A 55,184-nucleotide genomic window follows, 5' to 3' on the forward strand; every position below is an offset into this window, starting at 1 on the left:
ACGCCCGGTACTTCCGCTCGATCTCCTCATTGCCCGGGAACACCGGCTCCTGGTCCGCAGGAATCGTGTTCACATAATCCGTCGTCGTGACCATCGGCACGCCAACACTCTGCGCCCCGGCACGCTGGAGCAAACTACGCATAATGAACTGCGCCCGCTCCGTGCCACGCTCACCAATCAACGCATCCAACGACTCCAACCACTCAGCCGTCTCCTCCGGATCACGATCAGGCAACGCACCAGTCAACCCGCTCAAAATATGGGAGTTATTGTCTCCTGCAGCCACGTCCAACCTCTCTTAAAAGCAGTGTGGGGATGCCCATTGCGGTGGCATTGGGCGTTTACAAACACTCTAGACCGCCGCCCGCGCTTGTGCGTAGCTGGGAAGGCTTGATGAAGGGGGCGGGGAGGGGGCCGCCGTCGGGCACTGCCTCGGCGGCGTGCCGCCAACGGTGCGGGCCACGCACACCGCGCGGCACGCCGGGGTAAGCTAAATCACAGCCCGGGCGGCGGCTGCTGGCGGCGGAAATGGCGTATTCGCCAGGTTCCCTGTCCGGGAGTAGAGGCAAAATGGCCGCAACCCCTAGACTGGAAGCTGTACAACTTTTAACCCAACGCGGAAGCGTTGAACGCAGGAGGATTCAATTGAGCGAGGCCGACGCCGGCACTGTGGCCATGGTGGCAGGCAAATTGGGGTTCAAGGATGGCGATCTCATCCAGGAACTCGGATATGACGAGGACGTCGATTTTGACCTTCGGGACAGCATTGAGGAACTTACCGGTTCGGAAATGCTCGATGAGGACGACCACGAAGTTGCCGATGCCGTCATCATGTGGTGGCGGCAGGAGGACGGGGACCTCGTCGACGCCCTGGTCGATTCCCTGACCACCCTGGATGAAGGCGGCGTCGTCTGGATCCTCACGCCCAAGTCCGGCCGTGACGGCTACGTGCCGCCGGCGGAAATCCAGGAGGCCGCGCCCACGGCCGGCCTGCACGTTACCACCACCGCCGGCGTGTCCAAGGACTGGGCCGCCACCCGCCTGGTTTCGCGCAAGCGCCAGTAGTGGACGACGCCGGCACGCATCCGGGCATTGGCGTCGGGGACACGGCGCCGGACTTTTCGCTGCCCAACCAGTTCGGTGAGCCGGTGTCGCTTTCCGGCTTGCGCGGCACGCCGGTGGCAGTGGTCTTTTACCCCTTTGCGTTCTCCGGCATCTGCACCGGGGAGCTGTGCGAGCTGCGCGACAACCTGGCCGGGTTTGCCTCCGCCGGGGTGCGGCTGCTGGCCGTCTCTGTGGACAGCAAGTACACGCTTCGCGCCTACGCTGCCGCCGAGGGCTACAGCTTTGACCTGTTGGCGGACTTTTGGCCGCACGGCCAGGTGGCCCGTTCCTACGGTGCCTTTGACGCTGTGCGGGGCACTGCCGGTCGCAGCACCTTCGTGATCGACCCTTCCGGCGTGGTGCGTGACGCCTTCAACACACCCCCGGGCACGGCCCGCCCGTTGGAGCGGTACCGCCGGGCGTTGGCGGCGTTGTAGTTGGCTGGGCAGTCTTGAACCGGGCCCTGGCCAGTGCTGCCGGACGCGAAGATCCCGTGCGGCCCGGCATCGGGTTGACAGGCCTGGTGCAAAACCCGCGGGGAGCTTCCGTGCCAGCCGGCCCCGGGACCGGCGGCGTGCCCGCCGGGCTGGAGCGCATGGTGCCACTGCTGGCTGCCGGCAGCTTTGCATTGTTGACCGGAGCCGGCCTGAGCACGGATTCAGGCATCCCCGACTACCGCGGGCCGAATGCTGCGCCACGCCAGCCGCTGACGTACCAGGAATTTGTGGGCTCCGAAGCGCTGCGCCGCCGCTATTGGGCGCGCAACCACATTGGCTGGGCCACCATGCGCCATGCTTCCCCGAATGCCGGCCACCGCGCCGTGGCTGCGCTGGAATCCGGCGGCTGCCTGACCGGCGTCGTGACGCAAAACGTCGACCGGCTGCACGAGGACGCCGGCGCCCGCAACGTGGTGGACCTGCACGGCCGTTTCGACAAGGTGGCCTGCCAGCAGTGCGGGGAGGTGTACTCGCGGGAGTTCATCGCCGTCGTGCTGGCAGAACTGAATCCGGGGTTCCTGGAGGCCGTTGCGGCCGCCGGCGGGGCAGCGGCCGGGCCCGACGCCGACGCCGACCTGGACCAGGAACAGTTGATCGACGGCTTCCGGGTGGCCCGCTGCCCACTGTGCGGTGGGATGCTGAAGCCGGACTTTGTGTTTTTTGGCGAGAACGTGCCCCGGGACCGGGTGGTGCGGGCCTTTGCCATGGTTGATTCCGCTGCGTCCCTCCTGGTGGCAGGGTCCTCGCTGGCCGTCATGAGCGGGCTGCGGTTTGTGCGCAAGGCCGCCAAGGACGGCAAGCCCGTGATGATCATCAACCGGGGAACCACGCGCGGTGATGCGCTGGCGGATGTCAAGGTGGAGGCAGGTGTCAGCGAGTCCCTGGGATACCTGCTGTCCAGGCTGGTTTCCTGATTGGCGCCGGGGGCGGCCCATCGGGTACAGTAATCTCTCGTTGGTCAGGCGGACGGAAGCAATTCCCGTTGGCGGCCGGACGTTGAAATGGGTCTTTAGCTCAGCTGGTAGAGCGCCACGTTTACACCGTGGATGTCATCGGTTCGATCCCGGTAGGACCCACCACGGCAAAACCCCGCCACCCGGCCCCGCAAGGGGCGGATGTGGCGGGGTTTTGTGTTTCAATCCTGGGGCCCGGCGTGTGGCGGCAGGGGCCCCGGGGGAACCAGAAAGGTCCCGGCAAGGCGTTGCCGCCCTGCCGGGACCCTAAAGCTGTTGGCCCTTATTCTCCGAGACGTCCCGCACGGGATTCGCTCTGGTCTTGCCCCAGCCCAAGAAACCAACAGCTTCGACCCTACCGTCTCCACATCGGGCTGGCAATGACCTGTCCGTGCCCGCAGCCCCGGCCCGCGAATCATGCTGCACCGGATGTCAGAGCCTGTCCGTAACGTACCGGGCATGACGTCAAAGGTTGAACATGTCCTGGTCCGCACCGCACCGTCCGGCGAGCCGCTGGTGGTGGAGCGGGGCGGGCACCAATGGCTGGTGGCCGAGGAGCCGCTGCGTTGGTTCGAGCGCACCAACTGGTGGGAGCGGGAGCGGCGGATGCCGAGGGGGCAGGGACGCATCGACGTGGAAGTGTGGCGCGTCCAGGCCCGGCTGGGGCGCAACCCGCGCAGCGACCTGGCCACGATGGAACTGGAACGCGACCTCGCGGGAGGGGGGTGGCGGCTCAGGCCTGCCGCTTAAACGCCCTGTCCGATGCACAGGGAGGATCCTGGCGGGGAATCAACGTCCGTGGGCTTAAAGTGAAAGGCTCCTCGCCACAGCTATTGGGGGACGCTGTGGAGAGGAGCCAGTGATAAAAATATAACGGTTGCCGGCGGCCGAAGCAAATCCGCGCGCCGGGGCCGCAATTTCACCAAAGGGGCTGGAGCGGCACGTTAAATGGAGGGGCCTTCCACTGTGGCTATTGGGGGACGCCACAGTGGAAGGCCTGCCCCTTAATATACAGGCAACGGGGCCCCGACACAACAGCGGACGTTCTACCTCCAGCCTTGGTCAGTATGATGGGAAGCGTTCATTGCAGTGAACGGATGGTTTTGCTGCAGGCACCGGGGCCGCGGGAAAATCCGGGGTCCCGTCCTTCCACTGTTTAGGAATCGCATGACGGAATCCCAGGCTTCAAAGCGCGGCGGTGACGGCCGCGGCCACTCCTCGCCCGCCCCGGCAGTCACGCGGGCGGCAGCCGTCCTTGATGCCCTGGCGGAGTCCCATTCCGGCCGGCTGACGCTCAGCGACCTGGCACGGGAGCTGGGGATCCCCAAGTCCTCCACCTCCAACCTTTTGCAGGCGCTGGAGGATGCAGAGCTCATTACGCGGCTCGGTGCCGACTACGCCCTCGGCGTGAAGCTCGTTGAACTCGGCGCCGCCTACCTGAGCCGCCGCGACGAGGTCCGGGAGTTCTACCGTTTTTGCGAACAGGCGCCGACGCTCAAGGGTGAGACGGTCCGCATCGCCATGCTCGACGGTGGGAACGTCATCTATCTGGCCCGTTATGAAGGGCATCCGGCCGTGCGGCTCACCTCCAACATCGGGGACAAGATGCCTGTGTCGGTATGTGCCGTGGGCAAGGCACTCATTTCCCGGCTGCATGACCATGACCTGCAGCAGTTGTACCCGGATGAATTGAAGCTGCCGGTCATGACGCCGAAGTCCCTGAAGACCGGGCGGGAATTGAAGGACGAGATCGTACAGATCCGTGCGCAGGGGTACGCCTTTGAGGACGAGGAATCCACGCCGGGGGTGGTGTGCCTCGGTGTGGCAGTGCCCACGCACGGGGCGCACGGGCCAAGCCTGGGGGTGTCCGTGACGGCGTTGAAGGCGACGTTCTCGGATGCGCAGCGCGACGCCATGGTCGGCGAACTGCGTGAACTGGTCCGCGCCCTCGGCAATCCCATGGGGTAGGGGCGAGACAAGCAGGTTTTCCTTGGCGACTTGTTCACTATGATGTACGCTGTTCAACATAGTGATCGGCTTCACGGTCGGCGTCGCGTTTTTCGGACCAACGGCGGTCCGCGAAGATTCAAGGGAGAACCAGTGACCACACACCCAATACATCCGCCGAACCCGGCCGTTGCGGCGGCCCCGGACACCGTGCCGGTGGACCCGCAGCAGCTGCGCCGGGCCACGCTCGCCAGCTCCGTCGGCTCGGCACTTGAGTACTACGACTTCTACATTTACGGCCTGGCCACGGCCCTGATCTTTGGTCCCCTGTTCTTCTCCCCGCTGGGCGACGCCGGTGCGCTGATCGCCTCCTTCGCCACCTACGGCGTCGGCTTCGCCGCCCGGCCCTTCGGCGGACTGATCTTCGGCTACGTGGGCGACCGCTTTGGCCGCAAGCAGGTCCTGCTGTTGACCATCGGGCTGATGGGAACGGCGTCGTTCTGCATCGGCCTGCTGCCCACCCATGCGCAGGCGGGCATGCTCGGTGCGGTCCTGCTGGTGCTCCTGCGCATCATCCAGGGCCTGGGCGCCGGTGCCGAGCAGGCGGGAGCCACGACCCTCATCTCCGAGGTGGCCCCGCGCAGACGCCGCGGCTTCTTTGCCGCGCTGCCATTCGTCGGCATCCAGGTCGGCACGTTGCTGGGCGCCGGCACCTTTGCCCTTATGGGCCTGGCCCACCCGGAAGTGCTGACCGGCTGGCTGTGGCGGGTGCCGTTCCTGGCCAGTTCCATCCTCATCGCGATCGCCATCTACATCCGCCTGAAGTTGAAGGAAACGCCCGTATTCCAGGAGCTGGAAAAGCACAAGAACGTCACCCGGAACCCGCTGGGCGTGCTGTGGCGGACGTCGAAGAAGAACGTGCTCATCGGCATGGGCCTGCGCATGGGTGAAAACGGCAACTCCACCATCTACTCCACACTCCTGGTCGGTTTCATGGGTGCCAAGGGCGGCATCTTCGAGGGCGACAAGTTCATCGGCCCCGTCGGCCTCCTCATCGCCGCCGGGTTCTCCGCCATCATGGTGGTTGCCTTCGGCGCCCTGTCCGACCGGGTCGGCCGTGTCAAGGTGTACCGCTACGGGGCGCTGTTCCAGCTGCTGTTTGCCTTCCCTGCGTTCTACCTGATCTCCCTGGGCAACGTCACGCTGGTCTGGATTGTCATGAGCGTGGGGATCGCCCTGGGCGTGCAGTCCATGCTTGGCCCGCAGTGCGCATTGCTGCCCGAACTGTTCGGCTCCACGCACCGCTTTACCGGCGTCGCCATGAGCCGCGAGATCTCTGCCGTGTTTGCCGGCGGCATTGCCCCGTTTGTCGGCGCCGTGCTGCTGGGCGTGACCCACCAGTCCTGGACGGTGCTGGCGGGATATTCGCTGGTGCTGGCCGGCATTTCCTTTGCCGCCACCTTTGCCACGCCGGAAACGGTGGGGCGCGACCTGCTCCTGACAGAGGACGCCTAGCCTTCGCGCCGGCTGCCTGCCATGGCGGGCGCGCCGGCGCTGGTGGGCGGCAGGCAGGAAGGGGAGCCTCCGTGTGGAGGCTCCCTCTCCTGCGCGCTGCGGCGGGTCGCGCTTAGTAGAAGTGGACCGGGTCCACCACGTGCAGCAGCGGTTCTCCGGCCTGGAAGCGGGAGAGGTTCTCGATGAACCGCCCGGCAATCAGGCGGTTCTCGGCCCCGCTCAGGGCCGAGGTGTGCGGGGAGACCATGACGCGGGGATGGCCCCAGAGGCGGCTGTCCCGGGGCAGGGGCTCCACGGCGAAAACGTCCAGGCAGGCGTAGGAAACCTGGCCGTTGTCCAGTGCGTCCAGCAGGGCATCCTCGTCGATGACGGTCCCGCGGCCCACATTGACCACCACGGTGCCGGGCTTCATGGCCGCGAAAATCCCGGCATTGATCATCTTCTCGGTATAGGGCGTGCCGGGCAGGGTGTTGACCAGGGCGTCGGCGTTGGCCAGCAGTGCGGGCAGGCCGTCAGCGTCGGTGACGGTGCCAACCCCGCTGACCGGTTTGACGGTGCGCTTGGTGCCGCTGACGTTCATGCCCATGGCGCGGGCCAGCCGGGCGGTCGCCACCCCAATTTCACCCAGCCCCGTGATGACCAGGTTGGAGCCGCTGACAAGGCGGGTGGGGGTGCGCAGTTCGGGCCAATGCCGTGCAGCCTGGTCCGCGGCCATCTCGGCGGTGCGCTTGAAGCCGTTGAGCACGCCCATCATCGCGAACTCCGCCAGGGGCAGGCCGTGGACCCCGGCGGAGCTGGTCACGGCAATGCGCTGCAGTCCGGCCTCCGACAGATTGGCGGCCTTGACGGCCCCGCCCGCACCCGCGGCCATGGCCTGGATCCACCGGACCTTGCCGCTGGCGGCGATTTTGGCCAGGCCGGCCGCGTTCTCGTTGGGGAAGCCGTACAGCACATCCGCGCTGCGCAGCATGTCCCAGTAGCGTGCCTCCTGCTCCGGCGTCCGTGCGAAGGCGGGGTCCCCGGCGTGGTCTGCGGGAAAGCGCTCCGGCGGCAGCAGTTCCGGATCGTAGAGCACGCACACTGCGGGGTGGGCGGCCTTGATGGCCTCCACGTGTTCGGCCTCGAGGGGGACGGCAATCGCAACGGTGAGATTCTCAGGGGTCATGGTGTTCATCATACTGAATTGTGGATAGGATACTGAACAAATACGAAGCAACGACGAACACGCCACCAGGCAGTGAGGACCGGCCATCACATGACGCAGGGTTCGGAGACACGGGGTTCGGTGACGCAGGGTTCGGTGACGCAGGGTTCGGCGCCCTCCCGGGACGCCCCGGCCGTGGGATTCGTGGGCCTGGGCCACATGGGCGCCCCCATGGCAGCGAATGTCCTGGCCGCCGGCTGGCCCCTGGCGGTGTGGAACCGCTCACCGCGGGCCGTGGACCGGCTGGTGGCCCGGGGAGCCTCGGCCGCGGACTCCGTTGCAGCCCTCCGCGACCGGGACGTCATCATCTTCATGCTTCCGGACCTGTCCTTCATCGACGCCGCCGCCCAACCGCTGCTCAGCTCGTGGCGGGCCGCCCCACCCCGGCCGGGGACCGCCGTCGTCGTCATGAGCAGCGTGTCACCGGCGCGGGTCCGGACCTTTGGCGCCGTGGTCGGCGAAGCAAGCGCCGGCCACGCCTCGGTGGTGGACGCCCCCGTCAGCGGCGGGACCGTCGGCGCCGAAAACGGCACTCTGGCCATCATGGCCGGCGGCAGCGCGCAAGCCTTCCACGACATCCTGCCAGTGCTGAAGTCCATGGGAACCACGGTCCGCCGGCTCGGGGACCTGGGCGCCGGCTCGCTCGCCAAGGCCTGCAACCAGCTGCTCGTGGGAACGACGGCGGCGGCCCTCGCCGAGGCGGCCGAACTCGCCGAACGCTCGGGCCTGGACGTCGCCGCCCTGTTTGAGGTGCTCGCCGGCGGCCTGGCCGGGAGCCGGGTGCTGGACATTGTGGGGCCGCGGATCGCCGTGAAGGATTACGCGCCGACAGGTCCGGCGAAGTTCATGCACAAGGACCTCGGCTTTGTCATCGACAGTGCCGTTGCGGCCGGATCTGCCGTGCCGATGGCAACAGCCGGGCACCGGCTGTACGGCACGCTGACGGCGCAGGGCCTCGGCGAACTGGACCTGGCGGTGGTCCGCGAGAGCATCGCCCGGCTCCAGCCGCGCCTTTAGCAAACACCAGGGCCGTCCCATCGGGCAGCCGTGAACCGGGAAAAGGATTGTTGCATGAGTGGAATGTTTGACCTCACCGGCAGGGTGGCCCTGGTGACCGGCTCCAGCCGCGGTATCGGCAACTCGCTGGCCCGCGGCCTCGCCGGGGCCGGGGTCACGGTGGTGCTGAACGGGCTCGACGCCGGGCGGCTGGCCGCGGCGCAGGCCGCCATGGCCGCCGACTTTGCGCCCGGGCGGATCCGCTCCCTCGCCTTTGACGTCACGTCCGACGCCGCCGCGGCGGACGGCATTGCCTGGATCGAGGCCAACGTGGGGCCGCTGGACATCCTGGTCAACAACGCCGGGATCCAGCACCGCGTCCCGCTGCTGGACCTGGACGTCAGGGACTGGGACCGGGTCCTGGCCACCGACCTGACCGGCGCCTTCCTCGTCGGCCGCGAGGCAGCCCGCGGCATGCTGGCCCGCGGCCGGGGCAAGATCATCAACGTCTGCTCCGTCCAGACGGACCTGGCCCGGCCCACCATCGCCGCGTACACGGCGGCCAAGGGCGGGCTGCGCAACCTGACCCGGGCAATGACGGCCGAATGGGCGTCCGGCGGGCTGCAGATCAACGGCATCGCCCCCGGCTACATCCACACCGGGATGACCCAGAACCTCGTGGACGACGACGCATTCAACTCCTGGATCCTGGGCCGCACGCCGGCAAAGCGGTGGGGGACCGTGCAGGATTTGGTGGGGCCGGCCGTCTGGCTGGCCTCGGACGGGTCCAATTTTGTCAATGGCCAGACCATCTTCATCGATGGCGGCATGACGGTGGTGGTGTAAATGATGGACACCTTTGAACTTCCCGCCAGCGCGCCCGCCGTGGTGGCCCACGGCAAGGACGACCTGCGCATTGAGGACGTCCGCCTCAAGCAGCCGGCCGCCGACGAGGCCGTGGTCGAAATCGCCTACGGCGGCATCTGCGGTTCCGACCTCCACTACTGGCTGCACGGCGCCGCGGGGGAATCCATCCTCAAGGACCCCATGGTGCTCGGCCACGAGGTGGTGGGCACAGTGGCCCGCGCCGCGGCCGACGGTTCGGGGCCCGCCGCGGGCACGCCGGTCGCCGTCCACCCGGCCACGCCAGGACCCGGGGCCGCCCGCTACCCGGCGGACCGGCCCAACCTGTCCCCGGGCTGCACGTACCTGGGCAGCGCCGCCCGCCGCCCCCACACCGACGGGGCGTTCCTGCGCTTTGCCAACCTGCCCGCCAGGATGCTGCGCGCACTTCCTCCGGGGCTGCCCCTGCGCCGGGCCGCCGTCGTCGAGCCGGCCAGCGTCGCGTGGCACGCCGTGTCCCGCGCCGGGGACGTCATGGGCAGGCGGGCGCTCGTGGTCGGGGCCGGACCCATCGGCGCCCTGGCCGTCGCCGTCCTCAAGCGGGCCGGCGCCGCGCACATTACCGCCGTCGACATGTTTGACAAGCCCCTGGAGATTGCCGCCGCCGTCGGTGCGGATGCCGTGGTCAAGGGGGATGACGCCGATGCGATCGCGGCCGTGGAGGCGGATGTTGTCATCGAGTCCACCGGCAACCGCTTTGGCCTGGCCTCGGCCATCAACGGTGCCGTGCGCGGCGGCCGCGTGGTCATGGTGGGGCTGCTGCCCTCCGGCCCGCAGCCGGTCGCGGTCTCGCTGGCCATCACCCGGGAACTGGAACTGGTGGGTTCGTTCCGTTTCAACGATGAAATCGACCAGGTCATTGCCGCCCTGGCCGACGGCTCGCTGTTTACGGACCCGGTGGTCACGCACGAATACCCGCTGTCCCGCGGCCTGGAGGCGTTTGACATGGCCCGCGACCCGGCCCGCTCCGGCAAGGTCCTGCTGGACTTCGGCGCCTGAGGGGCGTTACGCCGTCGTCCGGCCAAGTTGGCCTGAATCTGCACAGATGTTCCAACCGTGCAACATTGCCGGGGAAATCACGGCCCCGGCTGGGGAAGCGCCACGGGGGCCGATAAGCTGGGGGAAACCCTGTGTTCCCACCAATGGAGGAAAGTATGTCCGCACAAATTGGCGTAACCGGCCTTGCCGTCATGGGCGCAAACCTGGCCCGCAACCTTGCCCGCAACGGATACACCGTGGCCCTGCACAACCGCTCCGTGGCCAAGACGGACGCGTTGCTTGAAGCGCACGGCGACGAAGGCGACTTTGTCCGCACCGAGACGATGGCCGAGCTGGTCGACGCCCTCGAAAAGCCGCGGCGCGTGCTCATCATGGTCAAGGCCGGCGCCCCCGTGGACTCCGTGATCGACCAGCTGGTGCCGCTCATGGAGCCGGGCGACATCATCATTGACGGCGGCAACTCCAACTTCCAGGACACCCGCCGCCGTGAGGCCGCCCTGGCCAAGAAGGACCTGCACTTTGTGGGCGTCGGCGTCTCCGGCGGTGAGGAGGGCGCGCTGCTTGGCCCGTCCATCATGCCCGGCGGCTCCAAGGAATCCTACAAGGCCCTGGGCCCGCTGCTGGAGAAGATTTCCGCCAAGGTCGACGGCCAGCCCTGCTGCGCCTGGATCGGCACCGACGGCGCCGGCCACTTTGTGAAGATGGTCCACAACGGGATCGAATACGCGGACATGCAGGTCATCGGCGAGGCCTACGACCTGCTGCGCAGCGCCGCGGGCATTGAGCCGGCCGCCCAGTCGGAGATCTTCGCCAAGTGGAACGAGGGCCAGCTGGCCTCCTTCCTGATCGAGATCACCGCCGAGGTGCTGGGCCACGTGGACGCCAAGACGGGCAAGCCGCTCGTTGACGTGATCGTGGACTCCGCCGGCCAGAAGGGCACGGGCCGCTGGACGGTCCAGTCCGCCCTGGACCTTGGCTCGCCCACCTCCGCGATCGCCGAATCCGTCTTTGCCCGCGGGCTCTCCAGCCAGCGCGGCCAGCGCGCCATCGCCCAGGATGTCCTGGCCGGCCACGAAGGCACGGTGGAACTGGGTGCCGACTTCGTCGAGGACGTCCGCCAGGCGCTGTACGCCTCCAAGCTCATCAGCTACGCCCAGGGACTGGACATGCTCACCTCCGCCGCTGTGGAGTACAACTGGGACCTGAAGCTGGACGAGATCGCCTCGCTGTGGCGCGGCGGCTGCATCATCCGCGCCGAGCTGCTCAAGGACATCACCAAGGCCTACGCCGCCAAGGACAAGCCCGCGAACCTGCTATTCGCCCCGGCCTTCACCGCCGAAATTGCCGCGGTCCTGCCGGCCTGGCGCCGCGTGGTCGCCACGGCCGTGCAGCTGGGCATCCCGGTGCCGGTGTTCTCCTCCTCGCTGGCGTACTACGACGGCCTGCGCCGCAAGCGCCTGCCCGCCGCCCTGACCCAGGGCCTGCGCGACCTCTTCGGCGCCCACACGTACAACCGCGTCGACGAGGAAGGCACCTTCCACACGCAGTGGAGCGGCGACAAGAGCGAGGTCAGCGCGGTCGACACGCACTGACCCCTCCGCAAGCTGTGTTGCAGCAGTTGGACCGATGTGGGCGATTTTCGCCGATTTTCGTCCAACTGCTGCAACACAGTCTTTTAAGGGGCGGACGACGGCGGATGGGCTGCGTTCCAGCGCGCCGTGCCACGCCGGACGGGGCCGCGTCAGTCAGGGCAGGAGGTGAGGACTTCGGGCCCGTTTTCCGTGATGGCCACGGTGTGTTCGGTGTGGGCGGTCCGTGCGCCCGTTGCGCTGCGCAATGTCCAGCCGTCGGCGTCCATGACCAGCTTCGCCGTGTCTGCCATGACCCACGGCTCGATGGCGATCAGCAGGCCCGGCTGCAGGATGTAGCCCCGGCCGGCCCGGCCGTCGTTGGGGATGTGCGGTGCCTGGTGCATGGTGGAGCCGACCCCGTGCCCGCCGAATTCGGTGTTGACACTGTACCCGGCGGAGGCCAGGACGTCCCCGATGGCATGGGAAATGTCGCCGATCCGGGCACCGGGCTGTGCGGCGGCAATGCCGGCAGACAGGGCGGCGCGCGTGGAATCGATGAGGCGTTGGTCCTCCGGGCTGCGGGGCGTGCCCACGATGAAGCTCACCGCGGCGTCCGCAACCAGCCCGTTCAGCGAGACGGCAAGGTCCAGGGTCAGCAGGTCCCCGTCACGCAGGGAGTAGTCGCGCGGGAGCCCGTGCAGCACGGCGTCGTTGACCGAGGTGCAGATGACATGGCCGAATGCGCCCCGGCCAAACGCGGGCGAGTAGTCCATATAGCACGAGACGGCTCCGGCTTCGGCAATCATCTCCGCGGTCCAGTCATTGATCTGCAGGAGGTTGGTGCCGACTCTCACGCGCCCCTGAAGCGTCTTGAGCACGCGGGCAACAAACTTCCCGCTGGTCCTGGCGCGGACAATTTCCGCGGGGGTGAGGATTTCGATCAAGGCGGCACCTTCCAGGTTTCCAATAGTTATACCGGTAATACTATACCGCTATGATGGAGGCATGGTCCGTTTACCCTTGTCCCCGGAAGAAGTCATGCGCGGGAAGCTTTTGGGGGAGATGCTGCGGCGTGCGCGCGGCGGGCAGTCGATGCTTGACGTTGCGCTGGCGGCTGGAATTTCCCCTGAGACGTTGCGCAAAATCGAGAGCGGCAGGGTGCCGACGCCGTCTTTTTCGACAGTTGCGATGCTCGCCATGGCCCTGGGGCTGTCGCTGGACACGGTGTGGCGGACCGTCCAGGAAGGGGTGGGGGCCGGTGTGCCGGGCGACGCCGTGCCGGTGAAGCGCCGGGCGTCGTGAACCCCACCGGCAACCGCAGGTAATCCGCCCGTGCCGGGGCGGATTACCCCTGGCGGATTACCCCCGGGCGGGGCGCATGGCGGGTTGGACGCCGTCGGGCGCGTTGGCAGCAGCGTCGGCTTAGATCCACATGGCGGGGTCGATGTACTCCGCCGGGTCCACGGCGGGCGCCATTTCCTTCTTGGAGTCGCGGTGGCGCCACGTGGCAGGGATGCCGGTGATGATGGAGTTGGCCGGGGCGTCCTTGACCACCACGGCGTTCGCGCCCACCGCGGAATCGTCACCGATGGTAATGGGGCCCAGGACCTTGGCGCCCGCGCCGATGGTGACGCGGCTGCCGATGGTCGGGTGGCGCTTGACCTTGGCCAGCGAGCGGCCACCGAGGGTGACGCCGTGGTAGATCATCACGTCTTCGCCTATTTCCGCGGTCTCCCCGATGACCACGCCCATGCCGTGGTCGATGAAGAAGCGCCGGCCGATCGTGGCGCCGGGGTGGATTTCAATGCCCGTGGCAAAGCGGGCCAGCTGCGAGAGCGCGCGGGCGGGGAAGCGCAGGGACGGGTTGGCCCACATGCGGTGGGTCAGGCGGTGCACCCAGATGGCGTGCAGCCCCGAATAGACAAAAAAGTTTTCCGCCGAACCCCGGGCCGCCGGGTCATGAGACCGGGCGGACTCGAGGTCCTCGCTTAACCTGGTGAAAAATCCCACGGACTTCCTTCAGTGCGGTTTTAGCCGCGGATGTCGTCGTACAGAACGGTTGAAATGTAGCGTTCGCCGAAGTCGGGGACCACGGCCACAATCAGCTTACCGGCGTTCTCGGCACGCTTGGCCAGTTCCAGGGCGCCCCATACGGCGGCGCCGGCGGAAATGCCGCCAAGGATGCCCTCCTGGGTGCCCAGGGCACGCGCCACGGACACGGAATCCTCCAGCGTCGCGTCCAGGACTTCGTCGTAGACCGCCTGGTCCAGCACCTCGGGGATGAAGTTCGCGCCGAGGCCCTGGATCTTGTGCGGGCCCGGGGCGCCGCCGTTGAGGATGGCGGAGTCGGACGGCTCCACGGCAACCACCTGCACGCCCGGCTTGCGGGACTTGAGCAGCCGGCCGGCGCCGGTGATGGTGCCGCCGGTGCCGATGCCGGCGACGAGGATGTCCACGGCGCCATTGGTGTCTTCCCAGATTTCCTCGCCCGTGGTGGTGCGGTGGATTTCCGGGTTGGCCTTGTTGGCGAACTGCTGTGCCCAGATGGAGTTGTCCGTGTTGGCCACAATTTCCTTGGCCTTTTCGACGGCGCCGCGCATGCCTTCGGAACCGGGGGTGAGGACAATTTCAGCACCGAAGGCGCGCAGCATGACACGGCGCTCGGTGGACATGGTTTCCGGCATGGTCAGGATCACCTTGTAGCCGCGGGCCGCACCCACCATGGCCAGCGCGATGCCGGTGTTGCCCGAGGTGCCTTCAACAATGGTGCCGCCCGGGCGGAGCTCGCCGGAGGCCTCGGCGGCATCGACAATGGCCACGCCAATGCGGTCCTTGACGCTGTTGGCCGGGTTGTAGAACTCCAGCTTGACGGCGATGGTGGCATTGAGGCCCTCGGACAGGCGGTTCAGCCGCACCAGCGGGGTGCCGCCGACCAGCTGCGTAACATTGTCATAAATGCGTCCCATGGATGGTCCTGTTCTTAAGAGTGTGGATGCCGCTTGGCGCGGCACAGTTATGTTAAACGCCAGCGTAACGAGGTGCCTGCCGCGGATTCTACGCGGTCAGCCACTCGGCGTAATGTTTTCTGACTTTGGCGATCTTCGGGTTGATAATGACCTGGCAATACCCCACCTCGGGACGCTGCGCATAAAAGTCCTGGTGATAGTGCTCGGCCGGATACAGGTGGCCCAGCGGCACCACTTCGGTGACGATCGGGTTCGGCCAGTGCTGTTGGTTGCGTTCGATCGCGGCCCGGAACGCGGTCTCCTCCCCGGGGCTCTTGTAGAACATCGAGGACCTGTACTGCGTGCCCGTGTCATAGCCCTGGCGGTTGAGCGTGGTGGGGTCGTGCTGGGTAAAGAACATGTCCAGGATGGTGTCCTCAGGGATCACCGTCTCGTCAAAGGTCACCGAAACCACCTCGGCGTGCCCTGTCATGCCGGAGCAGATCTGTTCATAGCTCGGGTGGGGGACGGCGCCGCCGGTGTACCCGGACACCACCGACTCCACTCCCTTGGTCATCTGATACACGGCGTCGAGGCACCAAAAGCAGCCACCGCCCAATACAAAGGTCTTCACATTTATCTACAAGACGACGCAGGCGCATTTGATTCCCGGGCCGCCGGCCGGCCCCGCCCCGGCTAAGGTGGAAGGATGAGCAAGGATGCAAGTGATCCGACACATGATTCCGGGCACGACGCCGGCACCCGTCCGGGCGTGCACCCCGCCGACGCGGTGGGCAAAGGGGCCGGTGGGGTTGCCGCCCACGGTGTTGGGCCGGGCGCAGTGGTGCCGGGCGAGAACGATGCCCCGGCAGGGCCAGGTGTGGCCGGGGAGCAGGAACCTGCGGCTGAACCCGCGCCTTCCGGGGAGCCCGCGGGTGTGGCCGGGGAGCCGGAACCTGCGGCTGAACCCGCACCTTCCGGGGAGCCCGCGGGTGCGGCCGGGGAGCAGGAACCTGCGGCTGAACCCGCACCTTCCGGGGCGCCCGCGGGTGCGGCACCGGGCGGGCCGGACGTTCCTTCCTGGCCCGCCGGGGCCGGTGAACCGGGCGGACATGTCGAAAAGTTTCCGGCCGTGACCTTCGGGACCGTGCCGGCCGCGGCGTCCCTTCCCGCCGGGGCCCCCGTCTCCGCGTCGCCGGCCTCCGCGTCGCCGGCCCCCGCGTCGCCCGGCGCGGACGGCGCCCTGCCGCCGGAACAGGCGGCGGGGGTGCCGGCGTCGGACGTGGACGTGCCGGCGGAAGGCGGGGAAGGGCTGGTCACGCCCGTGCTGTCCGAGGTGTTGCTGGCCGTGGAGGAATTGTGGCCCGAATCGCTCGCCGAGGACTGGGACCGTGTGGGCCTTGTTGCCGGGCGGCCGGAGGCGGACGTGGACAGGATCATGTTTGCCGTGGACCCCACCCTGGAGGTCATTGACGAAGCCCTGGAATGGGGCGCCAAGCTGCTGGTCACGCACCACCCGCTGCTGCTCAAGGGCGTGAACTCCGTGGCGGCGACCACCGGCAAGGGCCGCGCCGTGCACCGGCTGATCGAGGGCGGCTGCGCGCTGCTGACCATCCATACCAACGGCGACAGCGCGGTGGGCGGGGTCTCCGACGTGCTGGCCGACGTCCTGAGCCTGGAGGACGTTGCCCCGCTGATGCCTGCCGCGCACGGGCTGGTGGAGGAGGGCATCGGCCGGGTGGGCATGCTGCCCGGGGTGGAGAAGCTGGGCGAGCTGGCATCGCGGATCTTCCTGACGCTGCCAGCGGTGGCCGGGGGGGTGCGCGTGGCCGGTGACCGGGACGCGCTGGTGCGCAAGGTCGCCGTCTGCGGCGGCGCCGGGGACAGCCTGTTCGACGCCGTCCGGGCCTCGGATGCTGACGTGTACGTCACCGCGGACCTGCGCCACCATCCGGCGTCGGAGGCACGGGAGTCCAGCAGCGACGGCCGCCCGTACCTCATCGACCTCTCCCACTTCGCCAGCGAATGGCTGTGGCTGCCCGTGGCCGCCCATGCCCTGGCAAATGTGCTGGCGGACCAGGGGTTCGAGGCGGAACTCGCCGTCAGCCAGACCAATACGGATCCGTGGGACTTCATTTTGACTCCCGGCCACTGACTCCGGCCGTACGCACCCACCCGCTAGCGCCTAGCGGCCTCCCCATACTCGCAAGCTCGCACGGGGCCCCTCGGCCGCTAGGCTGGGCAGCAGGGTATTACCGTATTGTCCCTTTTACAGGAGGAAGCACATGGCGAAGGCAGCACCGGCGGAACAAATGCGTTTGCTGGACATTCAGGTTTTGGACGCCAAGCTGCGGGCCCTGGACGCCCAGGCAAAGGCGCTGAAGGAGGACCCGCGGCTGCCGGACCTTCACGGCGGGGTGACGGTGGCCAAGAGCGACCTGGGGGTCCTGGACACTGAGGTGGGGGACCTTTCCCGCAAGCTCACCAAGGCCGAGGACGACGTCGCCCAGGTCACCTCCCGCATTGCCAAGGACGACGCCAAGCTCAACAGCGGCACCGGCCTGTCCAAGGACCTCGTGGCGCTGCAGAACGACATAGAAACATTGAGCCGGCGCCGCAGCGCGCTCGAAGACGCCGAACTGGAAGTGATGGAGGCGCTGGAGGACGCCAGGGGCCGCCAGGGCGCCCAGCAGGCGCTGGTGGGCCAGATGCAGTCGGTCCTGGACGGCGTCGTGGGGGAGATCCGCGGCAAGCTCGGCGCCCTGCGCATGGAGCGCGACGCCACGGCTGCCGAGCGTGCCGAACTGGCCGCCAGCTTTGACCCGGCCCTGCTGGCGATCTACGACCGGACCCTGGCCAAGTACGGCGTGGGCGCGGCGCGCCTGTTCCACGGCACCTCGGAAGGGTCCGGCATGCAGCTGAGCCCGGGCGACCTGGCCGAAATCAAGGGTGCCGCCCCGGACGACGTCGTGTTCTGCCCGGACTCCGGCGCCATCCTGGTCCGTTCGCCCGAATGGACGTAGTCGCACCCCGGTCCGGCAGCGTCCGGACGGGCCGCGGGACGCCTGTCAGCCGGCCAGGATGATGTTCAGCGTGTGGTGCTTGCGTGCCGTGCCCGGGACCAGCTCCACGGCCCATTTTTCACCGGCGGCACGGGCCAGCTGCTCCGGCGTCTCCGGGGACTTGCCGCGGCGGGTGAGCAGGTGCCGGGCCAGTTCGCCGCGCGTGTGCTTGGCAAAGTGCGAGACCACCTTGCGGGTGCCGTCGCGCTCCGTGAAGACGTTCACGGCAACGGTCCGTTCCGGCGCAGGCGTCCACGCCGCCGCATAGGTGCTTGAGCGGCAGTCGACCAGCAAGTGCCCCTTCGCGTGCGCCTCCAGTGCGGCGCCCAGCTTCGGCTTCCAGAAGCCGGCCAGCTTCCCCACTCCGGGCAGCCCCACGGACATGGACAGCCGGTACGCCGGAATGCGGTCGGCAAAGGCGACAGCGCCCCAGAGCCCCGAGACAACCACGACGCCGGCATCGGCCTTGCGCTTCTGGGCCGGCGTCATCCGGTGGTAGCCCAGGGCGTCGTACAGGACGCCTGAGTAAATGCTGTGGGCCGGCGCCGCCGGCTCGGCTGCCAGACGGGCGTTGCGCAGGACATCGTGGGCCAGCGATGCGCCGACCCCCAGATGCGCCAGCGCATCCTCCCGGGCGGACACGTCGGCCAGTGCCGCGGCAACTTCCCGCCGGGCCCCGGTCAGCCCGGGAAAGTGCAGCTGCCCCAAATCCACGGGCGCTCCGGCATCGGCGGGAGTCTTACCTTCGGACGGGGGCAGCAAAATCAACACCCTGAGAGCCTACCGGTTCCCGCCCGTCCTCCCATCCCCGTCCAATCCCGGCTCCGGGACGCACGGACGGGCAGACGCCGTGGCTGCAGCGCTGCGGCCCCCCGCCGCCTGCCGCTTCGCGGGAGTTGGCTCGGAATGTGTAGACCGGTCTAGTGAGGTGCGGCACGGAACTCGCAGATACCACCCGGCGCCCGCCTAGAATGTTGATTGGCTTGGACCAAGGGTGTTTTAGGCCAGGAAGGTAATTTTTCGTGACGCTCAACCACGCTTCAACGGACAGCGATTCCGCCTTGGACTCCTGGATCCAGCGCGAGACCCTGGCGGAAACCATGATTCCGCTGATCGGCCGCCTGTACCGCGAAAACAACGTCATCACCAGCATCCATGGACGGTCACTGATCAACCAGTCGGTGATCGACCTGCTCAAGGCGCACCGCTTCGCCCGCCAGATCGACGACGTCGAACTCCCGCTGGCCGAGACGCTGCCCCTCCTGGAAACACTCGTCACCTTGCAATTGGGGGCCGCCTCCTTGGACCTCGCCCGCCTCAACGCCGGGTTCAAGGCCTCGGGCCAGACGGACCTGGAAGCCTTCCTGCGCACGGAGCTGGCCGACGTCGTCGACGGGCACGGCTCGGACGGGCGCACCAGCACGGACGTGGTCCTCTATGGCTTTGGCCGCATTGGCCGCCTGCTGGCCCGCATTCTCATTGAGCACTCCGGCGGCGGCCACGGCCTGCGCCTGCGCGCCATCGTGGTGCGCAACGGCGGCGACGCCGACCTGACCAAGCGCGCCAGCCTGCTGCGCCGCGACTCCGTCCACGGACCGTTTAACGGCACCATCACCGTCGACCGGGAATGCAACATCATCCAGGCGAACGGCACCGCCATCCAGGTCATCTACTCGGACAGCCCCGCCACCATCGACTACACCAGCTACGGCATCCACGACGCCCTGGTGGTGGACAACACCGGCCGTTGGCGCGACGAGGAAGGACTGTCCCAGCACCTGCAGAGCACGGGTGTGTCGCGCGTCCTGCTGACCGCGCCCGGCAAGGGCGGGCTGAAGAACATTGTGCACGGCATCAACCACGGCACCATCCAGCCCGGGGACAAGATTGTCACCGCCGCCTCCTGTACCACCAACGCCATCACGCCCGTGCTGAAGGTCCTCAATGACAAGTTCGGCATCGTGCACGGCCACGTGGAAACCGTCCACTCCTTCACGAATGACCAGAACCTGACGGACAACTTCCACAAGGGCGACCGCCGGGGCCGTTCCGCCGCACTGAACATGGTGCTGACCGAGACGGGCGCCGCCAAGGCCGTTGCGAAGGCGCTCCCCGAGCTCGAAGGCAGGCTGACCGGAAATTCCATCCGCGTCCCCACCCCCGACGTGTCCATGGCGATCCTGAACCTGACCCTGGAAAACGGCACCACGAAGGACGAGGTCAACACCTACCTGCGTGACGTGTCGCTGAACTCGGAGCTGCGCAAGCAGATCGACTACATCGACTCCCCGGAAGTGGTCTCCACCGACTTCGTCGGATCGCGCCGCGCCGGCATCGTGGACGGGCTGGCCACCATCAGCACCGACAAGAACCTGGTGCTGTACGTCTGGTACGACAACGAGTTCGGCTACAGCTGCCAGGTGGTGCGCGTCATGGAGGAAATGGCCGGCGTCCACCCGCGCCAGTTCCCCGCGCTGGACGACGCAGCCGCGCCGGACGTTGCGGCAACAGGCTCCGGGACCGGACTCCCCGGAACCGCGCAGGCCGCCGCCCTAGCGGCCCCGGCGCTGGCCTAAGGCCAGGCACCCGGGACAGGTCCCGGCGTCGTACCCGGCCGGCAACGGCAGGGTGCGGCGCCCGGGGCCCCTCGCCCTGTAGAGTGGGACGCGGATAGGGCGTCTGGGCAACCGCGCGTCGCGCAAGCGGCTCGAGGAACGTCCGGGCTCCACAGAACAGGGTGGTGGGTAACGCCCACTCGGGGTGACCCGCAGGAAAGTGCCACAGAAAACAGACCGCCTGCACGGCCCCGGCCGGCGCAGGTAAGGGTGAAACGGTGGTGTAAGAGACCACCAGTTCCGCAGGTGACTGGGGAAGCTAGGTAAACCCCACCCGGAGCAAGGCCAGACAGGGCATGCTTGAGGGCTGTTCGCCCGAGTGCCTGGGTAGGCCGCTAGAGGGCGTCGGCAACGGCGTTCGTAGATGGATGGTTGCCTACCCGCCGCGGGCAACTGCGGCGGATAACAAAACCCGGCGTACAGGACGCCCTATCCCGCCAACATCCCGCGTAACAGCGGTTGGAGCCGCGGCGGCGCGGGTGCGTAGACTGGCGGGCATGTTGATACGCGAGGCGGCCGCCGCCGACTGGCCGGGGATCTGGGCCGTCATGGAACCCATTGTCCGCGCCGGCAAAACGTACACTTTCGCCACCGATTCCACCGAAGGCGCCCTGCGCAACGCATGGCTCCCCGCTGCTCCCGACGCTGCCCCGCATGACGCCGTTTCCCCCGGGCGCGTGCCGCGCACCTATGTGGTCACGGAGGAAACGGGCGGGCAATCACCCCCGATGATCGTGGCCACCGCCCAGCTGCACCCCAACCTTCCCGGCGCCGGCAGCCGCATCGCCAATGCCTCGTTCATGGTCCACCCGGACCACGAAGGCAAGGGATACGGGCGGCTGCTGGCCCACCACGTGCTCAATGCCGCCTTCGCCGACGGCTACCGCGGCATGGTGTTCAACGCCGTGGTCGAGGCCAATACCGGGGCGGTCCACCTGTGGGAGTCGTTGGGCTTTGACATCATGGCGACCATTCCCGCCGCCTTTGACCACCCGTCGCTCGGGCCCGTGGGCCTGCACATCATGTACAAGGCACTGGGCGGCTGAGCCGGGCCCAACCAGGTCGCAGTTGTTGCAGCGGCAAGCGCTTTACGCAGGTGCCCGGCTGCAACAAGTGCGACCCAGATTCCGGACGGACGGGAAGGTGTGGATAACTTCCGGCAGTCTGGGTTCCGGATGCCTAGACTCGAACCACGGTGGGCAGGCAATGCCCGCGACGGCCATGCCGTGAGGGACGTGGCGCCGGCGGGCCGATGGAAGGCGTGGGTCATGGCCCGGCATGAATTGGTGGTTGCGGCGCGCCGGCGTGCCCGGACCGGGCCGCCTGCCCGGCCTGCCCGGCCTGCGCGGCCTGTGCGGCACGCAGGCCGCGGCCCGGGGGACCGGCCCGGCAGGACCACGGAGGGCGGGCTGCTGCGGGCTGCGGCGCTGCTGCTGGTGCTGCTCACGGTGGCCGTAGGCGGCTGGCTCCATGCCGCCGGCCGGTGGCCGTTCGAGCCCGACGCGGGACCGCCGCCCACGGTCAGCACCCCGCCGCCCGGCCTGGGCACGCCGGTGCTGCGGCTGGGGCCGGCCACGGCCCTGGCCGTGCTGGACACGCTGCCGGTCAAGGGCCGCTCGGCCAAGACTACGTACAAGCGCAGCGAGTTCGGTGAGGCGTGGCTGGACGCCGACGCCAACGGCTGCGACACCCGCAACGACATCCTGCGCCGCGACCTGCACAGGGCCGCCTTTGAAAGCGGCTCCCAGTGCGTGGTGGCCTCGGGCACCCTCGCGGAACCGTACACGGGCCGGACCGTCGACTTCCGGCGCGGCGCCGCCACGAGCGCCGCCGTGCAAATCGACCACGTGGTGGCCCTGGGCAACGCGTGGGAAACGGGTGCGCAGCAGCTCACGCCCGTCCAGCGCCAGAGCCTGGCCAACGACCCCCTGAACCTGCTGGCCGCAGACGGGGAGGCCAACCAGGAAAAGTCGGACGGCGACGCCGCCACCTGGCTGCCGCCGGACAAGTCGTTCCGCTGCCGGTACGTGGCGCGGCAGGTCTCGGTCAAGGCGGCCTACAGGCTCTGGGTCACGCCGGCGGAAAAGGCCGCCATGGTGCGCGTGCTGGGGGCCTGCCCCGGGCTGCCGTCGCTCCCGTCGGGCTACGCGGCGCACCCGTAGCGCACCCGCCGTGACACGCGGCAGGAAACAAAGTGGACGGTGATGGCCCGCCGTGGCAATCGGTGCAATGATGCCCGTATGAGCGAATCAGAATACAGCAACCCGATGCAGCTGGCCCAGGACAACCTCGACGAGGCCAACCGGCAGCTGGCCCAGGCCAACGCCGATTTCAACGCCGGCAAGATCACCCAGAAGCGCCTTGACCAGCTCCACGAACTGCGTGACTTTGCCGCCGCGGACCTCACCCGCGTGCTGAAGGAAAACTAGGGCAGGGGGCCCGGCCGGGGCTACTCCCGGCTGGTGCCGATCTCGGCCAGCGGCAGGTCCGGGTGGTTCTTTTCCACGCGGCGCATGGCCCAGACATCGTTGAACAGCGCCAGGAACTCCCCGTCGCTGCGCTCGAGCACCTCGGCCCCGTGGATGCCTGCCAGCACGGCCGTCGCGTCCGCCGTCGTCAGCCTGGCCAGGGAATAGGGGAGGCGTTCCAGGCGCATGGGGGCATTGAAGTCGTGGTGCATGCGGTCCTCGACCACTTCAAACTGCATGGGGCCGACGGCGGCCAGCACCGGTGCCTGGTCCCCGCGCAGGTCCGAGCGCAGCACCTGGATGACGCCCTCGTGTTCCAGCTGCTCGATGCCGCGGCGGAACTGCTTGTACTTGCTGGGGTCCTTGGAGCGGGCCACCTGGAAGTGCTCGGGCGCGAACAGCGGGATCGCCGGGTACTCCACCGGCTCCTCCACGAACAGGCTGTCGCCTACGCGCAGGGCGGAGGCGTTGACGAGCCCGACGACGTCGCCCGGGAACGCGGTGTCAATCACCTCGCGCTCACGGCCGAACACCTGCTGGGCGTACTTGGTGGCGAACGACTTTCCGGTGCGCCCCTGCGTGACCACCATGCCGCGCTCAAACATGCCCGAGCAGACGCGGATGAAGGCGACGTGGTCGCGGTGCGCCTGGTTCATGCCGGCCTGGACCTTGAACACGAAGCCGGAGAACGGGGCCTCGACGGGCCGGGTGCCGCCGGTGACGTCGGGGCGCGGGGCGGCCGGGGGAGCATAGTCCACCAGAGTGTCCAGGACCTGCTTGACACCGAAGTTCAGTGCCGCAGAGGAGAACAGCAGCGGCGTGGCCCGGCCGGCGTAAAACGCCTCCAGGTCCAGGGGCGCGCCGGCATCCACCACGAGGGAGGCCTCGTCGATGGAGTCCTGCCACGCAGCGCCCTCGGACTCCGCCGCCTGTTCCGGCGTCAGGTATTCGGTCAGGGCAATCTGGGCCCCGGCGCTGTTGCGGGCAAACTTGGCAAACTCGTTGCGCTGGATGTCCCAGACGCCGCGGAAATCGCCGGCAATCCCGATGGCCCAGGTCAGCGGCATGGGGGCCAGGCCGGTGCGTTCGGTGATCTCGTCCATGAGCTCCAGCGGGTCCAGGCCGGGGCGGTCCCACTTGTTGATGACCGTGATGATGGGCAGGTTCCGCTGGCGGCACACCTCGAACAGCTTCATGGTCTGCGTCTCCAGCCCCTTGCCCGCATCCACGAGCATCACGGCGCAGTCGACGGCGGCCAGCACGCGGTAGGTGTCCTCGGAGAAGTCCGCGTGGCCCGGCGTGTCCAGGAGGTTGATGACGGTGTCCCGGTAGGAAAACTGCAGGGCCGCGGAGCTGATGGAGATGCCGCGGTCCTTTTCCATCTGCTGCCAGTCCGAGACGGTGTCGCGCCGGTTGGATTTGCCGTTTGTGGCGCCGGCGGTGCCAATGACCTTCGCGTGCAGCGCCAAGGCCTCGGTCAGCGTCGACTTTCCGGCATCCGGGTGCGAGATCACCGCAAAGGTGCGGCGCCGGCCCGCCTGGCCGGTAATTTCCGTGACGCGGGCGGGGGACTGGACCGGAGAGGACACAAGACTACTTTCTGGGGATGCCGGATGTACTTTTGGCGCTGTCCGTCCCGGGTGCGTTCGCAGCCTTCCCGGCGCAGCGGGTGCGGGCGGCGGGGCGGGTGCCACGGGGACGGACAAAGGCGCCAAATCCCAAGTTTACCGCAGCCCGGGTGCGGTTACGGGAGCTGCAGGCAGCCGTAGCCGACCTGCCAGGCGCCGCCGCCGGCGATGCGGTCCAGGACCAGCCGTTGCAGCGCCGTGGTGCGCGGAAGGGTGGGGAGCACGTCCATGCTGCGGGTGCGGAAGGTGAAGTAGACGGCGTCGGAAGGTTCGTCGCGGGGCGTGCCGTACGGGGTGAACAGGGCCGCGAAACGGAAGATGTTCGACCATGTGTCGATGTGTTCGGACAGGTAGGGGTCCAGCAGCCAGGACTCGCAGTTGGCGTGCCGCACGGGCTGCGCCGGGAAGTGCCTGTCGAAGAAGGGGCGGGCGGCCGCCAGGCTTTCGGCGACCGGGCCGGTGCCGAGTCCGCCGTCTTCGGGGATATGGACGCCCAGGACCCATTCGCCGCCGGCCGTGCCGGGGACGGGGACGGCGGGCTGGTGGATCAGGAACTGCAGCCGGCCCAGGGCAAAGAGCCGGCCGGCGAAGTGGTGGGTGAGCCACTGCCACGTGTCCATGCCGAAGCGGCCGTGGACGCGGCGGTTGATGGCCAGGTTGCGCCCGAAGTCGGCCAGTGTGTCGCGGGTGACGGCGTCGGGAATGTCCAGTTCGGCATGCCAGGTGCGCAGCGCGGGCACAAAGCGGAGCATGCCCTCCAGCCAGTCGGCCTCGGTGACGGGCAGGTCCCGGGTGCCCAGTTCCGGCACCGGGGCGGCCGGGCTGCCGAGGCTGGCGGAGAGGTGGTCCTGCACCACTGCGGCCGCGGGGCTGATCTCGCCGTCAAGGAGTTGCAGGCAGCCGTCCCGGTCCTCTTCCGCCACTGCGAGGTAGTCCAGGGACAGTTCTGTGCTCAGCGCGGTGTGCGGGATCATCCTGCCAGTTTACCGACCCCCCTGCCGGCCTTCGTCACAAACAGCGTGTCCGCCTGTTCCAGGGACATGCCGTTGGTCTCGGGAACCTTGACCATGACAAAGAAGAACGACGCCGCCGCAAACAGCGCGTACAGGCCGTACGTCAACGGCAGGGAGGCGGAGGCCATGACAGGGAAGCTGAGGGTGATCAGGAAATTGGCGATCCACTGGGCCGCCGCCGCCAGGCCCAGGGCGCGGACCCGGATCCGTGAGGGGAAGATCTCGCCCAGCAGCACCCACACCAGCGGGCCCCACGACGCTCCGAAGCTGATGACGAACACATTGGCTGCAACCAGGGCCACAGCGCCCCAGGCGCCGGGCAGCGTGATCTCCGCCCCCGTGCCGGTGGCCGAGGCAAACGCCAGCGCCATGGCGCCCAGGGACACGGCCATGCCGGTGGAACCTGCGAGCAGGATGGGCCGGCGCCCGATCCTGTCCACCAGGGCGATGGCGACGAGGGTGACCAGGATGTTGACAATGGCGGTGACGACGGAGATGGCCAGCGAGTCGCTTTCGTGGAAGCCCACGGCCTTCCACAGCGTCGTCGGGTAGTAAAAGATGACGTTGATGCCGACAAACTGCTGCAGGACCGAGAGGATGACGCCGATCCAGGCCCACCGGCAGGAGGCCGAAGCGCCCGCCCCGCAGCGAACCCTTGCGGGCCGTGAGGGAGTCCTCCTTGACGGCGTCCCTGATGTCACGGATGTTCCTCCCGGCGTCCTCGTCGGGGGCAATGTCCGGGAAGACCTTCCTCGCCGCATCCTCCTTGCCCTGCAGGACCAGGAAACGCGGCGATTCGGGCAGCACGAAGGCAATCCAGCCGTAGGCGACGGCGGGAACGATGCCGGCCAGGAACATCCAGCGCCACGCCGGCAGGCCCAGCCACAGCACGTTGACGGCGCCGCCGGCACGGGTGGCGAACAGGGCATCGGAGAGCAGGGCGGCAAAAATTCCCACCGTGATGGCGAGCTGCTGCAGGGACGCCAGCCGGCCGCGGTGGCGGCGGGGCGAAATTTCGGAGATGTACGCCGGTGCGATGACGGAGGCGAGGCCGATCCCCAGGCCGCCGATGAGGCGCCAGAAGATCAGGTCCACCACGTTGAACGCCAGGCCGGTGCCGATGGCGCTGGCAAAAAACAGCAGGGCGCCCAGCTTCATGGCCGGGATGCGGCCCTTCGCGTCGGCGATCCTGCCGGCAACGTAGGCGCCCGCGGCGCAGCCCAGAAGTGCGACGGCGATCGTGAAGCCCGTGAGTCCCCCACCCAGGTGGAACTGGCCGTGGATGGCGTCGACGGCGCCGTTCACCACGGAGGAGTCGAAGCCGAACAGGAAGCCGCCCACGGCGCCGGCCACGGCCAGGCCCACGACCTTTTTGGGTGCTTTCGCCGGCGGCAGTTGTTTCGGTCATGGCTCCCCCCTGGATCCGGGCCCGGGCAGGGCCGGCCGGATCGTGTGGTGTTCAAAGAATGTGGCGTACAAGGAATCCTGTAGGCCAACGTACTCCATGACCGTCACGGGTCAGCGGAACCGGCGTAAAAATAGGCAGTACGCGACACTTCCCGCTTTGGCTTGGGGCGGGTCAGTGGCCGAAGGGGTCCGGGTCCACGCCGGGCATCCAGGTCAGGCCGGGGACCCCCCAGCCGCGTTCCTTGCGGGCGCGCTTGGCCTTGCGGGCATAGCGGTCATTGAGCCGGTCCACGTAAAGCCTGCCGTCCAGATGGTCATATTCGTGCTGCATGCAACGGGCAAACCAGCCGGTCGCCTCAAAGTCCAGGGGGGCGCCGTCGGCATCGAAGCCGCGCACCCGCACCCACTCGGCGCGCTTGAGCGGGAAGTCGATGCCGGGGACGGACAGGCAGCCTTCCACCTCCTCGTCCGGGTCCGGGGCCTTGCCGGAGATCTTCCCGACCGTGAGCGAGGGGTTCACCAGGACGCCCCGGTCCGGGACGCCGTCGTCGTTTTCCATCTGGTAGGTGAAGACACGTAGTCCCACGCCGATCTGCGGGGCGGCCAGGCCCACGCCGTGGGCGGCGTCCATGGTGTCGAACATGTCGGCCACGAGCGTCTTCAGCTCGCCGTCGAAGCTCTTGACCTCCTCCGCCCGGCGGTGCAGCACGGGCTCGCCCAGGATGGTGACGGGGTGGATGGTCATGGCGGATCCTTCTTGACGGGAAACGGGGGACGTAGGGAAATGAAAAACACCCCGATCGGATGACCGGGGTGTTCCGTGTTTCGCTGCCGAAACACCTTGGGGTGAGATACGGGGGTTGAACCCGCGACCTCCTGGACCACAACCAGGCGCTCTGCCAACTGAGCTAATCCCACCATGCGCAGCCGCGGAGCGGGCACACTCTGAGGGTGTATCCCGCGCTTTGGGCAACGACGATTAGTCTACCCGGTCCCACGGGCGCCCATGACCAAAACCGGCCGATTTGGAAAAAATGTGGTCCAGATCCCATTTTTGGCGGACAACTTCCGCAGGTTTACGGGGTTTTAGCCGGGGAACCTGGCCGCAATTTTCTTCGCCGTCTCCGAATCCGGGCCCGGCGCCGGCACAAAGACGGCCTCGCGGTAGTATTTGAGCTCGTTGATGCTGTCCTTGATGTCGCCCAGTGCGCGGTGGCCGCCGGTCTTCGCCGGGGACTGGAAGTAGGCGCGGGCATACCAGCGGCGCGCCAGCTCCTTGATCGTGGAGACGTCGATGATCCGGTAGTGCAGGTGCTCCATCAGCTCGGGCATGTCCCGGGCCAGGAACAGCTTGTCGGTGCCGATCGAGTTGCCGGCCAGAGGGGCCTTGTTGGGCACCGGGACGTGCTCCTTGATGTAGGCCAGCACCCGGGCCTGCGCGTCTTCCATGGTGGTGCCGCCAGCCAGCTCGTCAATCAGCTTCGACGAGGTGTGCATGGCGCGCACAAAGTCGCCCATCTGGGCCAGGGCCTCATCGGAGGGCTTGATGACCACGTCCACGCCGTCGCCGAGAATGTTCAGCTCGGAGTCGGTCACCAGCGCGGCAACCTCGATCAGGGCGTCGTTGACGGCGTCCAGGCCGGTCATTTCGCAGTCGATCCACACAATGCGTTCATTAGTAATAGGCACCCGTCCAATGTACCGCGTCCTGTCCGGGCGCCCTTGGCATGGCGGGATTGGCATGGCGGGATTGGCATGGCGGGATTGGCATGGCCGGATCGGCGCTGCCAACCAGGCTCCGCCTTTGCGGTGCTGCTGCCAATTTGGCGCTGGTAAAATGAAGCCTTCCCCGCGCAGCGCGCGTGCGGAACCCCTTATCCCGCAGCACCTTTCGATGGCCGGAGGCTTGGCATGGCAACCTCCCACCGCGCCGACAGTTCCATCCGGCAGGCGGGGGTGCGTCCACGGACCGCCCTGCTGCAGGGCCTGGCCGGCTCGCTGCTGGTCCTGGCCGGATCCGTGGGCGTGGGCTGGATCGCCAACGGTTCGCCCATGGTGCGCAACCCCCTGGTCATCGCCCTGCGGACCGAAGGCGCCGGCGTGGTCGTGTCCACCGTCCTGCTGGTGGTCGGCGCCATGGTGCTGCTGCGCTCCTGGCTGCGGCTGGGCCAGCGGCTGGCCGGCTGGGGCCCGGGTGCGCTGCGGCAGGTGGTGCTGGCGGTGGTCCTGTGGGGCGCCCCGCTGCTTGCCGCCGTCCCCATCTTTTCGCGTGACGTGTACGCCTATGCGGGGCAGGGACGGCTCATGGCCGAGGGGCTGAATCCGTACACCACGGGCATTTCGGCCCTAAGCAACTGGTACATGCTGGGCGCGGACCCGTCCTGGGCGGAAAACCGGACGCCCTACGGGCCGCTGTTCCTGTGGCTGGCCCAGGGGGTGGTGGCCCTGACGGGTGCCCAGCCGGACCTGTCGGTGCTGCTGTTCCGTCTCCTGGCCTGCGTTGGCGTGGCCCTGTGCGTTGTCTACGTGCCCCGGCTGGCGGTGCTGCTCGGCAGGGGCGGCGCGCGCGCCCTGTGGCTCACGGCGGCCAATCCGCTGTTCCTGATCTCCTTCATTGCCAGCGCCCACAACGACGCCCTCATGGTGGGCCTGGCCGTGGCGGGCGTCTACTACGCGGCGGCACGCAGGCCGCTGCTGGCCATTGTGCTGGTCACGGCATCCATCGCCGTCAAGCCCATCACCCTCGTGCTGTTGCCGTTCATCGGCCTGCTGTGGGCGGGAAAGGAGGCCGGATGGGGCAGGAGGTTCCTGCTGTGGGCCGCCACCGTGCTGATTTCCGGCGCCTTGTTGTTCCTGGCGGGCCTGCCGGACGGGCTGGGCTTTGGGTGGACGTGGGCGCTGACCGACGGCACGCCGGGCTACACCGGCTATTCCCCGTCGGGCTTTGGCGGCCAGCTGGTGGAGCTCGCCGGCAATGCCGTGGGCCTGGACGGAGGCCTGGCCGCGGGCATCTTCCGCACCGGGCTGACCCTGGCCGGCATCGCCGTGGCCGGCTGGCTGGTGCTTTTTGGCGACCCGCAGAAGGTGGTGCGCCGGCTCGGGCTGGCGTTTGCCGCCGTGGTGCTCCTGGCGCCCATCATCCAGCCCTGGTATGTGCTGTGGTTCCTGCCGTTCCTGGCGGTGACGGGCATCCGGAACAACTGGCAGGTGAAGGCCGTCTACGTGGTGGTGGGCTTCTTCGTGGTGTTTGGCGCCCAGGACCAGGTGTTTGTCTGGAACTTCGTGGACCTGCCCATCCCCGCCCACGCCCTGGCCTACTGGGTGGCCCTGGCGGCGGTGGCGTACCTGCTGCTGGTGGACGTGCACACACGCAAGCTGCTGTTCAACCGCCCGGCCGCGCCCCGCGAAGCTTAGCGGCTACGGCCGGGCCGCCGCGGGCCGGGAGCGCGCCGCCCCAGTTCCGCTGTCCGGCGCACGGCCCACACCAGCAGCGTCACGAGCAGCACGTTGCGGATGGTGAGCACGGCGGCCATGGCCGGGTTGGCGTGGATCAGCGGGGTGTAGAACAGCGGGTAGATCACAAACGTGGTGAACGCAATGCCCATGAGCAGCGTGGCCGGCACCTTCCAACGGTCCCAGTCGTGGACCAGCCCGGCAACCACCACGGGGGCCAGCCAGACGATGAACTGCGGTGAACCCACCTTGTTGAACACGATGAACGCACTGACCATCAGCAGCGAGCCCTCCAGCAGCAGTTCCGCCCGTTCGGCGCCGCGGCGCAGCGCCCACACCATGAGCAGGACCCCGGCCGCCGCCGCAACGATCAGCAGCGGCTGCATGAGCTGCGCCGCCACCGGGGCGCCCGGACCGTAGACCTCCGTGGAGTTGATCGCCACATTGTCCGCAATCTTCGACCCGCCCAGGCCGAACACGCTCAGCCACACCCACGGGGTGGAAAACGTGGCCTCAAGCTGCATGCCGCGCTCGCCCTGGTTGACGGCAAAGTCCAGCAGGTGCGCACCCGCCCCGGAGGCCACGGTGGCACCGGCCACCGAGGCGCTGACCACCACGCCCCACACGAACACCCGGACCCGCCGGGCGCTGGCGATCAGCAGGGGAAGGACGACGGCCGCCGGCCAGACCTTGACCCACGTCGCCACCGCGAGCAGCACGGCCGCGACGCCGGGGCGCTCGGCCGCATACAGCAGGGCCACGATCACGATCGGGGCGGTGATGCCCTCCACGCGGGCAAAGCTGAGGAAGCCCATGAAGACCGTGAAGAACAGCCAAAACCAGGCCGGCGCAATGCCGCTGCGGGCGCGCCGGCCGCGGGTCAGGAACGCCAGCGCCACCGCGTCCAGGGCCGTGATGATCAGCGTCCAGCCCAGCAGGTACAGCGACGGGCCAAACATGTTCGCCGCAAAGATCGGCAGCTGGGCCAGCACCGGGTACACCCAGGGGCTGATGCTGCCGTGCAGCTGGGCCGGGTTGTAGCCCAGCAGCGCCCACTGGCGGTACTGTTCGGTGTCGCTGAAGGTGTCGCCGTGCACAAAGAAGGAGAACATCCAGCCCAGGAAGAACAGGTGGACGGCAGCGAAGCCCCACCACACGCTGCCGGGGGTGCGGAACCAGGCAAGCACCGCGGGGGAGAGGAACCGGCCCCGCGCCACCACGGCGCGGCCCAGGACCCGGTCGAAAAGTGGCGTGGAAATGTCAGGACTCCTTGGCACCGGCGGGCGTTCCGGCGTCGTGCGTGGAAGAAGCAGGACGGGCGGGCCGGCGGCCCATCAGGAACAGCGCGCGCACACTCCACACAAACAGGACCACCAGCATGAGGTTGCGCAGTGTCAGCACCGCGGCCATGACGGGGTTGTTGTGCGAGAGGGCGTCGTAAAAGAGCGGATAGACCACAAAGGTGAGTGCGCCGATGGCGATCAGCAGGGTGGCCGGGACGCGCCACGCCCGCCAGCTGTAGGCCAGGCCCACGGCCACGGCGGGAGAGAGCCACACCATGAACTGCGGCGAGCCGACCTTGTTGAACACCACAAAGGCGGTGGCCAGGGCCATGGCGCCCAGGAGCAGCAGTTCGGTCCGGTCCGCGCCGCCGTTGCGCTTGCCGGTGTGCAGCGCCCAGAAGACGAGCCCGGCCACCAGCAGGGCGGCGGCGATGAGCAGGGGCTGCATCAGCACGCTCATCACCTCGGTGCCCGGCCCGTCCACCTGCATGGAGTTGATGGACTGGTTCATGTACATGCGGGCGCCGCCGATCCCCAGCACGCTCATCCACAACCAGGGGGTGGTGAACGTGGCCTCCAGCTGCATGCCGCGGTCGCCCTGCTGGAGCAGGAAGTCCAGCAGCTTCGGCAGGGCCTGCATGGACAGTGCCAGGGCCACCACCAGCACGGTGGCCAGCACGCCGGCCAGCACCACCCGGACCCGCTGCCGCACGACGGTAAAGAGCGCCAGCACGACGGCGGCGGGCCAGACCTTCATCCATGTCGCCGCGCTCAGGATGAAGGAGGCGAGGAAGGGGCGGGCCGCGCCGATGGACAGGGCAACCAGGACCACCGGTGCCGTGAAGCCGTCCACACGGGCAAAGCCGAGCCAGCCGAGCAGGGCCGTGAAGGCCAGCCACCACAGGGCGGCCGGAATGGCCGCACGCCGGCGGCCCCAGCTGGTGAGCTTCGCCACGGCCAGGAAGTTCAGGGCGCTGATCATCAACACCCACAGGAACAGGAACGGTGCATTTCCGAACACGTGGGCCGCGGCCATCGGCAGCAGCGCCAGGATGGGGTACACCCAGGGGCTGGGCCCGGTCACGCGCGAGGCGTCGAAGCCTGTTGCGGCCCAGGCACGGTAGATGAAGGTGTCGCTGAACGCCTCCCCGCGCAGGGAAAGGATCGCGGCGAAGACCAGGAAGAACAGGTGGACGGCGCCAAAGACGCTCCACATGCCCCGGGGCGTTTTCAACCAGGCCTGGGCCGGTGCCGGCAGGATCCTGTCCCGGGTGCGGGAGAGCGCGGCAAAGAATGGGTCCGTGGAGATGGTTGGGTCCTTCTCAAGCGTGGTTCGGTAGACTGCCAAGATAAGGTGGCCCTTGGCATCTATCATGTTAGCGCAGCCCGTGGTCCGCCCATGGGCCCGCCAGGGTGCGCCGGGGCGGTGACCGCCTCCGGGGAGCCGCCCGCCAGTGATTGTCCCGCCAGTGATTGTTCAGGAGAAGAGTAATTGACCAGCCGGGAAGTTGCCGGGCCCGCGACGAGGAGTCCGGTGCCTGTGAAGGAGCCGCGGCGCAGGTGGACCGGCAGGTCCGCGATGTGGCAGGGATTTGCCGGTTCGGTGCTGCTGCTGCTCGGCTCCATCAGCGTCGGCTGGATGGCGACCAGCGTGTCCCCGCTGATCCGCACGCCGCTGTTCATCCTGGCCCGGACCACCCCCGCGGCCGTCATTACGTGCACGGTGATGCTGTGCGTCGGGGCGCTGCTGCTGCTGCGGGCCTGGCTGCGGCTGCGCCAGCACCTGGCCGGCTGGGACCCGTCCACCCGGCCCCTGCTGGTGAAGGCGCTGGCCCTGTGGACGGCCCCGATGATGTTGGCGCTGCCGCTTTTCAGCCGCGACTCCTATGCCTACATCGGCCAGGGCCGGCTCATGCAGCAGGGCCTGAACCCGTACACGAACGGCATTTCGGCGCTGAGCAACTACTACAACCTGGGCCCGGACACCCTCTGGACCGAGGCGCCCACCCCCTATGGCCCGGTATGGCTGTGGCTGGAGCAGGCCGCCGTCGGCCTGGCCAACGGCAGCCCGGAACTGGCCCTGGTCCCGTTCCGGCTGGCGAGCCTGCTGGGCCTGGTCCTGCTGGCCGTCTACGTGCCCAGGCTGGCCGCCCGGCACGGCTTCAACCCGCAGCGGGCCCTTTGGCTGGTGGTGCTGAACCCCGTGCTGCTCATCAACTTCATCGGCAGCGTCCACAACGACTCCCTCATGCTGGGCCTGGTCGTGGCCGGACTCTATTACGCCTCCGGCAGGCATCCGGTGTGGGGGATTGTGCTGGTGACGCTGTCCATCGCCATCAAGCCCATCACGCTGATCGCCCTGCCGTTCGCGGGCCTGCTGTGGGCAGGCTCCCAGGCCGGCTGGCTGCGCAAGTTCGGGCTGTGGGCGGCCACCCTGGGCATCTCCATGGCCATCATGGCCGCCATGGGCCTGGTCAACGGGCTGGGCTTCGGCTGGCTTGCGGCGCTTAACACCCCCGGGACGGTGTGGATCTGGTATGCGCCCGTAGGCCTGGTCTCGCACGTGGCCGGATTCGTCGTCACCTGGATGGGCGGGGGCGGTGGGGTGGTGACCGGGGTCATCCAGGCGCTTGGCCAAGGCACGTCCATCCTGGTGGTTGTGCTGCTGGCCCTGGTCCCCGTGCGTACGACGCCGGACGCCGGCCTGGGTGCCGGGCCCACCGCCGGCTCCCGGTACAGCCAGGCGGTGCTGCGCCGGATGGCCTGGGCGTTTGCGGCGGTGGTGGTGCTGGCCCCGATGATCCAGCCCTGGTACATGGTGTGGCTGCTTGCCTTCTTCGGCGTCACGGGCCTGAAGGAGGGCCGGGTGCTGCGGACTGTTTTCTATCTGTCCGTGTTCTTCATGCTGATCGCGCTGACGGACCAGCTGAGCGTGTTCCAGTGGATCCCCGTCGTGGCCGTGCGGAGCACAGCCATAGGCGTCAGCGTGCTCGGGGCGCTGTGGATCATGCTGGGGGACCGGAAGACACGCCGCTTGTTCCGGCCGTCGCTGGCCACGCGCGACCTGATGCATGACGGGCGTCCATAACGGCCTTTTTGCTGCCACCGCCGGCTGCGCCGCTGTTCGTGCCGGTGCCTCAGCCGAGGTGCTTGAGCGCTTCGCGGCGGGAGAGCGGGCTCAGCTGCCCGGCGTAGCGTTCGGCGAAATCCAGCACCCACGCCGGATCGGTGCGGGCGTGTTGGCGCAGCGCCCAGCCGACCGCCTTGCGGATGAAGAATTCCCGCTCCGGCAGGTTGGGCACCAGCACGTCATGCAGGAGCCCGGTGTCGGTGGCGGCCTTCGCCGGCAGCTGGGCGATGATGGCAGCGCGCCGGAACCAAAAATTGCCGTGCCCGCTCCAGCGGCGCAGCAGCGGGTCCATGGATTCGGGGTGTGCCAGCAGCAGCCCGCACAGGCGCGGCGCCACCGAATCCACATGGTCCCACCACTGGCCTTCGGCAATGGCGGTGGCATAAAACGGCAGCATGCCCGGATCGCCGCGGACCAGACGCGAGTCCGTAAGCATGATGGCCGCGTGGCGTTCCTCCCGAAACTCCGCGGCGCCCCACATCCGGGCTGCCGTGGCATACAGCTGTCCGGCGCCGGCCAAGGGGTGCTCCTTCACGAGTGCCCGCACGATCCTGCGGACCTCGGGGGTGCGCACGCCCAGGTACGGCATGGCCGACTTCATGTACGCGGCCATGCCGGCGGCCCGTTCAGGCTCCGCAGCCTTGCCCAGGGCCGGGCGCAGGGCTGCCAGGAAGTCAGGGTTGGGGGCAACGGCGCCGTACGTCATGAACCCAGCGTAACGGTGGCCGCAGGGCGTCCCGGGTCGGAGCGGGTGCGCAGTTCCGGCGGGTGGCGCCGGTTGCACCCGCCCCAGCTGTGGTGTCGGCGGGCGGGACCGCGAATAGCTCCCGTGGCGTGGCCCCGGGCAGCCCGTCCCGCGCTAGTGTTGGACGGATATGAAGCAGATTCCGGAAAATGACGTCGCGGCACTCGTGGCGCGGTTGCGTGCGGCCGGCTGTGTCTACGCCGAGGAGGAGGCTGGAATCCTGCTCGAAGCGGCCGCCGGGACCGATGGGCTTGATGCCATGGTGCGGCGCCGCGTGGACGGCCGGCCGCTGGAACACATCGTGGGCTGGGCGGCCTTCCGCGGACTCCGGATCGGGGTTGTCCCGGGCGTGTTTGTGCCGCGGCTGCGCACCGAATTCCTGGTCATGCAGGCCGCCGGGATCCTGCGCGGCGCGGCGGGCGCCGTCGTGCTGGACCTGTGCTGCGGCAGCGGGGCCATCGGCACCGCGCTGGCCTCGGAATTCCCCGGGGTGGAGGTCCATGCCGCGGACATCGACCCGGCCGCCGTCGAGTGCGCTTCCGGGAACCTGTCGCGCTTCGGGGGGACCGCCCACTGCGGGGACCTGTTCGACCCGCTGCCCCGGGAACTGCAGGGCCGGTTTGCCGTGATTGTTGCCAACGCCCCGTACGTGCCCACGCAGGAGATCGCCTTCATGCCCCAGGAAGCGCGGCTCTTTGAGCCGGATGCAGCGCTGAACGGCGGGGCCGACGGGCTGGACATCCAGCGGCGCATTGCAACTGGTGCCGGGAAGTGGCTGCGTCCCGGCGGGCACGTGATCGTGGAGACCAGCCCGGCGCAGGCTGCGGAGTCCGTCCGGATTCTGGCACGCAACGGCTTCACGGCCGCGAGTGTCCACTCGGACGAGGTCGGCGGCACCGCGGCGGTCGGCCGGCTGGGGCGCTGAGACGGCTTTTCGTTCCGGGCCCCGGCGGGCCCCGGCAGCGGTCCGGTCGAACGGGACCGGTCGAACGGGACCCGGGACGGGATGCGGCGGCATGGAAAAAGTTATTGACAGGCGGGCCCCGTGGATCTACTTTTAAATGGTCAACCAACTGGTTGATAAAATCATAGGTTGATTAAAGGCGGTCAACGCATGCAGGGCACCGGATCCGACGACGAACGGCTGGACAGGGCCTTCCTGGCCCTGGCCGACCCCGTGCGCCGCAGCCTGGTGGCGCGGCTCTCGCGCAGCTCGGCCACCGTGAACGAACTCGCCGCACCGTTCCAGGTGAGCAAGCAGGCCATCTCCAAACACATCCAGGTGTTGGAGAAGGCCGGGCTCATCACACGTTCCCGGGACGGACAACGCCGCCCGTGCCACCTGGCTCCCGCCGCCCTGGAGGAGCTGACCTCCTGGATCGACGGCTACCGGCTGGCGGCGGAGGCACGCTTCCGGGCGTTGGACCGGGTCCTGGCCGCCACCAAATCAGCCGACCATCCCGAACATGAGTGAAAGAAGTTGGGAAAAATGACAACTGCAAACGCCCTCGTTGTCACGGCCGAGCCCGGCGTGCCCTTCGTGGACAGCGTCCGCGAAGTCGACGCCCCGGTCGCGGACGTGTTCCGCGCCTACACGGACCCGGACCTCGTGGTCCAGTGGCTCGGGCCGCGGGAACTGGCCATGGACCTCAGCTCCTGGGACGCACGCATCGGCGGCACCTGGGCCTACACGAGCAGGGACCCGGCCGGCAACAGCTACGGGTTCCGCGGCGTGTTCCATGATGTGGACCCCGGCCGGGGCATCGTCCAGACCTTTGAATACGATGGATTCCCGGGCCACGTCAGCCTGGACAGCGTGGTCTTTGAGGACCTGGGGGAGCGCACCCGGATTCGCAACCACACCACGTTCCAGTCACAGGAGGACCGCGACGGCATGGTGGCCTCCGGCATGGAGCGCGGCATGGCCGAAGGCTTTGAGCGCCTCGAGGAACTGCTCGCCGCCAAGTGAACACACTGCCGGAACGGCGTCTCCGGCGCGGCGTCGGAGGCGCGTGCCGGGGGCCGGGTGTGGCGGCAGGGCCCCTATGCGTCCTGGTCCGGGCCCTCGGCGGCGTCCTGGGAGTGCATCCGGATTTCCGGCATGTCCGTGCCGTCCGTCCCTTCGGCGGCTGTTTCACTGTGTTCCCGGGACGGGGCCGGATTGGCGGCCGCGGCGGTTGCGTCGGCTCCGCGGGCGAATGCTGGTGTCTGTGTCATTGACCTGCCTTCCCTCCACCGCCTGGCAATCCACCACCAAACGGCCTTCTTCCATTGTCCGCCCGTTCGTGCCGCTTTGCACGTGTCCCGGCGGAAGGTACCGTTCAGCCGGGACAAGGGGCAGGATGGAAGCATGGAGACATCACCAGCTGCACGGGGCGCCGCGGGCGGCAACCACCAGGGGGCCGGTCAGGGGCACCCCTGGCACCGCTTCGTGGCCTTGGGTGATTCGTTGACGGAAGGGCTGGGCGATCCGGAACCCGGCAGCCCCAACGGCTTCCGTGGCTGGGCGGACCGGGTGGCGGAGGAACTGAGTGCCGGCTCCAGCGGGTTTTCCTACGCCAACCTGGCGGTGCGGGGCCTGCTGCTGCGCCAGGTCATCGACAGGGAACTGCCCCAGGCCCTGACGCTCCGCCCCGACCTTGTCTCCATCCAGGGCGGCGGCAACGACCTGCTGCACGCCGGGGCGGACCCGGACAAGCTGGCCGATGCGATGGAAAAGGCCGTCATGGAATTGCGTGCCATTGACGCCACGGTCCTTGTATTTGTCGGCCCCGATTCCGGCCGGTCCACCATCATGGGACAGTTCCGGACCAAGATTGCCATTTTCAACGAAAACGTCCGCAGCCTGTGCGCCCGCCATGACGCGCTGGTGGCGGACATGTGGGCCATGACCGAGCTCGCCGACCCGCGCCTGTGGAGCCCCGACAGGCTGCATCCTTCCGCGCTGGGGCACCATGCGATGGCCGCCATGGTGCTGCGTACGCTCAACGTGCCCCACACCCTTGCCCCGCTCGCCCCGAAGCCGCTGCCGGCCCGCAGCTGGCGCCAGGCCCGGTCGGAGGACCTGGAATGGGCGCGTGAATACTTCATGCCGTGGGTGCTTGAGGGCCTGAAGAACCACTCCCACAGCAGCGGCTTCCAGGCCAAGCGGCCCCTCCCCGGCCCCGTCACCTTCGGCGCTTCGGTGCCGCCGGCGGCCGACGACGTGCAGCCCGGTTTCTGAGAAGGGCAGGCCGGCACCCATGGAAAACGTCCTCGCCCGCTGGCGGCGCGAGCTGCGCGGCACCTTCAGCGCCAACTCACCCACCGTTCCCCAATGGGAGCGGGACCTGGAAAAGGGCGACGACGGAGGCTACTTTGCGCCGGAATCGGCGGCCTGGGCTGTCCACGGGTCCATGACGCCCGTCGTGGCCGGCATCCAGGCCCTGTTGCTCCAGGCCCTGCACCCCGGCGCGATGGCAGGGGTCCACGACCACTCCGACTACGCTTCCGATCCGCTGTCACGGCTGGCCGGCACCATTCGCTGGATCTTCACGGTGACCTATGGCGACACGGCGGCCGCCCAGGCCGCATCCAGCAAGGTGCGGCGCATCCACACCCACATCAGCGGTACCTACCAGGCCAACCCGGGGACGCCGGCCGCTTACACGGCCAACGATCCCGAACTGCTGCGCTGGGTGCACCTGGCGTTTACTGAAGCGTTCCTGGCCTGCCACCAGGCGCTGGGCCGGCCGATCCCCGGCGGCGCAGACGCATACGTGGCGGACTGGGCGGTGGCCGGACACCTCATGGGCGTCCCCGACCCGCCCATGACGATGGCCGGCCTGGACCGGCAGCTGGCCGGCTTCCGGCAGGAGCTTCGCTGCGACGAGCGGGTACAGGAGACGGTGGAATTCCTGAAGCGCCCGCCGCTGCCGCGCTCGCAGCAACTTGGTTACAAGGTGCTGTTTGCCACCGCCGTCGCCACGCTTGACCCGCGTTACCGCACGCTGCTTGGCCTCCATGCGCCCCACGTGGGCCCTGTGCAGCTTCCGGTGCGGTGGGCGGCGAAGGTGGTGCTCGGCGTCGTCCATCTGGGGCTGGGAAAAACGGGGCCAAGTGAACAGTCAGCCCGGGCCCGGCGGCGCCGGCTCGGCCTGGACCGTCCGGCGCACGGATAGCGTGCGGGACTCCGGCTACATGGTGTCCAGCTGGTGGGCGGTGCAGGAGAGATAGATGCGCGAATCGTCCACCCTGTCAATGGCAGCCATCGGCGCAAAACGGCTGCCGGACCACAGGCCGTGGCCGGAAATCTTGACAAAGCCGGCGCGGAAGAGGCGTGCGGACAACTCCTTGGGCACGCGCGGGGTGGCACCGAAAATGGCGGTCAGCATCAGGTTGATGGGATCCTGGGTGGAGACGCTGGCGGCTTCCTCAAAATCAGCGATTTTCTCATTGGCCGGTTCCACATGGCTGACCCTGCCAACCTCGCGTCCCTCCGAGTCGATAACCAACATGCCTTTGACGACGTGGTCGTAAGTGATCATTGCGACATCCTCCTTGAGCCCTTACCTGAACTATATAACCGCCCCGTGAAAAGTATCTGCAAAGTTCGTTCCTATTACGCAACGTCGGGAACAGGCGTTCACCGGCGCGCGGGCCCGGCCCCCTCGGGCGTGTCGCGGACTTGTCCAAATAATCTGTTGAGAATATGATCTTCTGTACAACGTATTGAAAAAAGGGAGGCCGGCATGGAAATCGGTGCGTACAGTTTTGGTGACACCCCGCTGAATCCGGACGGGACGCCGGGGTCCACGGCTGAGGGGGTCCGGAACCTGTTTGAGGCCATCGTCCACGCGGACCGGGCGGGCCTGGACTACTTTGGCGTGGGCGAGCACCACACCGTGTCCATGCCGGCCTCCTCGCCCGGCACCGTGGTGGCGGCTGCGGCCGCAGCCACCTCGCACATCGTGCTGGGCAGCGCGGCGAGCATCATCAGCACCGATGACCCTGTCCGCGTCTTCCAGCAGTTCGCCACCGCCGACGCAATTTCCGGCGGCGGGCGGATCGAGATCACGGCCGGCCGCGGCTCGTCCGTGGAAACGTTCCCGTTGTTTGGCTACGAGCTGCGTGACTATGACCAGCTGTATTCGGAGAAGCTGGAGCTGCTCATGGCGCTGAACAATGCCGGGAGTGAAAACGTCAGCTGGAGCGGCACCGTGCGCCCGGCGATCGGGAACCTCGCCGTCGTCCCACGCCCCGTGCGGGGCAGCCTGCCGCTCTGGATCGCCACCGGCGGCAGCCCGTCGTCGTCCGCCCGGGCGGGGCGCCTGGGACTGCCCATTTCCTATGGGATCATCGGCGGCGCGCCGCACCGGTTTGCCCCGCTGGCCGAGCTTTACCGGAAGGCGGCCGTCCAGGCGGGGCAGGCCGCCGACGGCCTGAAGGTGTCCGTGGCGGCGCTGGGGCTGGTGGCTCCGAGCAAAAAGGAGGCGCTGGAGCGTTTCTATCCGGGCTGGTACAACCTCAATGTGGAAATGGGCCGGCTGCGCGGCTGGCCGGCGCCGGACCGGGGTGCGTTCCTGGCCCAGGCCGACGCCCCCGGCGCCTACTACGTGGGCGGCCCGGACGAGGTGGCGGAACGGATCGTGCACCTGCACGGCTACCTGGGCCACATGCGCCATTTCCTGCAGATGGACATCGGCGGGCTGCCGCACGCGCACCTGTTGGAATCGATCACGCTGCTGGCCACCGAGGTCAAGCCGCGCGTGCAGCGCCTGCTCGCCAAAAAATAGCCCGGCGCCGGTGGCCGGCAGGGGTCAGGCGAAGGCGCTTTGGCCGGTGATGTCGCGTCCGATCAACAGCGTCTGGACGCTTTCGGTCCCTTCGTAGGTGTGGATGGATTCGATGTCCATGAGGTGGCGGACCACGTGGTTCTCCAGCAGGATCCCGTTGCCGCCGAGCATGTCGCGGGCCATGGCGGCGAGCTGGCGGGCCTTGCGGGTGTTGTTGTACTTGGCCATGGACGCCTGCGTGGGCAGCAGCGTGCCGGCGGCATCCAGGGTGGCGGCCTGCACGCACATGAGCTGCATGCCGGTCAGCTCGGCCAGCATCTGGGTGAGCCGTTCCTGCACCAGCTGGAACCTGGCCAGCGGCTTGCCGAACTGGATACGTTGGTTCGCGTAGCTCAGGGCGGCCTCATAGACGGCCGTGGCATGTCCCAGCGCGGACCACGCCACGCCCAGCCGCGTGGCCACGAGCACCTTGGAGGTGTCCTTGAAGGTGTGGCTTCCGGGCAGGACGTTCGACGCCGGGATCCTCACCCCGTTCAGCGAGATGCGCGCCTGGAAGATGGCCCGCAGCGAGCCCTTGCCCGTGATGGTTTCGGCCTCGTAGCCGGGCGTGTCCTGCTCCACCAGGAAGCCGCGCACGCCGCCGTCGTCGTCCGCCCCGGCATCCGCCACGCGGGCCCAGACCACGGTCACGCCGCCCACGGAGCCGTTGCCGATCCACTTCTTTTCGCCGTCGAGCACCCATTCGTCCCCGTCCCGGCGTGCGCTGGTTGTCAGCCCCACGGAATCGGAGCCGTGGTCGGGTTCGGTCAGGGCGAAGGCGCCGTATTCCTCGCCGCGGGCCAGCGGGCCCAGCCAGCGCTCCTTTTGCGCGTCGGAGCCGAAGTAGGCGATGGACCTCATGGCCAGCCCGCCCTGGACGGCCACGACGGTGCCCAGGGAGCCGTCGATGCGTGAAATCTCCATGTTCACGAGCCCGGCGGCCATGGGTGACATCGTTTCCAACCCCGGCACCTCCAGGCCGTCCGCCAGCAGGTTCAGCTCGCCCATGCGCCTGACCAGGTGCAGCGGGTAGTCGGCACGGTCCCAGTAGTCGTTGATCTGCGGCAGCGCCTCGGCGGCCAGGCTGCGGGCGCGGTCCCACACCTTCCGGTCCTCGGGGCTCAGCTGCGCGAACGCGTCAAAATAGTCGGTGTCGAGGGGTTCGCTGACGTCGTAGTCGGGCATGGGGCATCCTTGGCGGGTAGGTTTATTGGCTGCCGCCAGTCTGTCGTGAAACTCAGTCCCACGTCAAGTGAAACTGGGTATCAGGTGGTGCCGTCGAGTGCCCTCCGCACCGCAGCCGTGATGTCCGCCGGCGGTGTCGACCGGGAAAACACGGCAACCACGACGTCGTCCGCGGCCCGGGACGCCCCGCCCGCCCGGGTGACGCCCGCGTGTCCCCCTACGGCCTGTCCAGCACCTTTCGGGGCACCGCCTGCCGCGGCACCGCCTGCCGGGGCACCGCCCCGGGCGGGTTCCGCCGGGCCGTCGAGGACCCCGAAAAGCCGGCGGACGTCGTCGAGCGCCGCACGCATCTGTGCCCCGGTCACCGGCCGGGCACCGCGCATGAATTCGCGCAGCAGGTAGTTGTGCGTGGCGATGACGGCCGCGGCGAAGCGGACCGGGACCAGCGGGTCGAGGGCCGGCAGGGCGCCGCGCAGGTACGCATCGAAGAGCTTTTCATAACGGAACACCGTGACCAGTTCCTTGTCGCGCAAGGCCGGGTGCGCGTTGACCACGGCATAGCGCAGCCCGGCCGGCGCGTCCTCCGCCGCGAAGTGGGCAAAAACCTGCTCGGCGGCCTCGCACACGGCCAGCCACGGGTCCTCGTGCGGTCGGGCCAGGAACCCGCGCAGCAGCTCCAGCAGGGCGGCGTGGTCGGCAAACACCACATCCTCCTTGGAACCGAACTGCCGGAAGAAGGTGCTGCGCGAAATGCCGCAGGCGGCGGCAATCTGGTCCACGCTGGTCGCGTCAAAGCCGTGCCCGGCGAACAATTCCAGGGCGGTGCGGGCCACGGCCAACGGGAACGGGGCCGGCTCTGCGGGTGCGTGCATGCCTTCCACCTTAGCGCCCGCACCGCCCTTGACACCCGCCCCGGCAGCTGCACACCATGGCATCAGCCGAAGCACCCTTTGTGGAGGAGCCCGTCATGGAACATGGTCCAGGTCTCGCCGGAACGCCGGCACCCACCCCGGTGCAGCTGGCGGCACTGCGCCCCCATGTCGTCGAACTGCAGGACGGCAAGTTTGCCACCACCGCCGAACTGAACACCACGCCGGCGGACGTCGACGCCATCTTCGCCACCCACCTCCCGGCCTTTGTGCAGGCCCGCGGCGGGGGAGGGGTGCCGGTGGTTTTTTGGGCACACGGAGGGCTGGTGGATGAACGCAAGGCGCTGGCCCAGGCCCTGCACGACATCCCCTGGTGGCTGGCCAACGGCATTTACCCCGTCCATTTTGTGTGGCACACCGGTTTCTGGGAAACCCTGGGCGAACTGCTGGCACAGCACTATGCGGAACTTGACGCGGCCGCGCCGCTGGCGGGCCGTCATCGGGCGGCGGTGCCCGTGGTTGCCGGCACCGTGCCGGCGCCCCTGCCCGGCCCCGCGCCCGCCGGGCCGGGCGCGGTCTCCGATGCCGCGGACACCGACGTTACCGACGGGCTCATCGAGGACCTGCTGCGGTTTATCGGCGGGCCGGAGGTGTGGGCGGCCATGAAGGACAGTGCACGCCTCGCCTCGGAACCCGGGGGCGGCGCCGCCTACGTGGCGGATGCGCTCCGGGCCTACGTGGCGGCGCATCCGGGACAGGTGTCCGTCCACGCCGCCGGTTTCAGCGCGGGGGCCAACTTCCAGCGGTACTTCGTGCCCGCCGTCGTCCGGGACGGGACGGCCGGCGTCAAAAGCTGCAACCTGCTGGTGCCCGCCCTGCGCACCGCGTCCTTCAAGGAGGGACTGGAACCGTTGTTGGGCACGGGCATCCAACGGCTGGCGCTGTTCGGGATGCACCAGGACCTGGCGCTCGCGGACAACACCTTCGGCATCTACCACAAGTCGCTGCTCTACCTGGTCCGGGCCGCACTGGATTCCACGCCCGGCACCCCGATCCTGGGCCTGCAACAGTGCATCAACGAGGACCCGGGGCTGGCTGCGCTGTTCAAGGAAGCGCCTGCCGCCGGGGTCGCGGAGGCCGTGTGGTCGGTCGCGGCCGGCGGTCCGCTCGATGCGCGCAGCACCGCCACCACGCACACCGCGTTCGACAACGACGCCCCCACCATGGACAGCGTGGCCCGCCGGATCCTGGGCCGGGACAGCATCGTCTCCTACGGTGCCACGCAGCACCGCGGGGTCCTGCGGGCCGCCGCGCAGTCGGCCCCCTAACGCCCAGGCTGCACCGCAGCGCCCGGGCTGCACCGCTATGCCCCAGGGCCCCGCGCGGCGTCGGGGCCTGACGCCGTTCCCGGGCCAGACATTCCCGGCTCAGTGGGTCAGGAAAAGCCGGTCAGGCGAAGCCGGGGAGCATGGGCGCATCGGTGAACAGCTCTGCGGCGTCGTCCGGGGCGGCTTCAAGGATGAAACTTTCCACCGGAGGCTCGCCCAGGGCAACGAGGAGCTCGTTGATGGAGGTTTGGCCCTCCAGCACCTCGGGAATTTCACTGTCCATCAAGCAAGCCTATGGTTCCGTGCCGCGCTGCCGTGCCGGGACACGCCCGGGGCCGGCGCGTAGTGCCGGCAGTGCCTGGGGGAACGGAAACTTTTCCCGGCCCGGAAGCGTAAAAACCCTTGACGACCCTAAAAACTGAATGTAGTCTCATTGAAAATGAACCAAGGTTCATTTTCAATGAAAACCAATTCAGTGAGGCATTCATGAGTCCCGCACCATCCACCCGCCTGGACGATCCTGCCAAGGCAGCCACCGCAGCCAGGGCCTCCCTGCGCAAGCGGCAACTGCTCAGTGCGGCGGCCCGGCTGATGGAACGCGATGGCGCCGACGCCGTGTCCATGCAGGCACTTGCCGAAGAGGCATCCGTCAGCGTTGGGCTGATCTACCGCTACTTTGGCAACAAGGAAGACCTCCTGCTGGCCGTCATCGTGGAAGTGCTGGATGCCTTCGAGGTGCAGGTGCCCGCGGCCATCGAGGCGGCCGGGACAGATCCCGTGGAGCGGATCGCGGCCGGATTCGCCGCCTACTGCACCGTCATCAACGACCACCGCGATGCGGCCGTGCTGTCCTACCGGGAATCCAAGTCCCTGGGTGCCGAAGGCCGGGACAAGATCAAGGACATGGAAGTGAGCACCGTGGCACCGCTCCAGCAGGCCGTCGTGGACGCGATCCGCGCCGGGTGGCTGGTGCGCGTCGACGCCGAACTTTTTGCCTACAACCTGCTGCTGCTGGCCCATGCCTGGGCGCTGAAGCGCTGGTACTTCGAACGCAGCTTTGACTTTGAAACGTACGTCCGGAAGCAAACGGCGGTGGCGCTGGGCGCCGTCGTGGCTGCCGAACACCGCGAAAGCTATTCCCATCTTTTGGACCTGAGCTAAGGAAAGAGTTCCCCGTGACCAACTTTGAAGACATCATCTATGAAGTCGACGGCCCCACCGCCGTCATCACCATCAACCGCCCCGAGCGCTTCAACGCCTTCCGCGGCCGCACGGTCGATGAACTCATCAAGGCCTTCCGTGCCGCCTGGGCCGACCGCTCCGTCCAGGCCGTCATCCTCACGGGCTCCGGCGAAAAGGCCTTCTGCACCGGCGGAGACGTCAAGCAGCGTGCCGAGACCGGCGACTACGGCCCCACGGAATCGGGCATGTTTGAAATCGGCAACCTGCACAAGCTCATCCGCGACATCCCCAAGCCCGTCATCGCCGCCGTCAATGGCATCGCGGTGGGCGGCGGCCACGTGCTGCACGTGCTGTGCGACCTCACGATCGCCGCCGACACCGCCCGGTTCGGCCAGGCCGGCCCCCGGGTCGGCTCCTTCGACGCCGGCTTCGGCTCGGCCTACCTGGCCCGCGTGGTGGGGGAGAAGCGCGCCCGAGAGATCTGGTACCTGTGCCGCCAGTACGACGCCGTCACGGCCGAACGCTGGGGCCTGGTCAATGCGGTGGTCCCTGCGGCGGAGCTTCTGGCCGAGGCCAAGGCCTGGGCTGCGGAGATCGCCGCGAAGAGCCCCACCGCCATCCGCTTCCTGAAGCAGTCGTTCAACGCCGACACGGACCACCAGGCCGGCCTCAGCAACCTGGCGATGTCAGCCCTTGACCTGTTCACCGCCTCGCCCGAAGGCCTGGAAGGGGCTGCAGCCTTCGCCGAAAAGCGCCAGCCCGACTTCAACAGCCGCGTCCTCACCCACTGACGGCACCAAGGAAGACATCATGGACTTCACACTCAGCGAAACGCAGAAGCAGTATGTCAAGGAAGCCCGCCTGGTGGCCGAGATGATCGCGCCAGGCTACAAGCAGCGCGAAATCGACCGCGGCATCGACCCCGGGCTGCGCCGCGAAATCGGCGCCCGCGGGCTCATCGCCCCCGAGCTGCCCGTGGACCTGGGCGGCCGCGGCGAGCCCCGGCTGACCTCGGGGCTCATCACCGAGGAAATCGCGCGCGGCGACTTCAACGTCGCCTACCTCCAGGTGGTCGGCTCCCTCGTGGGCCAAATCCTGGTCCGGAGCGCCACGCCCGCCGTGGCGGCCACCTGGGTGCCCCGTATTGCCAGCGGCGAGGACATCGTGGCGATCGGCCTGTCCGAGCCCGGCGCCGGCTCCGACGCCGGCAACCCTTCCCTGACTGCGCGACGCGGGCGTGGCGGCTGGGTCCTGAACGGGACCAAGTCCATGTCCTTCGCCCAGCAGTGCGGCGCCGCCGTGGTGTTTGCCAAAACCGACCCGGACGCCGGGCGGGGGCGTGGCATCAGCGCGTTCCTCGTTGACCGGTCCGGGGACGGCCTGCAGGTTGAGGGTGTCAGCGACATGGGCACCCGGGCCGTCACGCGCGGCTTTGTGCACTTCACCGACGCCTGGATCCCGGAGGAAAACCTGGTCGGGCCCGAGGGCGCCGGATTCACCCAGGTCATGCAGGGCTTTGACTTCAGCCGGGCACTGATCGGCCTGCAGTGCATCGGCGCGGCCGCCGTCACGGTCGAGGAAACCTGGGCACACGTGTCCGCCCGCCAGGCCTTCGACCAGCCGCTGAGCAAATTCCAGGGCGTCTCCTTCCCCTTGGCCGAAAGCGAAACCCTGCTCACCGCCGCACGGCTGCTGTGCCACCAGACGCTGTGGCTGAAGGACGAAGGCCTGCCGCACACCGCCCAGGCCGCCATGAGCAAGTGGTGGGCACCCAAAACCGCCTACGACGTCATCAACTCCTGCCTGCTGCTGCATGGCCAGTTCGGCTACATGACGGACAATCCGATTGAGCAGCGCATGCGCGACGTCCTGGGCCTGCAAATCGGTGACGGCACGGCGCAAATCATGAAGCTGATCATCGCCCGCCAGTCCGTCGGCCGCGAATTCGCACCCTGAGAAACGCCATAACACCCCTGAGACCCATCAAGAGCAACGGAGCACCAACCATGGGAACGCTTGAAAACAAAATTGCCATCGTCACCGGTGCCGGCAGCGGGATCGGCCGGGGCATCGCCGAAAAGCTGGCTGCCGAAGGCGCCACCGTCGTCGTCGGGGACATCAACGAGGCGGCCGCCAAGGAAACCGCCCACGCCCTCGGTAACGGCTCGGTCGGCGTGGCGGCGGACGTCACCGACCGCGACTCCGTGGATGGGTTCGTCCGCGGCGTCGTGGCCGAGTTTGGGCGGATCGACGTGCTCGTCAACAACGCAGGCTGGGACAAGGTGGAACCCTTCCTGGACAGCAAGGTTGCCGACTGGGACCGGGTCATCGCCATCAACCTCTACGGGACCCTGCACTGCAGCCAGGCCGTGCTCGCCGTCATGGCCGGGCAAGGGCACGGCGCCGTGGTCAACATCGGCTCCGACGCCGGACGGGTCGGTTCCTCCGGGGAGGCCGTCTACTCGGCGGCCAAGGGCGGCATCGTCGCCTTCACCAAGACCGCGGCCCGCGAAATGGCCCGCCACAACATCACCGTGAACTGCGTCTGCCCCGGGCCCGCCGACACCCCGCTCTTCGCCGCGATCAGCGCCGAAAACCCGAAACTGCGCACGGCCCTGGAACGCGCCATCCCGATGCGCAGGCTGGCTGAGCCGTCCGACCTGGCCAACGCCGTCGCCTTTTTCGCCTCCGACGAATCGGCCTACATCACCGGCCAGACGCTGTCCGTCAGCGGCGGCCTGACCATGAGCTGACGTGCGTCCGCGAAGCCCAGCCATCCCCCACCGACGAGCACAAAAGGTTGCACAATGACTTTTGAGACCATTTTCAACCCGGGCCTTGCACAGCACTACGCAGAAGCCGGCCTCTGGCAGAACAAGACGCTGGCCGACTTTCTCGACGAGGCGGCCACGGCCACCCCGGACAAAACGGCCAGCGTCGACTCCCGCGGCAGCACCACCTATGGGGAGCTGAAGCAGCAGGTGGACAGGTGCGCGCTGGGACTGCTGGAACTCGGCGTTGGGCCCGGGGACGTGGTCTCCATCCAGCTTCCCAACTGGCGCGAATGGCTCGTGGCGCACTACGCCGCGGTCCGGATCGGGGCCGTCACGAACCCCCTGATCCCCGTCTACCGGGACCGCGAGATCGGCTTCATGATGGGCCGCGCCGGAGCCAGGGTGGCCATCGTTCCAGCCACCTTCCGCAACTACGACTATCCCGCCATGATCGCGCGGCTGCGGCCGGAACTGCCCACCCTCGAGCACGTGCTGGTGGTCGACGCCGGTCCCGGGCCGGCCCAGGGCTTCACCAGCTGGGAAGACTTCATGGCAACGCCGTGGGAAGAACGCCGCGACCCCGCCGGGCTGGCAGCGCTCCGCCCGGACCCCAACAGCGTTTCGCTGCTGATCTTCACCTCCGGCACCACCGGCGAGCCCAAGGGCGTCATGCACACCCACAACACGCTCGTCGCCGGCAGCATGCCGTGGCCGGACAAGCTGGGCATGGACAACTCCGCCGTCATCCACATGGCCTCCACCTTCGCCCACCTCACCGGCTACCTCTACGGCGTGTCGCTGCCATTGCAGCTGGGCGCCACGGGCGTGTTCCAGGAGACCTGGAACGCGGAAACCTTCGTGGAACTGGTGGAACGCCACCGCATCGGGCACACCTCCGGAGCCACGCCCTTCCTCCACGACCTGCTCAACGCCGGCAACCTCAACCGCCACGACGTTTCCTCGCTGAAACGCTTCTGTTGCATGGGCGCCCCAATTCCCCGCGTCATGGTCCGCCAGGCGCACGGGGAACTGCCCGGCATGAGCGTCTTTGGCGGCTGGGGCCAGACCGAATGCGGGCTCGTCACCATGGGTCACCCCGCCGACCCGCTGGAAAAGATCTTCACCAGCGACGGACGCCCCTTGGCCGGCATGCAGATCCGCATCGTGGACCTCGACGGCGTGGAGCTGCCGGCGGACACCGACGGCAGGCTGCAGATCCAGGGGCCCTTCCTGTTCCAGGGCTACCTGGGCCGCCTCGAGGAGACCCGCGCGCTCCTGGACGGCGACTGGTTCGACACCGGCGACCTCGGAAGCATCGACGCGGACGGCTACCTGCGCATTGCCGGGCGCACCAAGGACGTCATCATCCGCGGCGGCGAAAACATCCCCGTCGCCTACGTTGAAAACGTGCTCTACGAACACCCCCTCGTCGAAGAGGTGGCCGTTGTGGCCATCCCGCACCCGCGCCTGCAGGAGATGGCCTGCGCCGCCGTCGTCCTCAGGGAAGGTGCCGGCCTGACCTTTTCCGACCTGCAGCAGTTCCTCACGGACAAGGGCGTCGCCAAGCCCTATTGGCCCGAACGCCTGGAAATCCTGGGCGAGCTGCCCCGCACCCCGTCCGGAAAAATCCAAAAATTCCACCTGCGCGACCGTTTCGCCAGCCCCCTCCCCACCACTGAAGGAATCCGATGAACGCCATGACCACCGCCACGGAGACCGCCAAGCGCTCCGACGTCTTGAACCTTGATGCCTTGTTTTCTGCCGATGAGTTGGCGTTGCGGGGGAGGGTGCGTGAGTTTGTGGATGGGCGGATCCGGCCGAACATTGCCGGGTGGTTTGAGGATGCGCATTTTCCGGTGGGGATCGCGCGGGAGATGGGTGCGCTGGGTCTGTTGGGCATGCATTTGAAGGGGTATGGGTGTCCTGGCCGGTCGGCGGTGGAGTACGGGATTGCGGCGATGGAGTTGGAGGCGGGGGATTCGGGGTTGCGGACCTTTGTGAGTGTGCAGGGGTCGTTGGCGATGTCCGCGATCCATAAGTGGGGTTCGGAGGAGCAGAAGAACGCGTGGCTGCCGGGGATGGCGAAGGGCAGGGTCATTGGTTGTTTTGGTTTGACGGAGCCGACGGCGGGTTCGGACCCGTCCTCGATGGCGACGCGTGCGGTGCGGGACGGGGACGGCTGGGTGTTGTCGGGGGCGAAGCGGTGGATCGGGTTGGCCTCGATCGCGCAGATCGCGGTGATTTGGGCGATGACGGATGAGGGTGTGCGGGGTTTTTTGGTACCCACGGACACGCCCGGGTTCACGGCGAGACCGATTGAGCCGAAGTTGTCGATGCGGGCCTCGATCCAGTGCGACATTGAGCTGGCGGATGTCCGGTTGCCGGCGGATGCGCTGCTGCCGGGGGCGAGGGGGTTGCGGGGGCCGTTTTCCTGCCTGAACGAGGCCCGCTACGGGATTATTTGGGGTGCGATGGGTGCGGCACGGGATTCCTATGAGGCGGCGTTGGCGTATTCGTTGGAGCGCCTGCAGTTCGACAAGCCGTTGGCGGCGTACCAGATCACGCAGGAGAAGCTGGTCAACATGTTGCTGGAGATCCAAAAGGGGGTGTTGCTGGCAATCCATACGGGGCGGATGAAGGATGCCGGGACGTTGGAGCCGGTGCAGATTTCGGTGGGGAAGTTGAACAATTGCCGGGAAGCAATCCAGATTTGCCGTGATGCCCGGGCCATCCTGGGCGGCAACGGGATCACCTTGGATTATTCGCCATTGCGGCATGCGAACAACCTGGAATCGGTGCGCACCTATGAGGGCACCGACGAGGTCCATACGTTGATCCTGGGCAGCCACATCACCGGCATCCCGGCCTTCCGTTAGGAGCACGATGAGTTACGAGACGATCCTGACCGGGGTCCGGGACGGGCTGGGGACCATCACGATCAACCGGCCCGCGGCCCGCAACGCGTTGAACTGGACGGTCCTGGAGGAGATTGCCGAGGTCCTGGCCGCATGGCGGGAGGACCCGGAGGTGGGCGTGGTGGTGTTCACCGGTGCCGGGGAGAAGGCGTTCGTGGCCGGGGCGGACATCAACCAGCTGGCCGGGTACACCATGGCGGACGGGCTGTCCGGGGCCATGGCCGGGCTTTATGACACGGTGGAGGCGTACGAGAAGCCGACCATCGCGGCGATCAATGGGTTTGCCCTGGGCGGCGGGAACGAGCTGGCGATGTCCTGCGACATCCGCATCGCGGCGGACACGGCCCGGTTCGGGCTGCCGGAGACGAACCTGGGCGTGTTGCCCGGGGCCGGGGGCACGCAGCGGCTCTCCCGGCTCGTGGGCAAGGGCCGTGCGGTGGAGCTGATCCTCACGGGGCGCATCTTTGATGCCGGGGAGGCGTTGCGGATCGGGCTCGTGACGGAGGTGACGGCGCCGGAGGGGCTGCGGGCCGCGGTGGAACGCACGGCCGGGCTGATCCTGGCCAAGGGGCCGCTGGCCGTGCGGCTGGGCAAGCTGGTGGTCACCAACGGTGCCGAGACGGACCTGCGCACCGGGCTGCTGCTCGAGCGCCTGGCCCAGTCCCTGCTGTATACGAGCAATGACAAGCGCGAGGGCGCGGCCGCGTTCCTGGAAAAGCGCCCGGCCCGCTTCGAAGGGAACTAGGCCATGGAGATCAAGAACATCCTGGTCGTGGGGTCCGGGGCGATGGGCTCGCAAATCGGGCTGGTCGCCGCCCTGGCCGGCTACACGACCACCGTGCAGGACATTGCGGAGGAGTCCCTGGCCGCGGCCCGCGGGCAGCTCGCCGCCCGCCTGGACGCTTCGGTGGCCAAGGGCCGGCTGGGCCGCGGGGACGCCGATGCCGCCCTGGCCCGGCTGTCGTTCACCACCTCGCTGGAGGACGGTGCGGCGGACGCGGACCTCGTCATAGAGGCGGCCACGGAAATACTGGAGGTCAAGCGGTCCATCTTCGCCGCCCTCGGCCGGGCCGCGCCGGCGCGGGCGATCCTGGCCACGAATTCCTCCACGCTGGGCTCCTCGAAGGTCGCCGATGCCACGGGCCGGCCGGGAAAGGTGTGCAACATGCATTTCTTCAACCCGGCCCTGGTCATGAAGTGCGTGGAGGTCGTCCGCCACCCGGGCACCTCCCAGGACACGGTGGACACCGTCATGGCACTGGCCCGCAGCCTGGGCAAGGCGCCGGTGCTGATCAACAAGGAAGTCCCCGGCTTCGTCGCCAACCGGCTCATGGGCGCCATCCGCGACGAGGCGCTGCGGCTCTACGCCGACGGCGTGGCCGGGTTTGAGGACATCGACACGGCCGCGAAGACCGCGCTTGGCCACCCCATGGGACCCTTTGAACTCATGGACCTCGTCGGCCTGGACGTCAGCTACCTCATCCGCCAGGCCACCCACGCCGAAACCGGCGACCCCGCAGACCTGCCCCACCCCGCCCTGGCCGCACTCTACGAACAAGGCCGCTACGGCCGCAAAACCGGAAAAGGCTGGTACAGCTATGACCATTGAGGACCAGTTCACGGCAGCCCTGGCCAAGGGGCTGACGGACGCCCGGGATACGGATCCCTACCTGCTGATGGGCAAACTCAGCGACGCCGACCGCGCCGTCATGCTCAGGGTCCGCGGTTTCGTCAACGACCGGGTGCTGCCGGTCATCAACGGCTACTGGGAACGGGCTGAATTTCCCTTTGAACTGCTGGACCCGCTGTCCCGGCTCGGCATCATCGGTTCCACCATCCGGGGCTACGGCTGCCCCGGGCTCAGCAGGCTGGGTGCCGGCATGGCCACGGTGGAGATGTCCCGCGGCGACGGCTCCATGAACACGTTCATCGGCGTCCAGTCGAACCTGTCCATGGGGACCATCAACATGCTTGGCAGTGAGGCACAAAAGCAGCGTTGGCTCCCGCGCATGGCCGCATTGGAGCTCATCGGTGCCTTCGCCCTGACCGAACCGGGCCACGGATCCGACTCGGTGGGCCTGGAGACCACCGCCCGCCGCGACGGCGGCCACTGGGTGCTCAAGGGCCGCAAACGGTGGATCGGCAACGCCAGCCACGCCGACGTCGTCGTCATCTGGGCCCGCGACGAGGCCGACGCCAAGGTCAAGGCCTTCGTCATGGAGAAGAACGACGACGGCACGTACCCGGACGGGTACCAAACCGCCGTGATCACCGGCAAGGTGGGCAAGCGGGCCATCCTCCAGCCGGACATCGCCCTGGACGGGCTGCGCATCCCGGAGGCGAACCGGCTCGCCAACGCCAACTCATTCCGGGATGCCTCCGCCGTGCTCGCCTCGACGCGCGGCGGGGCGTCCTGGGAATGCCTGGGCCACGCCATCGCCGCCTACGAGGCCGCCGTCACCTATGCCGGCGTGCGGGAGCAGTTCGGCCGGCCGATTGCCAGCTACCAGCTGGTCCAGCACAAGCTGGCCAACATGCTGGCCGAGCTCACCGCCATCCAGCTCATGTGCTTCCGCATGGCCGAGCTGCAGGAGGCGGGGGAGTGGACCGGGACCATGGCTTCCATCGCCAAGATGCACGGTGCGCAGAAGGCCCGGTGGATCTGCCAGGAAGCGCGCGACATCCTTGGCGGCAACGGGCTGCTGCTGGACTTCCACGTCTCACGGCACCTGACGGACATGGAGGTGGTGCACACCTACGAAGGCACCGATTCGATCCAGTCCCTGCTGATCGGCCGCGCCATCACCGGAATCCCGGCGTTCAAGTGACCGTCCCGGTGGGGGAACCCGCCGTCCCTGACCAACGCCCGGTTGCTTCCGGGGCGTTTATGCCGAACGCTCCCGCGCCATCGGCCGGGACCCCTGCTCCCCGTGTGCTCGTCATTGGCGCCGGCGGGATCGGCGCCGAGGTGTGCCGCGGGCTGGCGGCATCCGGTGCCGGCCTGTTCTTCACCTACCACGCCAACCGTGAAGCCGCCGCGGGGCTTGCGGCCGGGCTGCCGGGTGCCGGATGCGCCCGCCTGGATGCCACGGACCCAGACGCCGTCGCCGAAGTGGTGGCGCAGGCAGCCGCGGCGCTGGGCGGGATCGACGTCCTGGTGGTCACCGCCGGCCACCGGCACGGGCTGGAAACCTTTGAACGCACGACGCCGGCAGGCACCGGCGCGGTCCTCGCCACGGAGTTGGGCGGACCCATGAACGCCGTGCGCGCCGTGCTGCCGTCCATGCAGGCCGCAGGCTTTGGCCGGATTGTCCTGGTGGGTTCCGACAGCGGCAAGACAGGCTCGTTTGGCGATGCCGCGTCGTCGGCGGCACGCGGCGGCCTCATCGCCTTCGCAAAGTCAATCGCGCGGGAAAACGCGGCCGCCGACATCACCATCAACGTGGTTTGCCCCGGCCCCACCGACACGGAACTGCTGGCCGGGCTGACCTCCGCCGACGGCCTCACCGGTAAGGTCATGAACACCATCGTGCGGGCGGTGCCCAAGCGCCGCACGGGCACCGCGGCCGAGGTCGCCGCCGCCGTCGCGTTTCTGGCCGGTGCGGGGGCCGGCTTCATCACCGGCCAGGCTGTCAGCGTCAGCGGCGGCCTGGCGATGCAGTAGGGGATGGGACATGGGC

General features: G+C 68.2%; 55 protein-coding genes, 2 tRNA genes, 1 other RNA gene and 2 pseudogenes (1 of these 60 running past the window's edge). 39 read left to right on the forward strand and 21 right to left on the reverse strand.

From position 1 onward, the window contains the following. A pseudogene (locus MMF96_RS14690) lies at positions 1-286 on the reverse strand (pyruvate dehydrogenase (acetyl-transferring), homodimeric type); the annotation flags it as partial. 359 nt (positions 287-645) lie between these two features. Between MMF96_RS14690 and MMF96_RS14695 the strand changes: the two are divergent. The 7 genes from MMF96_RS14695 to MMF96_RS14725 all read left to right on the forward strand — a co-directional run bounded on the left by MMF96_RS14695 (position 646) and on the right by MMF96_RS14725 (position 6,016). After that, positions 646-1,065, forward strand: coding sequence for a DUF3052 domain-containing protein (locus tag MMF96_RS14695; protein WP_176618421.1), 420 nt, complete (start codon positions 646-648; stop codon positions 1,063-1,065). Beyond that, positions 1,065-1,541 carry a peroxiredoxin gene (locus MMF96_RS14700; protein WP_176618422.1) on the forward strand — a complete coding sequence of 159 codons (477 nt, stop codon included), beginning with the start codon at positions 1,065-1,067 and terminating at the stop codon, positions 1,539-1,541. The genes MMF96_RS14695 and MMF96_RS14700 overlap by 1 nt, the downstream gene beginning before the upstream one ends. Positions 1,542-1,651: 110 nt before the next feature. Continuing rightward, positions 1,652-2,515 (forward strand): NAD-dependent protein deacetylase, encoded by an 864-nt coding sequence (locus tag MMF96_RS14705; RefSeq protein WP_371131060.1) that lies wholly within the window; start codon positions 1,652-1,654, stop codon positions 2,513-2,515. Positions 2,516-2,604: 89 nt separating this feature from the next. Then, a tRNA-Val gene (locus tag MMF96_RS14710) sits at positions 2,605-2,680 on the forward strand. 333 nt (positions 2,681-3,013) lie between these two features. Next, a complete protein-coding gene (locus tag MMF96_RS14715; protein WP_256883954.1) occupies positions 3,014-3,304 on the forward strand; it encodes a hypothetical protein in 291 nt (96 codons plus the stop codon). A gap of 417 nt (positions 3,305-3,721) precedes the next feature. Further along, positions 3,722-4,522 (forward strand): IclR family transcriptional regulator, encoded by an 801-nt coding sequence (locus MMF96_RS14720; protein ID WP_256883955.1) that lies wholly within the window; start codon positions 3,722-3,724, stop codon positions 4,520-4,522. A 189-nt stretch (positions 4,523-4,711) separates the two neighbouring features. Next, positions 4,712-6,016 (forward strand): MFS transporter, encoded by a 1,305-nt coding sequence (locus MMF96_RS14725; protein WP_256883986.1) that lies wholly within the window; start codon positions 4,712-4,714, stop codon positions 6,014-6,016. Positions 6,017-6,128: 112 nt separating this feature from the next. Here MMF96_RS14725 and MMF96_RS14730 read toward each other — a convergent pair whose 3' ends face one another. Then, positions 6,129-7,193, reverse strand: a complete 1,065-nt coding sequence (locus tag MMF96_RS14730) for a D-2-hydroxyacid dehydrogenase (protein ID WP_256883956.1) — start codon at positions 7,191-7,193, stop codon at positions 6,129-6,131. Between the two features lie 78 nt (positions 7,194-7,271). On the opposite strand from MMF96_RS14730, the gene MMF96_RS14735 reads away from it, so the two are divergent. From MMF96_RS14735 to gndA, 4 genes are all read left to right on the forward strand, one after another. Continuing rightward, positions 7,272-8,237: an NAD(P)-dependent oxidoreductase gene (locus MMF96_RS14735; protein ID WP_256883957.1), complete on the forward strand. Its 966-nt coding sequence runs from the start codon at positions 7,272-7,274 to the stop codon at positions 8,235-8,237. A 54-nt stretch (positions 8,238-8,291) separates the two neighbouring features. After that, a complete protein-coding gene (locus MMF96_RS14740; RefSeq protein ID WP_256883958.1) occupies positions 8,292-9,062 on the forward strand; it encodes an SDR family oxidoreductase in 771 nt (256 codons plus the stop codon). After that, positions 9,063-10,118: an L-idonate 5-dehydrogenase gene (locus MMF96_RS14745; RefSeq protein ID WP_176618427.1), complete on the forward strand. Its 1,056-nt coding sequence runs from the start codon at positions 9,063-9,065 to the stop codon at positions 10,116-10,118. A 155-nt stretch (positions 10,119-10,273) separates the two neighbouring features. After that, positions 10,274-11,710, forward strand: coding sequence for an NADP-dependent phosphogluconate dehydrogenase (gene gndA / locus MMF96_RS14750; RefSeq protein WP_176618428.1), 1,437 nt, complete (start codon positions 10,274-10,276; stop codon positions 11,708-11,710). 149 nt (positions 11,711-11,859) lie between these two features. Here the strand turns inward: gndA and map are convergent, their stop codons facing one another. Next, positions 11,860-12,633 carry a type I methionyl aminopeptidase gene (map, locus tag MMF96_RS14755; RefSeq protein ID WP_176618429.1) on the reverse strand — a complete coding sequence of 258 codons (774 nt, stop codon included), beginning with the start codon at positions 12,631-12,633 and terminating at the stop codon, positions 11,860-11,862. Between the two features lie 61 nt (positions 12,634-12,694). Between map and MMF96_RS14760 the strand changes: the two genes are divergently transcribed. Continuing rightward, on the forward strand, positions 12,695-12,991 hold the full coding sequence (locus MMF96_RS14760) for a helix-turn-helix domain-containing protein (RefSeq protein WP_256883959.1): 297 nt from the start codon (positions 12,695-12,697) through the stop codon (positions 12,989-12,991). Positions 12,992-13,111: 120 nt separating this feature from the next. On the opposite strand, the gene epsC is transcribed toward MMF96_RS14760, so the two are convergent. The 3 genes from epsC to msrA form a co-directional block, all read right to left on the reverse strand. Further along, positions 13,112-13,699 carry a serine O-acetyltransferase EpsC gene (gene epsC, locus MMF96_RS14765; protein WP_176618431.1) on the reverse strand — a complete coding sequence of 196 codons (588 nt, stop codon included), beginning with the start codon at positions 13,697-13,699 and terminating at the stop codon, positions 13,112-13,114. A 20-nt stretch (positions 13,700-13,719) separates the two neighbouring features. Beyond that, the gene (gene cysK / locus MMF96_RS14770) at positions 13,720-14,655 is read right to left on the reverse strand and encodes a cysteine synthase A (protein ID WP_176618432.1); all 936 of its coding nucleotides are present in this window, start codon (positions 14,653-14,655) and stop codon (positions 13,720-13,722) included. Between the two features lie 88 nt (positions 14,656-14,743). After that, positions 14,744-15,268 (reverse strand): peptide-methionine (S)-S-oxide reductase MsrA, encoded by a 525-nt coding sequence (msrA, locus tag MMF96_RS14775; protein ID WP_256883960.1) that lies wholly within the window; start codon positions 15,266-15,268, stop codon positions 14,744-14,746. A gap of 648 nt (positions 15,269-15,916) precedes the next feature. Between msrA and MMF96_RS14780 the strand changes: the two genes are divergently transcribed. Next, the gene (locus tag MMF96_RS14780) at positions 15,917-16,789 is read left to right on the forward strand and encodes a Nif3-like dinuclear metal center hexameric protein (protein ID WP_256883987.1); all 873 of its coding nucleotides are present in this window, start codon (positions 15,917-15,919) and stop codon (positions 16,787-16,789) included. Between the two features lie 130 nt (positions 16,790-16,919). Continuing rightward, the gene (locus MMF96_RS14785) at positions 16,920-17,657 is read left to right on the forward strand and encodes a zinc ribbon domain-containing protein (RefSeq protein WP_256883961.1); all 738 of its coding nucleotides are present in this window, start codon (positions 16,920-16,922) and stop codon (positions 17,655-17,657) included. Between the two features lie 45 nt (positions 17,658-17,702). Here the strand turns inward: MMF96_RS14785 and MMF96_RS14790 are convergent, their stop codons facing one another. Beyond that, a complete protein-coding gene (locus MMF96_RS14790) occupies positions 17,703-18,467 on the reverse strand; it encodes a peroxide stress protein YaaA (protein ID WP_256883962.1) in 765 nt (254 codons plus the stop codon). A gap of 251 nt (positions 18,468-18,718) precedes the next feature. On the opposite strand from MMF96_RS14790, the gene MMF96_RS14795 reads away from it, so the two are divergent. From MMF96_RS14795 to MMF96_RS14815, 5 genes are all read left to right on the forward strand, one after another. Next, a complete protein-coding gene (locus MMF96_RS14795; protein WP_256883963.1) occupies positions 18,719-20,272 on the forward strand; it encodes a glyceraldehyde-3-phosphate dehydrogenase in 1,554 nt (517 codons plus the stop codon). A gap of 95 nt (positions 20,273-20,367) precedes the next feature. Further along, positions 20,368-20,747: RNase P RNA component class A (gene rnpB / locus MMF96_RS14800), an RNA gene on the forward strand. A gap of 61 nt (positions 20,748-20,808) precedes the next feature. Next, positions 20,809-21,357 carry a GNAT family N-acetyltransferase gene (locus MMF96_RS14805; RefSeq protein ID WP_256883964.1) on the forward strand — a complete coding sequence of 183 codons (549 nt, stop codon included), beginning with the start codon at positions 20,809-20,811 and terminating at the stop codon, positions 21,355-21,357. A 222-nt stretch (positions 21,358-21,579) separates the two neighbouring features. Beyond that, the gene (locus MMF96_RS14810; protein ID WP_306295910.1) at positions 21,580-22,473 is read left to right on the forward strand and encodes an HNH endonuclease family protein; all 894 of its coding nucleotides are present in this window, start codon (positions 21,580-21,582) and stop codon (positions 22,471-22,473) included. A 78-nt stretch (positions 22,474-22,551) separates the two neighbouring features. Beyond that, positions 22,552-22,740, forward strand: a complete 189-nt coding sequence (locus MMF96_RS14815; RefSeq protein ID WP_256883965.1) for a hypothetical protein — start codon at positions 22,552-22,554, stop codon at positions 22,738-22,740. Between the two features lie 20 nt (positions 22,741-22,760). On the opposite strand, the gene MMF96_RS14820 is transcribed toward MMF96_RS14815, so the two are convergent. From MMF96_RS14820 to orn, 6 genes and pseudogenes are all read right to left on the reverse strand, one after another. Next, positions 22,761-24,368, reverse strand: a complete 1,608-nt coding sequence (locus MMF96_RS14820) for a peptide chain release factor 3 (protein ID WP_176618053.1) — start codon at positions 24,366-24,368, stop codon at positions 22,761-22,763. A 155-nt stretch (positions 24,369-24,523) separates the two neighbouring features. Beyond that, complete coding sequence (locus tag MMF96_RS14825; RefSeq protein ID WP_256883966.1) at positions 24,524-25,381, reverse strand: acyltransferase domain-containing protein; 858 nt, start codon at positions 25,379-25,381, stop codon at positions 24,524-24,526. Then, a pseudogene (locus MMF96_RS14830) lies at positions 25,378-26,815 on the reverse strand (sugar porter family MFS transporter). The gene MMF96_RS14825 and the pseudogene MMF96_RS14830 overlap by 4 nt, the downstream one beginning before the upstream one ends. Positions 26,816-26,999: 184 nt before the next feature. After that, positions 27,000-27,572, reverse strand: a complete 573-nt coding sequence (gene def / locus MMF96_RS14835; RefSeq protein ID WP_176618055.1) for a peptide deformylase — start codon at positions 27,570-27,572, stop codon at positions 27,000-27,002. 97 nt (positions 27,573-27,669) lie between these two features. Beyond that, a tRNA-His gene (locus MMF96_RS14840) sits at positions 27,670-27,745 on the reverse strand. Between the two features lie 168 nt (positions 27,746-27,913). Further along, positions 27,914-28,516: an oligoribonuclease gene (gene orn / locus MMF96_RS14845; RefSeq protein WP_256883967.1), complete on the reverse strand. Its 603-nt coding sequence runs from the start codon at positions 28,514-28,516 to the stop codon at positions 27,914-27,916. A gap of 222 nt (positions 28,517-28,738) precedes the next feature. Between orn and mptB (MMF96_RS14850) the strand changes: the two genes are divergently transcribed. Then, positions 28,739-30,241: a polyprenol phosphomannose-dependent alpha 1,6 mannosyltransferase MptB gene (gene mptB / locus MMF96_RS14850; RefSeq protein ID WP_256883968.1), complete on the forward strand. Its 1,503-nt coding sequence runs from the start codon at positions 28,739-28,741 to the stop codon at positions 30,239-30,241. Here mptB (MMF96_RS14850) and MMF96_RS14855 read toward each other — a convergent pair. Beyond that, positions 30,238-31,500: a hypothetical protein gene (locus MMF96_RS14855; RefSeq protein WP_375141448.1), complete on the reverse strand. Its 1,263-nt coding sequence runs from the start codon at positions 31,498-31,500 to the stop codon at positions 30,238-30,240. The genes mptB (MMF96_RS14850) and MMF96_RS14855 overlap by 4 nt on opposite strands. A 40-nt stretch (positions 31,501-31,540) precedes the next feature. Beyond that, positions 31,541-32,872, reverse strand: coding sequence for a glycosyltransferase 87 family protein (locus MMF96_RS14860; RefSeq protein WP_256883990.1), 1,332 nt, complete (start codon positions 32,870-32,872; stop codon positions 31,541-31,543). A 231-nt stretch (positions 32,873-33,103) separates the two neighbouring features. Between MMF96_RS14860 and mptB (MMF96_RS14865) the strand changes: the two genes are divergently transcribed. Continuing rightward, entirely contained in the window at positions 33,104-34,651 is a 1,548-nt protein-coding gene (gene mptB / locus MMF96_RS14865) for a polyprenol phosphomannose-dependent alpha 1,6 mannosyltransferase MptB (protein ID WP_256883969.1), read from the forward strand. Between the two features lie 49 nt (positions 34,652-34,700). Here mptB (MMF96_RS14865) and MMF96_RS14870 read toward each other — a convergent pair whose 3' ends face one another. Next, the gene (locus tag MMF96_RS14870) at positions 34,701-35,399 is read right to left on the reverse strand and encodes a DNA alkylation repair protein (protein WP_256883970.1); all 699 of its coding nucleotides are present in this window, start codon (positions 35,397-35,399) and stop codon (positions 34,701-34,703) included. Positions 35,400-35,568: 169 nt separating this feature from the next. Here MMF96_RS14870 and MMF96_RS14875 point away from each other — a divergent pair, with 169 nt between their 5' ends. The 3 genes from MMF96_RS14875 (at position 35,569) to MMF96_RS14885 (ending at position 37,407) form a co-directional block, all read left to right on the forward strand. Further along, entirely contained in the window at positions 35,569-36,363 is a 795-nt protein-coding gene (locus MMF96_RS14875; protein ID WP_256883971.1) for a putative protein N(5)-glutamine methyltransferase, read from the forward strand. 189 nt (positions 36,364-36,552) lie between these two features. Continuing rightward, on the forward strand, positions 36,553-36,912 hold the full coding sequence (locus MMF96_RS14880) for a helix-turn-helix transcriptional regulator (RefSeq protein WP_256883972.1): 360 nt from the start codon (positions 36,553-36,555) through the stop codon (positions 36,910-36,912). Between the two features lie 15 nt (positions 36,913-36,927). Continuing rightward, positions 36,928-37,407: an SRPBCC family protein gene (locus MMF96_RS14885; RefSeq protein WP_256883973.1), complete on the forward strand. Its 480-nt coding sequence runs from the start codon at positions 36,928-36,930 to the stop codon at positions 37,405-37,407. Positions 37,408-37,481: 74 nt separating this feature from the next. Here MMF96_RS14885 and MMF96_RS14890 read toward each other — a convergent pair whose 3' ends face one another. Then, positions 37,482-37,655, reverse strand: coding sequence for a hypothetical protein (locus tag MMF96_RS14890; RefSeq protein WP_176618062.1), 174 nt, complete (start codon positions 37,653-37,655; stop codon positions 37,482-37,484). 133 nt (positions 37,656-37,788) lie between these two features. Here MMF96_RS14890 and MMF96_RS14895 point away from each other — a divergent pair, with 133 nt between their 5' ends. Further along, on the forward strand, positions 37,789-38,661 hold the full coding sequence (locus tag MMF96_RS14895) for an SGNH/GDSL hydrolase family protein (RefSeq protein WP_176618063.1): 873 nt from the start codon (positions 37,789-37,791) through the stop codon (positions 38,659-38,661). A 19-nt stretch (positions 38,662-38,680) separates the two neighbouring features. Beyond that, positions 38,681-39,598 (forward strand): oxygenase MpaB family protein, encoded by a 918-nt coding sequence (locus MMF96_RS14900; RefSeq protein ID WP_256883974.1) that lies wholly within the window; start codon positions 38,681-38,683, stop codon positions 39,596-39,598. A 15-nt stretch (positions 39,599-39,613) separates the two neighbouring features. Here the strand turns inward: MMF96_RS14900 and MMF96_RS14905 are convergent, their stop codons facing one another. Continuing rightward, on the reverse strand, positions 39,614-39,964 hold the full coding sequence (locus tag MMF96_RS14905; protein ID WP_256883975.1) for a hypothetical protein: 351 nt from the start codon (positions 39,962-39,964) through the stop codon (positions 39,614-39,616). A 204-nt stretch (positions 39,965-40,168) separates the two neighbouring features. Here MMF96_RS14905 and MMF96_RS14910 point away from each other — a divergent pair, with 204 nt between their 5' ends. Further along, the gene (locus tag MMF96_RS14910) at positions 40,169-41,212 is read left to right on the forward strand and encodes an LLM class flavin-dependent oxidoreductase (protein ID WP_256883976.1); all 1,044 of its coding nucleotides are present in this window, start codon (positions 40,169-40,171) and stop codon (positions 41,210-41,212) included. Positions 41,213-41,236: 24 nt separating this feature from the next. On the opposite strand, the gene MMF96_RS14915 is transcribed toward MMF96_RS14910, so the two are convergent. Together MMF96_RS14915 and MMF96_RS14920 are read right to left on the reverse strand one after the other, a co-directional pair. Continuing rightward, positions 41,237-42,436: an acyl-CoA dehydrogenase family protein gene (locus MMF96_RS14915; protein ID WP_256883977.1), complete on the reverse strand. Its 1,200-nt coding sequence runs from the start codon at positions 42,434-42,436 to the stop codon at positions 41,237-41,239. 80 nt (positions 42,437-42,516) lie between these two features. Continuing rightward, positions 42,517-43,308: a TetR family transcriptional regulator gene (locus tag MMF96_RS14920; protein WP_256883978.1), complete on the reverse strand. Its 792-nt coding sequence runs from the start codon at positions 43,306-43,308 to the stop codon at positions 42,517-42,519. Between the two features lie 95 nt (positions 43,309-43,403). On the opposite strand from MMF96_RS14920, the gene MMF96_RS14925 reads away from it, so the two are divergent. Continuing rightward, on the forward strand, positions 43,404-44,633 hold the full coding sequence (locus MMF96_RS14925; protein WP_176618069.1) for a hypothetical protein: 1,230 nt from the start codon (positions 43,404-43,406) through the stop codon (positions 44,631-44,633). 121 nt (positions 44,634-44,754) lie between these two features. Here the strand turns inward: MMF96_RS14925 and MMF96_RS14930 are convergent, their stop codons facing one another. Then, positions 44,755-44,916 carry a hypothetical protein gene (locus tag MMF96_RS14930; protein WP_176618070.1) on the reverse strand — a complete coding sequence of 54 codons (162 nt, stop codon included), beginning with the start codon at positions 44,914-44,916 and terminating at the stop codon, positions 44,755-44,757. A 203-nt stretch (positions 44,917-45,119) separates the two neighbouring features. Here MMF96_RS14930 and MMF96_RS14935 point away from each other — a divergent pair, with 203 nt between their 5' ends. The 11 genes in view from MMF96_RS14935 to MMF96_RS14985 are tightly spaced (at most 59 nt apart) and all read left to right on the forward strand, a layout consistent with a single transcriptional unit that may run on beyond the window. Continuing rightward, positions 45,120-45,794, forward strand: a complete 675-nt coding sequence (locus MMF96_RS14935; RefSeq protein WP_176618071.1) for a TetR/AcrR family transcriptional regulator — start codon at positions 45,120-45,122, stop codon at positions 45,792-45,794. 14 nt (positions 45,795-45,808) lie between these two features. After that, entirely contained in the window at positions 45,809-46,606 is a 798-nt protein-coding gene (locus tag MMF96_RS14940) for an enoyl-CoA hydratase-related protein (protein WP_176618072.1), read from the forward strand. Between the two features lie 19 nt (positions 46,607-46,625). Continuing rightward, positions 46,626-47,771: an acyl-CoA dehydrogenase family protein gene (locus MMF96_RS14945; protein ID WP_176618073.1), complete on the forward strand. Its 1,146-nt coding sequence runs from the start codon at positions 46,626-46,628 to the stop codon at positions 47,769-47,771. A gap of 50 nt (positions 47,772-47,821) precedes the next feature. Continuing rightward, a complete protein-coding gene (locus MMF96_RS14950) occupies positions 47,822-48,568 on the forward strand; it encodes an SDR family NAD(P)-dependent oxidoreductase (RefSeq protein WP_176618074.1) in 747 nt (248 codons plus the stop codon). A 54-nt stretch (positions 48,569-48,622) separates the two neighbouring features. After that, positions 48,623-50,281 (forward strand): AMP-binding protein, encoded by a 1,659-nt coding sequence (locus tag MMF96_RS14955; RefSeq protein WP_176618075.1) that lies wholly within the window; start codon positions 48,623-48,625, stop codon positions 50,279-50,281. 5 nt (positions 50,282-50,286) lie between these two features. Beyond that, positions 50,287-51,465, forward strand: coding sequence for an acyl-CoA dehydrogenase family protein (locus MMF96_RS14960; protein ID WP_176618086.1), 1,179 nt, complete (start codon positions 50,287-50,289; stop codon positions 51,463-51,465). Positions 51,466-51,472: 7 nt separating this feature from the next. Further along, positions 51,473-52,249 (forward strand): enoyl-CoA hydratase/isomerase family protein, encoded by a 777-nt coding sequence (locus MMF96_RS14965; RefSeq protein ID WP_256883979.1) that lies wholly within the window; start codon positions 51,473-51,475, stop codon positions 52,247-52,249. Between the two features lie 3 nt (positions 52,250-52,252). After that, positions 52,253-53,113, forward strand: a complete 861-nt coding sequence (locus tag MMF96_RS14970) for a 3-hydroxyacyl-CoA dehydrogenase family protein (protein ID WP_256883980.1) — start codon at positions 52,253-52,255, stop codon at positions 53,111-53,113. After that, positions 53,103-54,332 (forward strand): acyl-CoA dehydrogenase family protein, encoded by a 1,230-nt coding sequence (locus MMF96_RS14975; RefSeq protein ID WP_256883981.1) that lies wholly within the window; start codon positions 53,103-53,105, stop codon positions 54,330-54,332. Before MMF96_RS14970 ends, MMF96_RS14975 begins: the two co-directional genes overlap by 11 nt. A 59-nt stretch (positions 54,333-54,391) precedes the next feature. Beyond that, positions 54,392-55,168, forward strand: coding sequence for an SDR family NAD(P)-dependent oxidoreductase (locus MMF96_RS14980; RefSeq protein ID WP_256883982.1), 777 nt, complete (start codon positions 54,392-54,394; stop codon positions 55,166-55,168). Between the two features lie 10 nt (positions 55,169-55,178). Beyond that, on the forward strand, positions 55,179-55,184 hold the 5' portion of the coding sequence (locus MMF96_RS14985) for a MaoC/PaaZ C-terminal domain-containing protein (protein ID WP_176618080.1). It continues 897 nt past the right edge of the window; the window shows 6 of its 903 coding nt (coding positions 1-6); the start codon lies at positions 55,179-55,181; the stop codon falls past the right edge of the window.

Source organism: Arthrobacter sp. STN4, assembly GCF_024539665.1.
Lineage (GTDB): Bacteria > Actinomycetota > Actinomycetes > Actinomycetales > Micrococcaceae > Specibacter.

What these genes read in the sequence shown, in the direction of transcription:
- MMF96_RS14715 (WP_256883954.1), top strand. Translation starts at nt 3,014, where the DNA reads ATGACGTCAAAGGTTGAACATGTCCTGGTCCGCACCGCACCGTCCGGC.
- MMF96_RS14720 (WP_256883955.1), top strand. Translation starts at nt 3,722, where the DNA reads ATGACGGAATCCCAGGCTTCAAAGCGCGGCGGTGACGGCCGCGGCCAC.
- MMF96_RS14730 (WP_256883956.1), bottom strand. Translation starts at nt 7,193, where the DNA reads ATGATGAACACCATGACCCCTGAGAATCTCACCGTTGCGATTGCCGTC.
- MMF96_RS14735 (WP_256883957.1), top strand. Translation starts at nt 7,272, where the DNA reads ATGACGCAGGGTTCGGAGACACGGGGTTCGGTGACGCAGGGTTCGGTG.
- MMF96_RS14740 (WP_256883958.1), top strand. Translation starts at nt 8,292, where the DNA reads ATGAGTGGAATGTTTGACCTCACCGGCAGGGTGGCCCTGGTGACCGGC.
- MMF96_RS14745 (WP_176618427.1), top strand. Translation starts at nt 9,063, where the DNA reads ATGATGGACACCTTTGAACTTCCCGCCAGCGCGCCCGCCGTGGTGGCC.
- gndA (WP_176618428.1), top strand. Translation starts at nt 10,274, where the DNA reads ATGTCCGCACAAATTGGCGTAACCGGCCTTGCCGTCATGGGCGCAAAC.
- MMF96_RS14760 (WP_256883959.1), top strand. Translation starts at nt 12,695, where the DNA reads ATGGTCCGTTTACCCTTGTCCCCGGAAGAAGTCATGCGCGGGAAGCTT.
- cysK (WP_176618432.1), bottom strand. Translation starts at nt 14,655, where the DNA reads ATGGGACGCATTTATGACAATGTTACGCAGCTGGTCGGCGGCACCCCG.
- MMF96_RS14785 (WP_256883961.1), top strand. Translation starts at nt 16,920, where the DNA reads ATGGCGAAGGCAGCACCGGCGGAACAAATGCGTTTGCTGGACATTCAG.
- MMF96_RS14805 (WP_256883964.1), top strand. Translation starts at nt 20,809, where the DNA reads ATGTTGATACGCGAGGCGGCCGCCGCCGACTGGCCGGGGATCTGGGCC.
- MMF96_RS14810 (WP_306295910.1), top strand. Translation starts at nt 21,580, where the DNA reads ATGGCCCGGCATGAATTGGTGGTTGCGGCGCGCCGGCGTGCCCGGACC.
- MMF96_RS14815 (WP_256883965.1), top strand. Translation starts at nt 22,552, where the DNA reads ATGAGCGAATCAGAATACAGCAACCCGATGCAGCTGGCCCAGGACAAC.
- MMF96_RS14825 (WP_256883966.1), bottom strand. Translation starts at nt 25,381, where the DNA reads ATGATCCCGCACACCGCGCTGAGCACAGAACTGTCCCTGGACTACCTC.
- def (WP_176618055.1), bottom strand. Translation starts at nt 27,572, where the DNA reads ATGACCATCCACCCCGTCACCATCCTGGGCGAGCCCGTGCTGCACCGC.
- mptB (WP_256883968.1), top strand. Translation starts at nt 28,739, where the DNA reads ATGGCAACCTCCCACCGCGCCGACAGTTCCATCCGGCAGGCGGGGGTG.
- MMF96_RS14870 (WP_256883970.1), bottom strand. Translation starts at nt 35,399, where the DNA reads ATGACGTACGGCGCCGTTGCCCCCAACCCTGACTTCCTGGCAGCCCTG.
- MMF96_RS14875 (WP_256883971.1), top strand. Translation starts at nt 35,569, where the DNA reads ATGAAGCAGATTCCGGAAAATGACGTCGCGGCACTCGTGGCGCGGTTG.
- MMF96_RS14880 (WP_256883972.1), top strand. Translation starts at nt 36,553, where the DNA reads ATGCAGGGCACCGGATCCGACGACGAACGGCTGGACAGGGCCTTCCTG.
- MMF96_RS14885 (WP_256883973.1), top strand. Translation starts at nt 36,928, where the DNA reads ATGACAACTGCAAACGCCCTCGTTGTCACGGCCGAGCCCGGCGTGCCC.
- MMF96_RS14890 (WP_176618062.1), bottom strand. Translation starts at nt 37,655, where the DNA reads ATGACACAGACACCAGCATTCGCCCGCGGAGCCGACGCAACCGCCGCG.
- MMF96_RS14895 (WP_176618063.1), top strand. Translation starts at nt 37,789, where the DNA reads ATGGAGACATCACCAGCTGCACGGGGCGCCGCGGGCGGCAACCACCAG.
- MMF96_RS14900 (WP_256883974.1), top strand. Translation starts at nt 38,681, where the DNA reads ATGGAAAACGTCCTCGCCCGCTGGCGGCGCGAGCTGCGCGGCACCTTC.
- MMF96_RS14905 (WP_256883975.1), bottom strand. Translation starts at nt 39,964, where the DNA reads ATGATCACTTACGACCACGTCGTCAAAGGCATGTTGGTTATCGACTCG.
- MMF96_RS14910 (WP_256883976.1), top strand. Translation starts at nt 40,169, where the DNA reads ATGGAAATCGGTGCGTACAGTTTTGGTGACACCCCGCTGAATCCGGAC.
- MMF96_RS14915 (WP_256883977.1), bottom strand. Translation starts at nt 42,436, where the DNA reads ATGCCCGACTACGACGTCAGCGAACCCCTCGACACCGACTATTTTGAC.
- MMF96_RS14920 (WP_256883978.1), bottom strand. Translation starts at nt 43,308, where the DNA reads ATGCACGCACCCGCAGAGCCGGCCCCGTTCCCGTTGGCCGTGGCCCGC.
- MMF96_RS14925 (WP_176618069.1), top strand. Translation starts at nt 43,404, where the DNA reads ATGGAACATGGTCCAGGTCTCGCCGGAACGCCGGCACCCACCCCGGTG.
- MMF96_RS14930 (WP_176618070.1), bottom strand. Translation starts at nt 44,916, where the DNA reads ATGGACAGTGAAATTCCCGAGGTGCTGGAGGGCCAAACCTCCATCAAC.
- MMF96_RS14935 (WP_176618071.1), top strand. Translation starts at nt 45,120, where the DNA reads ATGAGTCCCGCACCATCCACCCGCCTGGACGATCCTGCCAAGGCAGCC.
- MMF96_RS14945 (WP_176618073.1), top strand. Translation starts at nt 46,626, where the DNA reads ATGGACTTCACACTCAGCGAAACGCAGAAGCAGTATGTCAAGGAAGCC.
- MMF96_RS14950 (WP_176618074.1), top strand. Translation starts at nt 47,822, where the DNA reads ATGGGAACGCTTGAAAACAAAATTGCCATCGTCACCGGTGCCGGCAGC.
- MMF96_RS14955 (WP_176618075.1), top strand. Translation starts at nt 48,623, where the DNA reads ATGACTTTTGAGACCATTTTCAACCCGGGCCTTGCACAGCACTACGCA.
- MMF96_RS14960 (WP_176618086.1), top strand. Translation starts at nt 50,287, where the DNA reads ATGACCACCGCCACGGAGACCGCCAAGCGCTCCGACGTCTTGAACCTT.
- MMF96_RS14965 (WP_256883979.1), top strand. Translation starts at nt 51,473, where the DNA reads ATGAGTTACGAGACGATCCTGACCGGGGTCCGGGACGGGCTGGGGACC.
- MMF96_RS14970 (WP_256883980.1), top strand. Translation starts at nt 52,253, where the DNA reads ATGGAGATCAAGAACATCCTGGTCGTGGGGTCCGGGGCGATGGGCTCG.
- MMF96_RS14975 (WP_256883981.1), top strand. Translation starts at nt 53,103, where the DNA reads ATGACCATTGAGGACCAGTTCACGGCAGCCCTGGCCAAGGGGCTGACG.
- MMF96_RS14980 (WP_256883982.1), top strand. Translation starts at nt 54,392, where the DNA reads ATGCCGAACGCTCCCGCGCCATCGGCCGGGACCCCTGCTCCCCGTGTG.